Genomic DNA, 57,155 nt, shown 5'->3' on the forward strand with positions numbered 1-57,155 from the left:
CACGCCTCCCGCCGCAGCCGCGACACGGGCCCCGGACAGTAACCCGGGGCCCATTTCCGTACGCCTCTGGATACGGCTCCCGCTGCGGCTCCCGTACGCCTCCCGCACTCCCGTGCACCGTCGGAGCGACCCCGCGGGGCCACCCGTAGAACGCGCTTCCGGCGATTCCCGGGACCGCCCGCGCCCGGCCCATTCGCCCTCTCAGCGGCCCTCCGCCAGTTCGCCATGTTTCGCCACCCCGGGAAACGCCAATTCGCCATGTTTCGCCACCCCGAGAAAGCGTCCGAGTTCTGCGAATTACTGATCAGCTTCCGTCACTTGCCCGCCCGTACCCCCCACCACCTGCAATCCTTCCTCCGTGCCCGCTCCGATCGACTCGCGAATCCACCCTCTCCGAGGCCACTGCGCCGAGGGAAGAGGGAAATGGATTCAGAAAGGGCAGTCATGGTGAAGGAAGAAAAGGAACGCCCCCGCGCGGGGACGATTGGACCCGCGAAGGACGCCGGCTTCTTCACGGTTCACACAGGAGGGTGTCGGGTGATGGTCCTGCCAGTCGGTTCGTACGTCGTCGAGCTCCGCACCGGGCGCGTGGCCCGCGTCATGGGCCACGAGGGCCCCTACGTCCAGCTGCGCCCCTTCGGCGGCGGCAGGGAATGGGACTGCCCGCCCGAGGGCGTGCGCATCGCCACCACCGCCGAACGCCTCAGCGCCGCCACCGCCTACGCCAACGCCCGCAGCCGCGGCGAGGTCCCCTAGGGACCTCGGGACCTCCCAGGGCCCCGGGCCGGGACGGCCACGGCGCGCGCCCGCGTACGCGACAATGGACGCATGAGTCTGTTCCGCGACGACGGCATCGTGCTGCGCACCCAGAAGCTGGGCGAGGCGGACCGGATCATCACCCTGCTCACCCGCGGCCACGGACGCGTCCGCGCCGTCGCCCGCGGCGTGCGCCGCACCAAGTCCAAGTTCGGCGCCCGCCTCGAACCGTTCTCCCACGTCGACGTGCAGTTCTTCTCCCGCGGCGGCGAACTCGTCGGCCGCGGCCTCCCCCTGTGCACCCAGAGCGAGACCATCGCCCCCTACGGCAGCGGCATCGTCACCGACTACGCCCGCTACACCGCCGGCACCGCGATGCTGGAGACCGCCGAACGCTTCACCGACCACGAGGGCGAACCCGCCGTCCAGCAGTACCTCCTCCTCGTCGGCGGCCTGCGCACCCTCGCCCGCGCCGAACACGCCCCCGGCCTCATCCTCGACGCCTTCCTGCTGCGCTCCCTCGCCGTCAACGGCTACGCCCCCAGCTTCGACGACTGCGCCCGCTGCGGCCTGCCCGGACCCAACCGCTTCTTCTCCGTCTCCGCGGGCGGAGTGATATGCGGCGACTGCCGCGTCCCCGGCAGCGTCGTACCCTCTGCGGAGGCCGTCGGACTCCTCAGCGCCCTGCTCACCGGAGACTGGGCGACGGCCGACGCGTGCGAGGCGCGCCACGTCAGGGAGGGCAGCGGACTGGTGTCCGCCTACCTGCACTGGCACCTGGAGCGCGGACTGCGCTCGCTGCGGTACGTAGAGAAGAGCTAGGAGAGTGTGACCCACATGGCACGACGCGGAATCCTTGGGCGGCAGCGCCGCGAGTACAAGGTCCCCGAGCCGCACCCCTCCGGCGCCCGCCCGCCGAAGATCCCCGGCGAGCTCGTGCCCGGCCACGTCGCCGTCGTCATGGACGGCAACGGCCGCTGGGCCAAGGAGCGCGGCCTGCCCCGCACCGAGGGCCACAAGGTCGGCGAGGGCGTCGTCCTCGACGTCCTCAAGGGCTGCCTGGAGCTCGGCGTCAAGAACCTCTCCCTGTACGCCTTCTCCACCGAGAACTGGAAGCGCTCGCCCGACGAGGTCCGCTTCCTGATGAACTTCAACCGCGACGTCATCCGCCGCCGCCGCGACGAGATGGACGAGCTCGGCATCCGCATCCGCTGGGCCGGCCGCATGCCCAAGATGTGGAAGTCCGTCGTCCAGGAGCTCCAGGTCGCCCAGGAGCAGACCAAGGACAACGACGCCATGACGCTGTACTTCTGCGTCAACTACGGCGGCCGCGCCGAGATCGCCGACGCCGCCCAGGCCATCGCCCGCGACGTCGCCGCCGGCAAGCTCGACCCGGCCAAGGTCAACGAGAAGACCTTCGCCAAGTACCTGTACTACCCGGACATGCCGGACGTCGACATCTTCCTGCGCCCCAGCGGCGAGCAGCGCACCTCCAACTTCCTCATCTGGCAGTCCAGTTACGCCGAGATGATCTACCAGGACGTGCTCTGGCCCGACTTCGACCGCCGCGACCTGTGGCGCGCCTGCCTGGACTTCGCCTCCCGCGACCGCCGCTTCGGCGGCGCCATCCCCAACGACGAGCTGGAGCGCACCCAGCGGATGCTCCAGAAGTAGCGCGTACGCGTACGACGGCGGGGGCGGCACCGGACCACCGGTACCGCCCCCGCCGTCTCACACGCCCGAGCGCTCGCCCACGTGCCTACACGCCGGCGCTCGCGCACTCCGCACACGTACCGAAGATCTCCACCGTGTGCGCCACGTTCACGAAGCCGTGCTGCGCCGCCACCGACTCCGCCCACTGCTCCACCGCCGGGCCCTCGACCTCCACGGCCTTCCCGCACGCCCGGCACACCAGGTGGTGGTGGTGCTCGCCCGACGAACAACGCCGGTACACCGCCTCACCGTCCGACGTGCGCAGCACGTCCACCTCGCCGGCGTCCGCCAGCGACTGCAGCGTCCGGTACACCGTCGTCAGACCCACCGACGCGCCCTGGTGCTTGAGCATGTCGTGCAGTTCCTGCGCGGAGCGGAACTCGTCCACCTCGCTCAGCGCCGCCGACACGGCCGCCCGCTGTCGGGTCGACCGGCCGCGCACCGGGGGTCCAGCCGTCACCACAGGTGCCTCCTCAAACGTCCGCCGTACGAAGAACTACGCCGGACCATTCTGCCAGGCGCCCCGCCGGGCCCCTCAGACCTTCACGTCGTCCGAAGGCCCGCGCACCCCCGGCACCGCCACGTCGCACCGCTCCCGCGGCACCTCCACGGCCCGCGCCCGCCGCCGCGCCATCGGCGCCGCCAGCGCCGTGAGCAGCACGAACGCACCGATCGCGAGCAGCACGATCGTCGCACCCGGCGGCACGTCCCGGTAGTACGACGTGACGGTCCCGGCCATCGTCACCGCCACTCCGAGCACCACCGACAGCACGAACGTCACCAGGAACGAGCGCGACACCTGCTGCGCCGCCGCCACCGGCACCACCATCAGGGCGCTCACCAGCAGCAGGCCCACCACGCGCATCGCCACCGTCACCGTCACCGCGGCCGTCACCGCGATCAGCAGGTTCAGCGCCCGCACCGGCAGGCCCGTCACCCGGGCGAACTCCTCGTCCTGGCTGATCGCGAACAGCTGCCTGCGCAGCCCCACCGTCACCAGCAGGACGAACGCCGCCAGCACGCAGATCGTCACGATGTCCTCGTCCGACACCGTCGACAGCGAACCGAACAGGTACGAGTTCAGGTTCGCGTTCGACCCGGTCGGCGACAGGTTGATCAGCATCACGCCGCCGGCCATGCCGCCGTAGAACAGCATCGCCAGCGCGATGTCGCCGCGGGTGCGCCCGTAGGCCCGGATCAGTTCCATCACGACCGCGCCGACCACCGCCACCGCCGTCGCCATCCACACCGGATTCGTCGACAGCAGGAAGCCGAGGCCCACACCGGTCATCGCCACGTGGCCCACGCCGTCGCCCATCAGCGCCTGCCGGCGCTGCACGAGGTGGATGCCCACGGCGGGCGCCGTGATGCCCACCAGCACGGCGGCCAGCAGCGCCCGCTGCATGAAGGGGTCCTGGAGGAATTCCATGATCAGGTCAGCAGTCCCGTGCGAAGCGGCTCACCGGCCGCGTGCGGATGTACGTGGTCGTGGCCGGGCAGCGCGTGCTGTCCCACGGCCTCGGGCGGCGGGCCGTCGTGCACCACGCAGCCGTCGCGCAGCACCACCGCCCGGTCGATCAGCGGCTCCAGCGGCCCCAGCTCGTGCAGCACCAGCAGCACCGTGGTGCCCCGCACCACCTGGTCGCGCAGCGTCTCGGCGAGCACCTCCTGGCTGGCCAGGTCCACGCCCGCCATCGGCTCGTCCATGATCAGCAGCTCCGGCTCGCTGGCCAGCGCCCGGGCGATCAGCACCCGCTGGTGCTGCCCGCCCGACAGGGCGCCCACCGCGTCCTTGGCCCGGTCCGCCAGGCCCACCAGCGCGATGGCCCGCTCCACGGCCTCCCGGTCCGCCCGGCGCGGCCGGCCGAGCCGGGTGCGCGAGAGCCGGCCCGACGCCACGACCTCGCGGATCGTCGCGGGCACCCCGCTCGTCGCGGTCGTGCGCTGCGGTACGTACCCCACCCGCGCCCACTGCCGGAAGCGCCTGAGCTCCGTACCGAACAGCTCCACCGAGCCGCCGGTCAGCGGCACCTGGCCGATCACCGAGCGGACCGCGGTGGACTTGCCCGAGCCGTTGGCGCCCAGCAGCGCCACGACCTCGCCGCGCTGGACGGTCAGGTCCACGCCGCGCAGCACCGGGCGCGAGCCCAGCGTGGCCGTGGCCCCGCGCAGGGATATGACTGGATCCATGGCTCGCGCCTCCGGTGGCTGGCTGGGGTGGGGGATCACTTGGCGCCGAGCGCCTTCTGCAGTGCGGTGAGGTTGGAGTCCATGACCGCGAGGTAGTCAGCGCCCTTGGAGGCGTCGGTGATTCCCTCCAGCGGGTCCAGGACGTCCGTCTTCAGGCCGGTGTCCTTCGCCAGCGTCTTCGCCGTGCGGTCGCTGGCCAGCGTCTCGAAGAAGACGGTGGAGACCTTGTCCTTCTTCGCGATCTCCTGGAGCGCCTTGACGCGGGCCGGGGTCGGCTCGGCCTCCGGGTCGATGCCCGCGACGCCCTCCTGGACCAGGCCGTAGCGCTCGGCGAGGTAGCCGAAGGCGGAGTGGGTGGTGATGAAGGTCTTCGTCGCGGTGTTCTTCAGGCCGGCGGCGAACTTCGCGTCCAGCGCCTTGAGCTCGCCCACCAGCTTCGCGGTGTTCTTCCGGTAGTCCGCCGCGTGGTCCGGGTCGGCCTTCTCCAGGGAGGCGCCGACGCCCTTGGCGACCTCGGCGTACTTCACCGGGTCCAGCCAGACGTGCGGGTCGGCGCCGGCCTCGTCGCCGTGGTCGTGGTCCGCGTGGTCCTCGGCGCCGTGGTCGTGGCCGACCTCGGTGCCGTGCTTCTCCAGGCTGGTCAGGGAGGCCGCGTCCACGGTGTTCTTCACCCCGGCCTGCTTGATCGCGTCGTCGACGGCCGGCTGGATGCCCTTGAGGTACAGGACGTAGTCCGCCCGGCTCAGGTCGGAGACCTGGCGCGGCTTGAGCTCCAGGTCGTGCGGCTCCACGCCCGGCTTGGTCAGGGTCTGTACGGAGACGTGGCCGCCGCCGATCCGCTCGGCCAGGAACTGCATCGGGTAGAACGACGCCACCACGCTCAGCTTGCCGTCCGCGGCCTTGTCGGCGGCGGTGGAGGAACCGGAGCAGGCGGAGAGGGTGACCAGGCCCAGGGCAACGGCTCCGGAGACGGCGGCGGTGGGTATCAGGCGTCGTACGTTCATGACACTCATTTTCAACAAAACTGGAAACGATTGTCAACAAGGCCTATGAGCACACCCCCGCCCGCGACCCCCGGCCGCTCCCGCGCGCCCCCGGCCCCCGGCACCCAGGGCCCCCTACGGGGAACCGATTTGATCCGGCCCCCGGACCCGCCGCTACCCTGAGGCATTCGCCGTTCGTCGTCGTCGTAATGAAGAGAGCAACGTGGCCGCCGACAAGATCGACACCATCGTCAACCTGAGCAAGCGCCGTGGCTTCGTCTACCCCTGCAGTGAGATCTACGGTGGTCAGCGTGCCGCCTGGGACTACGGGCCGCTGGGTGTCGAGCTGAAGGAGAACATCAAGCGCCAGTGGTGGCGCTACATGGTCACCTCGCGCGAGGACGTCGTCGGTATCGACTCGTCGGTGATCCTGGCCAGCGAGGTCTGGGAGGCCTCCGGCCACGTCGCCACCTTCTCCGACCCCCTCACCGAGTGCACCAGCTGCCACAAGCGCTTCCGCGCCGACCACCTCGAAGAGGCCTACGAGGAGAAGCACGGCCGGGTCCCCGCCAACGGGCTCGCCGACGTCAACTGCCCCAACTGCGGCAACAAGGGCCAGTTCACCGAGCCCAAGCAGTTCTCCGGCATGCTCGCCACCCACCTCGGCCCCACCCAGGACCAGGGCTCCGTCGCCTACCTGCGCCCCGAGACCGCCCAGGGCATCTTCACCAACTTCGGCCAGGTCCTGCAGACCTCCCGCAAGAAGCCGCCCTTCGGCATCGCCCAGATGGGCAAGTCCTTCCGCAACGAGATCACCCCCGGCAACTTTATCTTCCGCACCCGCGAGTTCGAGCAGATGGAGATGGAGTTCTTCGTCAAGCCGGGCGAGGACGAGAAGTGGCAGGAGTACTGGATGGCCGAGCGCTGGAACTGGTACACCGGCCTGGGCCTGCGCGAGGAGAACATGCGCTGGTTCGAGCACCCCCAGGAGAAGCTCTCCCACTACTCCAAGCGCACCGCCGACATCGAGTACCGCTTCCAGTTCGGCGGCAGCGAATGGGGCGAGCTCGAAGGCGTCGCCAACCGCACCGACTACGACCTCGGCGCCCACTCCAAGGCCTCCGGCCAGGACCTGCAGTTCTTCGACCAGGAGGCCGGCGAGCGCTGGACCCCCTACGTCATCGAGCCCGCCGCCGGCGTCGGCCGCACCATGCTCGCCTTCATGCTCGACGCGTACAACGAGGACGAGGCCCCCAACGCCAAGGGCGTCATGGAGAAGCGCACCGTCATGCGCCTCGACCACCGCATCGCCCCCGTCAAGGTCGCCGTCCTCCCGCTGAGCCGCAACGCCCAGCTCTCCCCGAAGGCCAAGGGCCTCGCCGCCGACCTCCGGAAGAACTGGAACATCGAGTTCGACGACGCCGGCGCCATCGGCCGCCGCTACCGCCGCCAGGACGAGATCGGCACCCCCTACTGCGTCACCGTCGACTTCGACACCCTCGACGACAACGCCGTCACCGTCCGCGAGCGCGACACCATGCAGCAGGAGCGCGTCTCCCTGGACCAGATCCAGGGCTACCTCGCCAGCCGCCTCATCGGCGCCTGACACCCCCCGCGCACCACGAAGCCCCCGGTTCCGCCTGACGGAACCGGGGGCTTCGGTGCAGACTTGCGCCCATGGCGCCGACCCAACCCGCCACGGCCGACACCATCAGCCGCTGGGACCAGCACGGCCGCAGGCACGACGTCCACCTGCGCCGCCACGGAGTCCACCGCACCCTCGACTGCGCCACCTGCGGCTGGCGCACCAGCGCCCGCCTGCTGCCCCGCGCCAAGGCCGAACAACACCTCGCCGGCGCCCACCAGGCCACCATCGACCCCGGCGGCCCCCGCCGCGGCGCCCCTCACACCCCCTCGTGACGCAACCCCCGCAACAACAGCTCGCACACCGCACGGAAATCGTCGTCCACCGTCGGCTTCACCCACTCCGCCGCGTGCACCGGATCGTGGAACCGCGCCGTCGCCGCGAACACCGCCCGCGCCGCCAGCACCGGATCGGCCACCCGGAACTCACCCGACCGCACACCCTCCCGCACGATCCGCGCCAACTGCCCGACCAGCTCCGCCAGATGCGCGTCCACCACACCGCTGTTCTCGTCGATCAGCACGCTGTACGTCGCGAACAGCTGAGGATCGTCCCCCGCCTTGTGCCGCTTCGCCTCGAACAGCACCGCGAACCACTGCCGCAGCTTCTCCTCCGCCGACTTCCCCGGCTCCGCGCTCAACTCCGCCAGCACCACCTCGGAACGGCCCAGCCACCGCGCCGTCACCGCCTCCCGCAACGCCGCCTTCGTACGGAAATGCCGGTACACACTGCCGTGGCTGACCCCGAGGGTGCGCGCCACGTCGACGACCGTCGCCTTCGCGGGGCCGAAGCGCCGCAACACGTCCTCCGTCGCCTCGAGGATGCGCTCGGCGGTCAGGGTCTCCGTCGCCATGGGGACGCCCCACCTTTCTGTCGGCTCCACTGACCGACGACGTTACCGCCCGCCGCCGACAACCCCACAAGGCTGTGGACAACGGGCGGAAACCCCAGGTCGTGGCCCGTGCGGCACCCAGTGGCGCCCCGCCACGACCACCGGTCAGTGCTCGCTGTCCAGGTGCGCCATCTGGTTCGCCGGGTAGCGCTCGCCCGCCGCCGCGCCCACCGGCACCGCACGCTCGATCGCCGCCAGCTCGTCCGCCCCCAGCGACACCTCCAGCGCCCCCAGCGCCTCCGCCAGCCGGTCCCGGCGCCGCGCGCCCACCAGCGGCACCACGTCCTCGCCCCGCGACAGCACCCAGGCGATCGCGATCTGCGCCACCGAGACGCCCTTCGCCTCGGCGATCTTCCGCAGCTGCTCCACCAGGTCCAGGTTGTGCCGCAGGTTCTCGCCCTGGAAGCGCGGGCTCATACCGCGGAAGTCGTTCGCCGCCAGCTCCCGGTCGGCCGAGAAGTGCCCGCTGATCAGGCCCCGCGACAGCACGCCGTACGCCGTCACGCCGATGCCCAGCTCACGCGCCGTCGGCAGGATCGCGTCCTCGATGCCCCGGGAGATCAGCGAGTACTCGATCTGCAGGTCCGAGATCGGCGCCACCGCCGCCGCGCGGCGCAGCGTCTCCGCCCCCACCTCGGACATCCCGATGTGACGCACGTGCCCGGCCTCGACCAGCTCCGCGATCGCGCCGACCGTCTCCTCCACCGGTACGTCGGGGTCGACGCGGGCGATCCGGTAGACGTCGATGTGGTCGGTGCCCAGGCGCTGGAGCGAGTAGGCGGCGAAGTTCTTCACGGCGGCCGGACGGCCGTCGTACCCGGTGAAACCACCCTCGACGGTGCGCAGGGCACCGAACTTCACACTGGTCAGCGCCCGCTCGCGGGCGGCGGCGGGGGCGGTGCGCAGGGCCTCGCTGATCAGCAGCTCGTTGTGGCCCATGCCGTAGAAGTCGCCGGTGTCCAGGAGCGTGATCCCGGCGTCGAGGGCCGCGTGGATCGTCGCGATCGACTCGGCCCGGTCACTGTCGCCGTACAACGCGGACATGCCCATGCACCCCAGCCCGAGGGCGGACACCCGGGGTCCGGTGGAGCCGAGGGTGCGCTGGGGGAGGGGGGTGGGAGAGGCGGGGGAGGCCGGCGAGGTGGGGGAGGTCATGGGGGGCTCCTTGGTGCGGGGCACGGGGGTGCGGGGTCTGACGGATACCGACTATGGCATGACAGCTGACAGATTTCAATATCTGTCAGTTGTCATCTGTCATCCCTTGTCTGTCATCTGTCAGTCATCAGCCGTCCGTCACCAGTGGTCATCTGTGAGCTGTCAGTCGTCATCCGTCAGCTGTCATCCGTCATCTGTCAGTCGATCTTTCGTCGATTGACATCGAGATCCGGCCAGACGTGCGACGCGTCCCGCGAAACTCACCCGAAAACCGAGTGCCCGTGGCCGGTGCGCGGGGTAGCGTCATCCGCATGTACGCGTTCTCCCAGATCTACGAGTGAGAGTGCGGCGGGCCCAAGTCCCGCCCCCCACCGGCCGTTTCACCGGCCACTGACCTTCGATCGATTCCGATCACTCCTCACCACGACGGGAGAACTCCCATGTCCAAGAGCCGCAACAACCTCCTCGGTGTCGGCGGGCAGCGCCGCAAGCTGTCCAAGGCCGACCAGCAGAGCGGCGGCCCGCGCCACGAGGACCGGCAGGTCGCCAACGACCACAAGTCCGAGCTCCTGCGCAAGATGCGTGAGCGCGCCGGCGGCCAGTCCGACGACGAGACCGGTGCGGCCGACGCCGAAGCCGGCGCCGAGCAGCAGGCCTGACGCCCCGGGCAGCCGCCCGGGCACGCACGTACGCGGGCGGGGTCCGGACCACCATCGGTGGTCCGGACCCCGCCCGTTCGTGCGCCTCCCCGCCGATCAGCCCACCAGGCGTGGCAGACGCAGGCTCAGCGCGCTCGTCAGGGCGATCGCCGCGAGCTGCACCAGCAGCGTCGTCACCAGGGCCGTGCCCATCCCGGCCGAGTCGGTCAGCGACAGGAACAGCGAGCCGAGCGTGGCGACGCCCAGGGCGAGCGCCGACTGCTGCGTCGTCACCATCACGCCGCCGCCCACGCCCGCCCGGTCGGCCGGTACCTCGGAGAGCACGATCCGGAAGACGACCGGCAGTTGCAGGCCCTGGCCCAGGCCCGCGAGGGCGACGCCGGGGAGCAGGTCCAGGGCCGACAGGTGCGGCCAGCCGCGCCACACGGTCAGGGCGAGCAGGGCGATGCCCGCCGCCTGCACGAGGGAGCCGGCCGTGACGACCCGGCTGCCCCAGCGGCGTACCAGACGGGGACCCGCCAGGGAGGCGCCGAAGAAGGCGAGCGCCATCGGCACCAGTGCCGCGCCCGCCGTCACCGCGCCCATCCCGAGGCCCTGCTGGAGGGCGACCGCGATGACGAACATGAAGCCGCTGAAGCCGATGGAGAACGGCACCACGAGCGCCAGGCCGCGGCGCAGCGAGACCAGGGAGAGCAGGCTGGGCGGGACGAGCGGGGTGCGGCCGCGGCGGTCGGCGCGTCGTTCGACGTACCAGAACGCGGCCGCGGCGAGCGGGGAGACGGCGAGCGCGACCCAGGTCCACAGCGGCCAGCCCGCGGCCCGGCCCTCGGTGAGCGGGGCGAGGAGCGTGAGCAGGGTGACGGCGAGCAGCAGGGTGCCGGGCACGTCGACGGTGGCCGGGCGCGGGGAGCGGGTCTCGGGCACGGAGCGGGCGGCGAGGAGCAGGCCGACGGCCGCGACGGGCACGTTGACCAGGAAGATCGAGCGCCAGCCGGTGCCCCAGACGTCGGCGGCGACCAGGACGCCGCCGAGGATCTGTCCGGCGACCATGGACAGGCCCGCGGTCGCGCCGTACAGGCTCATGGCCCTGGCGCGGCGGGGGCCGCTGGTGGCGGCCTGGATGGTGGCGAGGACCTGGGGGAGCATCAGCGCGGCGGCGGCGCCCTGGGCGACGCGGGCGGCGACGAGGGTCCAGGCGTCGGGGGCGAGCCCGCAGGCCAGTGAGGTGAGGCCGAAGGCGGCCATGCCGGCGAGGAACAGCCTGCGGCGCCCGAACTGGTCGCCGAGGCGGCCGCCGAGGACGAGGAGGACGGCGTAGGAGAGGCCGTACCCGGCGACGACGAGTTCCAGCAGGGCCGGTCCGGCGGCGAGGTCGTGGTCGATGGTGGGCAGCGCGACGTTGACGATGAAGAAGTCGACGAGCGGGAGCGCGGCGCCGAGGAGCACGGTGAACAGGCCGAGGGCGCCGAGCACCGGGGTCGTGTGGTGCACGACTCCGCCGGTGCGGGCAGTGGTCAGGGGGGAGGCTGTAGTACTCACGGCATCGATCCTGCGCCCGTTCCCAGCCTGGTACCAGAGTGTCTTTATCCTGGTACAAGTGCTACCTGGCAAGCGGCTGCGCGGCCGCGCACGCTGGAGGGATGACGACGATGACGCAGGAGTCCGAGGCGAGGCGGGCGGAGCTGGCGGGTTTCCTGCGCAGCCGCCGGGAGCGGATCGCGCCGGAGCGGGTGGGGCTGCCCAGGGGCGCGCGGCGGCGGACGCCGGGGCTGCGGCGCGAGGAGGTGGCGCAGCTGTCGGCGGTGGGGGTGACCTGGTACACGTGGCTGGAGCAGGGGCGGGACATCCAGGTGTCGCCGCAGGTGGCGGACGCGCTGGCGCGGGCGCTGCTGCTGGACGCGAGCGAGCGGGCGCACCTGTTCGCGCTGGCGGGGGTGGCGGACCCGGCGCCGGGCGGATCGTGTCCGACGGTGACTCCGGCGCTGCGGGCGATGCTGGAGCAGTTGTCGCCGGTTCCGGCGTGCGTGCAGAACAGCCGGTACGACATCCTCGCGTACAACGCGACGTACGGGCGGCTGCTGTGCGACCTGGACGAGCTGCCGCCGGAGGACCGCAACTGCATGTGGCTGTCGTTCACGAACCCGCGGTGGCGGGCGTCGGTGGCGGACCTGCCGGAGATGAACCGGACGATGGCGGCGAAGCTGCGGGCCTCGATGGCGGGGCACTGGAACGAGCCCGCGTGGAAGGCGCTGGTGGCGCGTCTGGAGGCGGCGTCGGGGGAGTTCCGGGAGCTGTGGGCGCGCCATGAGGTGGTGGCGGCGTCGGGCCGGGCGAAGTACGTGTTCAACGCCCATGTGGGCCGGCTCCACCTGGAGCACACGAACCTGTGGCTGGGCCCCATGTCGGGGCCGCGCCTGGTGGCGTACGTACCGCTGGACGAGGAGTCGCGGCGGGGTGTGGAGCGGCTGGCGGAGCTGGCGCCGGTGGCGGCCTGACGGGGCCGGACACCGCCCCGGGGACGTGCGCGTGGTCAGGCCTGCGGTGCCGGTTCGCGGATCTCCGGGGCGCTGAGGCGGTCGGCGGTGCGTTCCGCGGTGCGCCGGGCCCAGGTGCCGCTGGTGAGGGCGCCGACGGCGAGGACCGCGAGGCCGCAGCCGGTGATGATCCACCAGGCGGGGCGGGCCGCGTCGACGAAGCCGTCTCGGTAGGAGTCGGGGTGGGTGCCCGCGGCGAGTACGGCTCCGATGACGGCGACGCCGAGGGTCTGGCCGATCTGCCGGCTGGTGGAGGCGACGGCGGCGGCGACCCCGGCCTGGGCGCGGGGCATGCCGGAGACGGCGGTGTTGGTGATGGGGGCGTTGACCATGCCGAAGCCCAGGCCGAACAGGATGTACCCGGTGAACAGCAGGGCGGTGGTGGCCTCGGCGTCGAAGGCGGCGAAGAGCAGTCCGCTGGCGGCCATGGCGGTGCCCGCGACGAGCAGGGAGAGCCGGGGGCCGCGGCTGCCGACGAGCCGTCCGGACAGCGGCGCGCACACGAAGGTGAGCGCGGCCATGGGCAGCATGTACAGGCCCGCGTCCAGGGCGTCGAGGCCGCGGACGTCCTGCAGGTAGAGGGTGTTGAGGAAGAGGAAGCCGCCGAGCGCGGAGAAGGCGCAGATGGCGATGACGGTGGCGCCGCTGAACGGGGCGGAGCGGAAGAACCGCAGGTCGATGAGGGGTTCGGCGCGCCGGGGCTCGTACAGCAGCAGTCCGGTGAGGGCGAGGGCGGCGACCGCGGCGAAGACCGGGCTGGACTCGATGATCGCGTACGTGAGCGAGCCGAGGAGCACCATGACCAGGACCTGGCCCACGGGGTCGGGGCGGCGGGGCCTGGGGGCGCGGGACTCGGGGACGTAGCGCAGGGTCAGGGCGAGGGCGGCGAGGCCGACGGGCAGGTTGACCCAGAAGATGGACCGCCAGCCGACGGTGTCCACGAGCAGGCCGCCGACGAGGGGGCCGGCGGCCATGGAGATGCCGACGACGGCGCCCCAGACGCCGATCGCGCGGGCGCGTTCGCGGGGGTCGGTGAAGGTGTTGGTGATGATCGACATCGCCACGGGGTTGAGCATGGACCCGCCGACGGCCTGGACCATCCGGAAGGCGACGAGGGCCTCCAGGCTGGGGGCGACGGAGCAGAGCACCGAGCCGAGGGTGAAGAGGACGAGCCCGGCGGTGAAGACCTTGCGGCGGCCGATGCGGTCGGCGGTGGAGCCGGCCGGCATCAGCAGGGAGGCGAGGACCAGGGTGTAGGCGTCGATCGTCCACTGCATGCCGGCGACGGAGGCGTGCAGTTCCTTCTGCATGGACGGCAGCGCGACGTTGAGGACCGTGTTGTCGAGGCTGACGATCAGCAGGCTCATGCAGCAGATGGCGAGGACGAGCATGCGGCGCCGGGGTGTGAGCTCGGGCATGTTCAGATAGTACGACTAACTAAAGAGTGCCGTCGTACGCGACAATGGGGGGATGACCGTGCTTTCCCCGTACTCCCCGCTGGCCATCGGGCCGAACACCGTGCAGCCGCCCGTGGTGCTCGCCCCCATGGCGGGCATCACCAACGCGCCCTTCCGCACCCTCTGCCGCGAGTTCAGCGGCGGCAAGGGCCTGTTCGTGAGCGAGATGATCACGACCCGGGCGCTGGTGGAGCGCAATGACAAGACGATGCAGCTGATCCGCTTCGACGCGAGCGAGACGCCGCGCTCGATCCAGCTGTACGGGGTGGACCCGGTCACCGTCGGCAAGGCCGTCCGGATGATCGTGGACGAGGACCTGGCCGACCACATCGACCTGAACTTCGGCTGCCCGGTGCCCAAGGTGACCCGCAAGGGCGGCGGCTCGGCGCTGCCGTACAAGCGGCCGCTGCTGCGCGCGATCCTGCACGAGGCGGTGTCCAACGCGGGCGACCTGCCGGTGACGATGAAGATGCGCAAGGGCATCGACGACGACCACATCACCTTCCTGGACGCGGGCCGCATCGCGGTCGAGGAGGGCGTGACCGCGATCGCGCTGCACGGGCGCACGGCCGCGCAGCACTACGGCGGCACGGCGGACTGGGACGCCATCAAGCGGCTGAAGGACCACGTGCCGGAGATCCCGGTGCTGGGCAACGGCGACATCTGGTCGGCGGACGACGCGCTGCGGATGGTCCGTGAGACGGGCTGCGACGGCGTGGTCGTGGGGCGCGGCTGCCTGGGGCGGCCGTGGCTGTTCGCGGACCTGGTGGCGGCCTTCGAGGGCCGCCAGGAGTACGCGCAGCCGTCGCTGCGGGTGGTCGCGGACGCGATGGTGCGGCACGCGACGCTGCTGGGGGAGTGGCTGGGCGACGAGTCGCGCGGAGTCATCGACTTCCGCAAGCACGTGGCCTGGTACCTCAAGGGCTTCTCGGTGGGCTCGGAGATGCGCAAGCGCCTCGCGGTCACCTCCACCCTCGCGGACCTGCGCGGCGGTCTGGACGAGCTGGACCTGGACCAGGCGTGGCCGGTGGGCGCGGACGGGCCGCGCGGGCGGACCTCGGGCAACAACCGGGTGGTCCTGCCGGACGGCTGGCTCAAGGACCCGTACGACTGCGCGGGGATCAGCGAGGACGCGGAGCTGGACACCTCGGGCGGCTGACACCCGGTGTCAGGCGTCTCCCGGGGTGTCCCCGGATGACGTGTGAGCGGCCCGGGGCGGTCAAGGAGTGAGACGGCAGGCGTCCGGAACGCGTCGAAGAGCGCGTGATTCTCGCCACCCTTGATGGGGGTGCCGCTCAGATGAGCGGATCTTGTGGGTGTGTGGAAGATGAAGAGTGGCACTGGGTGCCACCCTTCTTTCGTTCAAGAAGTGAACTCACATGCCGAGCTAGCCGCTCATGTGAGCGTCGAGGCCCTCGGTTGGGTCAAGAAGTCTTCGGGCCCTGAAAACGTGCCCTACCCATCAGTCACTTTTGATCTGCTGGCGGACGAGTGGTTATGGCCGTACGTCGGATAGGCGTACCTCCCCAGGAGCCTTCGATCTGGGTATGTTCCTCGCCGTCAGGGCAGCCACCGAGTCATCGAGAGGTCGAGACCCGTGTCGGAAAACAAAGATCAGAAGTTCGTCTACGACTTCACCGAGGGCAACAAGGACCTCAAGGACCTCCTCGGTGGCAAGGGTGCGAACCTCGCCGAGATGACCAACCTCGGCCTTCCCGTCCCTCCGGGCTTCACGATCACGACCGAGGCGTGCAAGACCTACCTCGACAGCGGCGACGAGCCGGCCGCGCTGCGCGACGAGGTGAGCGCCCACCTCGACGCCCTTGAGAAGACCATGGGCAAGAAGCTCGGCCAGGCCGACGACCCGCTGCTGGTCTCCGTACGCTCCGGCGCCAAGTTCTCCATGCCCGGCATGATGGACACGGTCCTCAACATCGGGCTCTCCGACGCCTCCGTACCCGGCCTCGCCGCCCAGTCCGGCAACGAGCGCTTCGCCTGGGACTCCTACCGCCGCCTCATCCAGATGTTCGGCAAGACCGTCCTCGGCGTGGACGGCGAGCTGTTCGAGGAGGCCCTCGACGAGGCCAAGGCCGCCAAGAAGGTCACCGTCGACACCGACCTGGACGCCGGCGACCTCAAGAAGCTCGTCAAGCAGTTCAAGAAGATCGTCGCCGACGAGGCCGGCCGGGACTTCCCGCAGGACCCGCGCGAGCAGATGGACCTCGCCATCAAGGCCGTCTTCGACTCCTGGAACGGCGACCGCGCCAAGCTCTACCGCCGCCAGGAGCGCATCCCGCACGACCTGGGCACCGCCGTCAACGTCTGTTCCATGGTCTTCGGCAACCTCGGCCCCGACTCCGGCACCGGCGTCGCCTTCACCCGCGACCCCGCCTCCGGCCACCAGGGCGTCTACGGCGACTACCTGCAGAACGCGCAGGGCGAGGACGTCGTCGCCGGCATCCGCAACACCGTGCCGCTCGCCGAGCTGGAGTCGATCGACAAGAAGTCGTACGACCAGCTGATGCAGATCATGGAGACCCTCGAAACGCACTACAAGGACCTGTGCGACATCGAGTTCACCATCGAGCGCGGCCAGCTGTGGATGCTCCAGACCCGCGTCGGCAAGCGCACCGCGGGCGCCGCCTTCCGCATCGCCACCCAGCTGGTGGACCAGGGCCTGATCGACGAGGCCGAGGCGCTGCAGCGGGTCAACGGCGCGCAGCTGGCGCAGCTGATGTTCCCGCGCTTCGACGAGAACGCCAAGGCCGAGCTGCTCGGCCGGGGCATCGCGGCCTCCCCGGGCGCCGCGGTCGGCAAGGCCGTCTTCGACTCGTACACCGCAGTCAAGTGGTCGCGCTCGGGCGAGAAGGTCATCCTGATCCGCCGCGAGACCAACCCCGACGACCTGGACGGCATGATCGCCGCCGAGGGCATCCTGACCTCCCGCGGCGGCAAGACCTCGCACGCCGCCGTGGTCGCCCGCGGCATGGGCAAGACCTGCGTGTGCGGCGCCGAGGACCTGGAGGTCGACACCAAGCGCCGCCGCATGACGGTCGGCGGCACGGTGATCGAGGAGGGCGACGTCGTCTCCATCGACGGCTCCACCGGCAAGGTCTACCTGGGCGAGGTCCCGGTCGTGCCGTCCCCGGTCGTGGAGTACTTCGAGGGCCGCATGCACGCGGGCGCCGACGACGCCGACGAACTGGTCGCGGCCGTGCACCGGATCATGGCGTACGCGGACCGGGTGCGCCGGCTGCGGGTGCGGGCCAACGCGGACAACGCCGAGGACGCGCTGCGGGCGCGCCGCTTCGGGGCGCAGGGCATCGGCCTGTGCCGCACCGAGCACATGTTCCTGGGCGAGCGCCGCGAGATGGTCGAGCGGCTGATCCTCGCCGACACCGACGAGGAGCGCGAGTCCGCCCTGGCGGAGCTGCTGCCGCTGCAGAAGAAGGACTTCGTCGAGCTGTTCGAGGCCATGGACGGGCTGCCGGTGACGGTGCGCCTGCTGGACCCGCCGCTGCACGAGTTCCTGCCCGACATCACCGAGCTGTCGGTACGCGTCGCGCTCGCCGAGTCCCGCAAGGACCACAACGAGAACGACCTGCGGCTGCTCCAGGCCGTGCACCGGCTGCACGAGCAGAACCCGATGCTGGGCCTGCGCGGCGTGCGCCTCGGCCTGGTCATTCCCGGCCTGTTCACCATGCAGGTGCGCGCCATCGCGGAGGCCGCCACGCAGCGCATCGAGGCCAAGGGCGACCCGCGCGCCGAGATCATGATCCCGCTGGTCGGTACCGTCCAGGAGCTGGAGCTGGTGCGCGACGACGCCGAGCAGGTCCTCGCCGAGGTCCAGGCGGCCACCGGCGTGGAGCTGAAGCTGGCGCTCGGCACGATGATCGAGCTGCCCCGGGCCGCGCTGACCGCCGGTCAGATCGCGGAGGCCGCCGAGTTCTTCAGCTTCGGCACCAACGACCTGACCCAGACCGTGTGGGGCTTCAGCCGCGACGACGTCGAGGCCAGCTTCTTCACCGCGTACCTGGAGAAGGGCATCTTCGGCGTCTCCCCGTTCGAGACGATCGACAAGGACGGCGTCGGCTCGCTGGTCGAGCACGCGGTCAAGCAGGGCAGGGCCACCCGCCCCGACCTCAAGCTCGGCGTGTGCGGCGAGCACGGCGGCGACCCGGAGTCGGTGCACTTCTTCCACGAGGTGGGCCTGGACTACGTCTCCTGCTCGCCCTTCCGGATCCCGGTGGCGCGCCTGGAGGCCGGTCGCGCGGCGGCCGCCTCCCGCGGCTCCGACAGCCGCTGAGACCCCCGGGCCCCGGGTCCGGTCGGGGACCGGGGGCCCGGGCGGGCACTCCCGAGGCGCGGGAGCGGCCCGCCTCGCTGACCTCATGGCCTGCTGAAGCGTCACTCTGCTGACCTGCGGTTCAGTAGCGACGACCGATGAGCACCCGCTCGCCGCCCGTCCCTTCCCACCCTCACCGGCGGGCGGCGGCACCCCGGGTGCGAGAATGCGGCGGACACCTCGTGCGGAGGTGTCCGCCGCGCTGTTTCCACCTCTCGTCCGCTCCCCGGGCGGAACCCTTTGCTCCGTGCGCATGCGTGAGATGCCCCGTGCACATGCGCGAGATGCCTCGTGCACATGCGTGAGACGCCCCGTGCGCATACGTGAGCGGAAATGCGAGTACCCGTTGAATTACGGCCGGTTGAATTCTGGCCTGTTGAATTCCGGACCGTTAGCGGCAGCCGAAGGGGTGCGGCTCCGAGGGCCCCGGCGGTCGAAAGATTCCCGCCATTCGTACCGCAAACGTGGTCGGGGTGCGGCCTCCGGATCCCCACCCGGTGGCCGCACCCCATTACCCCTGCCGGACGTGGGAGCCGCAACCTCCACCGACCGCCGCCGGGCGTCCAAAGCCCCCCACGGTCTTCATGACGCCACTTCGGTGCTGAAGGTTTCCTGCCCGACGCGTACAGCCTTTCGGTTTGCGGGGGTCTTCCGCGACGCGTTTCAACTGTGGCCGAAACTCCATGGTGACCTCCCGTGATGGCATGCATACTCAGTGGTGGGGGTGATTGCGGATGCAACAGGTGGGGGTTCAGTGCTTCGTATCCATTTCTCCGGGGACGACCTCGCGGCGGTCCGGATGGCCCCGCGGCCCGATGTGATGTGGGAAACCGTTCTCAGTTTTCACCGATTGCGCGACCGGCGCGGAGCGGTGGTGTTCGGGGAATGGCGCACCGAAACGCGCAGGAGGCTCAACGGCGAGACCAGGCTGCTGTCGGCGCTCATCCCGCCCCGCGGCTATTTCCCGGACTTCCTCACGCCCGCGGAGGGCGTGCACGGGCTCGACGCGGGCCTCCAGGCCGTCCGGGCCACCCCGCCCGCCCGGCTCCACGCCGAACTGACCCTGCTCGGCCGCGACCGGCTCCGCCCCGCCGCGCCGCCGACCCGGCTCGCCTCGCTCGCCGAGGGCGGCCCGGAGGCCATGAGCCGCCTGGTGGGCGCCCTGCGCAGCTACCACCGGGCCGCCATCGAGCCGTACTGGCCGCAGGTCCAGGCCCGGGTGGAGGCCGACCGGGCGGTACGCGGCCGGGCCCTGCTCGACGGCGGCGCCGAGGAACTCCTGGCCCGGCTCCCGCCGATGCTCCGCTGGCGCGCGCCCTACCTGGAGTGCGACTACCCGGTCGACCGCGAACTGCGCCTGGACGGCCGGGGCCTGCTGCTGCAGCCGTCGTACTTCTGCCGGGGCACCCCGTGCGTGCACCGCGACCCGGGACTGCCGCCGGTCCTGGTGTACCCGGTCACGCACACCGACGCGCCCGTCCACCGCGAGCCCGCCCGGCCGTCGCTGGGCAAGCTGGTCGGCCACACCCGCTCCACCGTGCTGGCCGCGATCGGCCGCGGCCACGGCGGCACCACCAGCGAACTGGCCCGGCGCGCCGGGATCTCCCTCGCCTCGGCCAGCCAGCACGCGTGCGTACTGCGCGAGGCGGGCCTGGTGGTGACCCTGCGCCACGGCAACGCGGTGCTGCACACACTGACACCGCTGGGCGCCGCACTGCTCCAGGGCGGCGGCCTGCGAGACATGGTGGCGCCGGGGGCGGGACCGTCACCGCGCGGCTGAGGCGGGCGTCACCGAGCGGCTGAGCGAGGAGGGGAACGGGCCGGCCCCCGCCCGGGAACGAGGGGCGGGCCCCGTCCGGGAACGAGGTGCCGGCCCGCCCGGGATCGACCGGGGTGACCGAGGGGGCGGGCCGCCCGGCCGGCATCGAGGGGGCCGGCCTCCTCGATGCCTCACCCGTTGATCCCCGACCGCTCCACCCCGGCCACGATCCACCGCTGGAACACCACGAACACCACCACCAGCGGCAGGATCGACACCCCGGCCGCCACGAACAGCTCGTGCAGGTTGACCACTTGGGCCGTGGTGAACGTCGACAGCGCCACCTGCACCGTCCACGCATCCCGGTCCTGCCCGATCACCAGCGGCCACAGGAAGGAGTTCCAGGCCCCGATGAACACGATCGTGCCCACCGCCGCGAACACCGGCCGCGCGTTGGGCACCACGATGCGCCAGTACGTACGCCAGTACCCGAGCCCGTCCACCTGGGCCGCGTCCTCCAACTCCCGCGGGAAGCCCAGGAAGTACTGCCGGAAGACGAACGCCGCGAACGCCGAGAACAGCGTCGGCACGATCAGCCCGCGCAGCGTCGAGACCCAGCCCAGCGACGACACCAGCACGAAGCTCGGTACGAAGGTGACGGCGGCCGGGACCATCAGGGTGCCCAGGATCGCGTAGAACACCTGGTCCGCGTACCGGTACGGGACGCGCGCCAGGCCGTACCCGGCGAGCGAGGCCAGCAGCAGCGTGCCCGCCGTCGTCGCCACCGCGATCAGCGCCGAGTTCAGCAGCGCCCGGCCCATCGGCACGGCCGGGTCGGCGAACAGCTCGCCGATGTTCGACCAGCGCAGGCTGGACGGGAAGAACGTCCAGTCGGGCGAGGTGATCTCCTGCTCGGTGGCCAGGCCGTTGCGCACCAGCAGGTAGAACGGGATCAGGAACAGCAGCGCCAGCGCGACCAGCAGCGCGAGCCGCAGGGCGCGCCCGGCCCGCACCAGCCCGTCGTCACGGATGCCGGACGCCCGGCGGCCACGACCGCCCCCGGCTCCCCTCGTCGTCGTGCTCACGCCCCTCACCGCTCCTCCCGGTCGCCGAGCCCGAACCAGCGGGCCTGGAACAGCGTCACCACCGCGATGATCAGCGCGAGGATCACCGCGCCCGCGCTGCCGAGCCCCAGGTTCTGCCCCTGTCCCAGGGCCGTGTAGTAGAGGTAGACCAGCGGCGGGCGCGCGTACGGCGGATAGCCGCGGGCGTCCGAGAGCAGGTTGTAGAACTCGTCGAACGCCTGGAACGCGTTGATCACCAGCAACAGCACCACCGCCACCGACGTCGCCCGCAGCTGCGGGAACGTGATGTGCCGGAACACCTGCCAGCCCGGCCGCGCCCCGTCCACCGACGCCGCCTCGTACAGCTGCGGCGGGATCCGCTGGAGCCCCGCCAGGAAGAGGACCATGTAGAACCCGGCCTGGAGCCACAGCCGTACGGTGACGATCACCAGCCAGTACCACGGCGGGTCCGTCGTCGACAGCCACGCCACCTGGTCCGCGCCGAACCAGCCCAGCACCGTGTTGGCCAGGCCGAACCGCACCCCGTTGAAGACCGACAGCTTCCACACCAGCGCCGCCACGACGTAACTGCACGCCGCCGGGAGGAAGAAGACCGACCGGAAGAACGCCTTCGCGCGCCGCGTGCGGTGCACCATCACGGCCAGCGCCAGCGAGAGCGCGTACGTCGCGGGCACGATGAACAGCGAGAACACCGCGAACGTCAGCAGGCTGTCCGTGAACGCGTCGTCGCGCAGCATCGCCGCGTAGTTGCCGAACCCCACGAAGTCGGTCGGCGACACCGTGTTGTGCGCGTCGAAGAACGACAGGTACACGCTCCACAGCAGCGGTACGTACGTGAAGAGCGCGAGCCCGATCGCGAACGGCCCCACGAACACCCAGAACCACAGCGCGTCACGGCGCGCGCGGGACCGGCCCGCGCCACCGTCCGACGGTCCCGCGGGGGCGCGCCCCGCCGTCCCCACCCGGCCGCGGCCCACCGGCTCAGGACTTCTTCCGTACGCGCGCCAGCTCCTCGTCCGTCCTGCGCACCACCGCCTTCAGCTCGGTGTCCGGGTTCGCGCCGTCCTTGATGATCCGGCTGAGCGCGTCCTGGTAGGCGGTCTGGCTGGCCGGGGTCCACAGCAGTGGCTGCGCGTAGCCGTTCTCCGTCGCGTACCGCACGGCGTCCGCCGCCGCCCCGTCCTTGAGCTCGGCCGCCTTCTTCGCCAGCGAGATCCGGGCGGGGATGTGGAAGCCGTACGAGAGCGCGAAGTCCTGCTGGAGGTCCGCGGAGTCGATCCACAGCCACTTCAGGTACGCCTTGGCCTCCGCCTGCCGCTTCGAACGGGCGCTCACCGCCGCCCCGTACGCCCCGACCGGCACCGTCGGGCGGCCCGACGCGCCGTCCTTGGGGAACGGCAGCACCCCGAAGTCGTCCCCGAGTGCCTTCTTCACCTGCGGCAGCGCCCACAGCCCGGACCACTGCATGGCCGTCAGGCCCTGGATGAAGGCCGACGGGTCCGACCAGTCGGCGGGGGCGCCGAGCAGCAGCGACTTGTCGGCGTACAACTGGCGGATCTTCGCCAGCGTCCGGGCGGCGGCCGGGTCGTCGAACCCGGTCTTGCCGTCGTCCGTGACGAGCCCGAGCCCCGCCGCGTACAGCGGGGTGCCGCCGAGGACGCCCGCGCCGCCGTCGTTCCCGAGGAACAGGCCCTTGGTCTTCCCGTCCGTCAGCTTCTTCGCCGCGTCGACCAGCTCGTCGAGCGTGGCGGGCGGCGCGAGCCCGGCGGCCGAGAGCAGGCTCTTGCGGTAGTAGAGCAACTGCATGTCCACGACCTGCGGGATCGCCCAGATCTTCCCGTCGTACGTCTTCGGTGCCAGCGCGGCCGGGTTGAAGTCGTCCTTCACCCCGGCGAACAGCTCGGTCAGGTCCACCACCTGGCCGCCCTGGATCTGGTCCAGGGAGGGGCCGTTGACCTCGAAGACGTCCGGTCCCGAGTCGGTGAGCAGGGCGGCGGCCGTCTGCTGGTCGTAGTTGCCCGGCCGCCACTGCACGTCCACGGGCGTCTTGCCGTACGCCTTCGCGTACCGCCGCACCGCCTGCTCGGTGCCCGGCTCGCCGTACTGGTGGTACCACTGCGACAGCGCCTTGCCCCCTCCTCCCGAACCGTCGCCGCCACGACCGGTGTTGGAGCCGCAGGCGGTGGCGAGCGCGAGGCCGGCGGACGCGGCGGCCGTGGAGAGCAGTGCCCGGCGGCTGAGGCCGCGGGTGGTGGTCATCGTGGGTCCCCCTTCAGTCGAACTGTCGAATCTTCGAACCGTCGAATGGTCGAGCGGGTCGGACGATCGATTGATCGATGCCCTTCGGTCGGTGCCCGGCCCAACGATCAACCATGCGAGGGGATTACGACAGGTGTGTTGCGGCTTTGTGTGGCCTGGCCGCCCCCGACCGGCCATCCGGGCCGCACGCCGTCCCCGTCACGCCGTCTCCCGGTCACGCTGCCTCCCGGTCACGTGGAGTGACGGCCCCGCTCCCCCTTCCGCTCCCGGGCTGCGGACCGGCCGGGATTGTTCGAAAATTTCTTCTCGTGGGGCGATGAGTTCCGGCGAGGCGCCCTGTCTACCCCCTCGACAGCGCACCGAGCGCTACGAGAGCCACGAGAGCCGCGACGGAAGAGAGACCACGCCATGTCCCACCCCCAGATGATCTTCGTGAACCTCCCCGTGAAGGACCTGTCGACGTCCAGGACCTTCTGGGAGGCGCTGGGCTACTCCTTCAACCCGCAGTTCAGCGATGACAACACCGCCTGTCTCGTCATCAGCGACACGATCTTCGCGATGCTGATGACCGAGGGCCGCTTCCGCGACTTCACCCAGCCCGGCAAGGACGTCGTCGACCCCGCCAAGGCCACCGAGGTCCTGATCTGCCTCAGCGCCGGCAGCCGCGAGCGCGTGGACGAGCTGTGCGACGCCGCCCTGGCCAACGGCGGAGCGCCCGCCAAGGACCCGCAGGACTACGGGATGATGTACGGCCGCTCCTTCCAGGACCCGGAGGGTCACCACTGGGAGGTCATGTGGATGGACCCGTCCCAGGTCCAGGGCTGACCCGGCAGGGCCCCGGACCCGCGAGCGGTGCGGGGCCCGCCGGGGCTACGCCGTCGCCAGGCCCTCGTACGTCACGCCGGTGAGCCGCTCCGAGGCTTCCCACAGCCGCTCACCGGCCGTGTCGTTCAGCGTCCACTTCGTCCGGTAGGAGGCCGCCGGCGCCCCGCGCCACGCCAGGACCCGGGGCCCCGTGAACGAGTCCGGCCGCACCCCCGGCGCCGTCGCCGCGAACAGCGTCGGCAGCGCGCCCGCCTCCGCCGGCTGCGCCAGCACCCGGTTGCCCAGTTCCGCCAGCCGCTCCACGACCCGGCGCCCCTCCATCCGGGCCCCCGCCGTCTGCAGGTTCGTCGCCGCGTACCCGGGGTGCGCCGCCGCGGCCACCACGTCCGACCCGGCCGCCGCGAGCCGCCGCGCCAGCTCGTGCACGAACAGCAGGTTCGCCGTCTTGGACCGCCCGTACGCCACCCACCGCTGGTAGCGCCGCTCGCTGTTGAGGTCGTCGATGTCGATGTTGGCGAGCGCGTGCAGCCCGCTGGAGACGCTCACTACGCGCGCGCCCTTGGCCGCGAGCAGCCGGGGGAGCAGCAGCCCGGTGAGGGCGAAGTGCCCCAGGTGGTTGACCCCGAACTGCGTCTCGAACCCGTCCGCCGTCCGCCCGTACGGCAGCGCCATCACCCCCGCGTTGTTCACCAGCAGGTCCAGCGAGTCGTACGGGAGCGAGGCCGCGAACTCCCGTACGGACCCCAGGTCGGCCAGGTCCAGCGGCCGGAACTCCGCCTCCCCGTCCGGCACTTCGGCCCGCACGTGCCGCTCGGCCTCCCGGCCCCGGGTCTCGCTGCGGCAGGCGAGCACCACACGCGCCCCGCGCCGCGCCAGCTCCCGGGCCGTGACCAGCCCGATCCCGCTGTTCGCCCCGGTCACCACGGCGGTGCGCCCGCCCAGGTCGGGGATGTCCCGCGTGCTCCAGCCCGTCATACGGCACTCCTCGGTCGAGGGATTCTCGGCCCCACGGTAGACGCCGCCCCCGACCCCGGCCGACCCGCACCCACCCCCTCCGGAAGCCCCGCGTCCGCCGGGATCCGGGGAGGGCCCGGCCAAATGCACAGGGAGGGCCGGCTGCACGAGGACCGGGTGCACGAGGACCGGCTGCGCAGGGCGGACCAGGTGCACCAGGACCGGCTGCGCAGGGCGGCCGGGTCAGGCCGACACCCCGCCGTCCACCACCAGGTCCGCCCCCACCACCGAGCCCGCGTCGTCCGAGGCGAGGTAGAGCACGGCGGCCGCGACCTCGTCGGTGGTGGAGACCCGGCCCAGCGGGGAGTCGCCCTTCATCCGTATCGCCCGCTCCACCTCGCTCTCGCCCGCCAGCAGCGACATCGCCGTGTCGGAGGCGCCCGGGCTGACCGCGTTGATCCGGATCCCGTCCTCGACGTGGTCCAGGGCGGCGGCCCGGGTCAGGGTGGACACGGCGGCCTTGGACACCGCGTAACCGGCGAGGCCCGGCAGCCGCTTGTGCGCCCCGAGGTTGGAGGCCACGTTCACGATGGCGCCCCCGCCGTGGGCCCGCATGTGGCCGATCTCGGCCTGGAGCGAGAACAGCACGCCCGTGACGTTGGTGTCGAGCAGCGCGCGCCAGTCCTCCTCGGGCAGGTCGGCGACCGGCAGCCCGGCCCGCAGGACGCCCGCGTTGTTCACGGCGACGTCGAGCCCGCCGAACCGGGCGACCACGGCGGCCACCAAGTCCCGCACCTGGGTGGCGACGCCGACGTCGGCGGTGAACGCCTCGGCGGTCCCGCCGGCGGCCTCGATCAGGGCCACCGTCTCGTCGAGCGGTGCGGCGGACCGGCCCGCCACGGCGACCCGGGCCCCCTCGGCGGCGAAGGCGAGGGCGATGGCCCGGCCGAGGCCGGAGCCGCCACCGGTGACGAGGACGGTCTTGTCGGTGAAGCGGGTGCGGATGGACATGGGAACTCCGTATGGTGTCGTGCGGCCCGGGAGGGCCGAGTGTGTCGAATGCACTGGACGTGCTGGACATGCTGGATGTGCTGTCTGTGCTGGACGTGCCAGCCGTTGGTGTGAGAGTCCGGTGCGGGGTGCGGGCCCGGTGGCTACCGGGTGAGCCGCAGTGCCCCTGCCAGGAGGGCGAAGGCCGCCGCGGTCGCCGCGAGCGACGCGGTGTCCCCGCCGAGGGTGAGCAGGAGGGCGAACAGGACGGTCGGGCCGCACTCCATCGCCGTGTTCAGGACGCCGCCCGCGAGTCCGGTGCGGTGCGCCGGGACGCCCTCGGTGGCGAGGACCGCGGCCCCCGCGAAGGACGCGGCGGATCCGGCGGGCAGCAGCAGGAGCCCGGGCAACAGGGCGGTGGCGTACGGCAGCTGGGGGTTCGTCCCGGTGGCGGCGAGGAGGGCGAGGCCCGCCGCCCCGGTGGCCAGGCCCCCGGCGGTCACGGCCCGGGCCCCGAACCGGGATATCAGCGGTCCTGCCGCCCGGCCCGCCAGGAGCAGGACGAGCGCGAAGGGGACGAAGGCGCCGGAGACGGCCAGGGCGGAGTAGCCGCGCTCCTCCTGGAGCGCCAGCGAGAACAGGACGAACGCCGTCGCCGTCCCCGCCGCCGTGAGCGCCACCGCCGCCAGGCCCAGCAGTCGCCGCCGGTCCCGCAGGAAGTCCGGTGGCAGCAGCGGGTCACGGGCGCGCCGCTCGACGAGGGGGAAGGCGACCAGCAGCGCGACCCCGCCGACCGCGGGCGCCGCCGACCCGGTCACCAGGCCGTAGCTGGCGAGGATGATCCCGGCGGTCGCCAGCGCGGCGCCGGTGACGTCGAGGGAGCGGCCGGGCCCCGGCGGGGTGGCGGGCAGCAGCCGGGGCGCGAGCGCCAGGGCCACGGCGGCCGTGGCGAGCGGTACCGCGAAGGTCCAGCGCCAGGACAGGGCGGCCGACACGGCCCCTGAGCCCAGGTTGCCCGCGGTGGCGCCGAGCACGGAGAGCCCGCCCCAGGTGGCCATCGCCCTGCCGTGGGCGAGGGGCGAGGGGAACAGGGCGCGCAGCACGCCCATCGCGGCCGGGGCGACGAGCGCGGCGCCGACGCCCTGCGCGAACCGGGCGGTGAGCAGCGTCCCGTACCCCTGCGCGAGCGGGCCGAGCGCGGAGGCCAGGGCGAAGACGACCAGGCCGGCGGTGAGGACGCGGCGCCCGCCGTACCGGTCGGTCAGCCGGCCGCCCAGGAGCAGCAGGCCCGCGAAGCTGAGCCCGTACGCCGTGGACAGCAGGAGCAGATCGGCCCGGTCGAGCCCGAACTCCCGCCCGATCCGGGGGAGCGGTACGGCGATCGCGGCGAGCGTGAAGATCAGTACGACCTGCACCGTGCCCAGCAGGGCGAAGCCGCCGCGCCGTCGGGTCACGGGCGCGGGCCGGACCGCTTCCGCCGGGCCCGCGCCCCGTGGCGCGACCTCCGGTACGTCCTCGCGCACGGCGCTCGGCACCGTCCGTCTCGCGCTGCTCGTCCCCCTGCTCATGGTCCCCCCTTTCATGATCCCCCTCTTTCTTGACCGATCGTTCTGTTATTTGGATAGGTGAAGGCCGGCTGCCCCGTTGTGAGGTCGGGGCGCCGGGTCCCGCTCGTGTGTCCGAACCGGTTCGGGCCGGTCCTGTTCGGTTCAGTCCAGCAGGGTCAGTGCCTGTTCCGCCGCGTCCCTGACCCGGTCCGGGTTCGTGGACGCCTTGCCCGTCACCCGCATGCCCTGGAACAGCACCAGGAACATCCGGGCCAGGGTGCGCGGGTCGCGGTCCCCGGGCAGTTCGCCCTGGGTCTGCGCCCGCACGAGCGCCGAGTGGAGCAGGGTCTCCAGGTGCTCCCAGCTCCGCTCCACGCGACGGGCGGCCAGGTCGTCGTGCGGGCCGAGCTCCGCCGCCGTGTTGGTGACGAAGCAGCCCGCCAGCCGCCGCTCCTCCGCGCTCGCCTCCGCCGCGAACCGGCGCACCACCGCCCGCACGGCCGGCAGGGCCGGTCCCGGCTGCGACAGCTCGGCGAGCAGGGTGTCGTCCCCTGACTCGCCGTACCGGTCCAGGGCCTTCAGGTACAGCTGGTGCTTGTTCCCGAAGGTCGCGTAGATGCTCGCGCGCCCGACTCCCAGGTGCTCGACGAGGTCCGCCATCGACGTCGCCTCGTAGCCGCGCTGCCAGAACAGGTCGAGTGCTGCCCGCAGCGCGGCCTCCGGATCGAATTCCTTGGTCCTGGCCACACCTTGACTCTAGGGCTTTCTGGAACGGCCGGTCAAGTAATCCGTTCGAGTGATCACCCCGCCGCCCGGCCCGGGCCGGGCGGGAACGGCCCTCACGCCGCCTCGGCCTCCTCGGCCTGCGCCTCCTCCGTGGCCCGCGCCGCGTCCCCGGCCACTCGCACCGCGAACACCGGCACCGCCACCCCCTCCTCGTCCAGGCACCGCCCCGACTCCAGGTCGAAGCGCTGCTTCAGCAGCGGCGACGCCACGAACGGGCGGCCGTCCGCCGACCCCACGAGCCCCCGCGAAAGGACCTGGGCCCCGGTGAAGGGGTCCTGGTTCCCGACCGCGTACACCCGGCCCGATCGGTCCCGGAACACCGCCGCCTGCGTCCCGTCCGGCAGCAGCGCCGCCACCCCCCTGCCCGGGGTCAGCCGCTCCCGCGCGCACACCGGCAACCAGCCGCCGCCGTAACCGAGTTCCAGGTTCATCGACCCACTGCTCCTTCCGGGGCCCGCGCGGCCTCCGCCACGCTCAGCACCCCCAGGTCCGGCTTGATCTGGCCGCGCTCCGGTACGAACCGGACCGTCGGGTCCGGCGTCCCCGGCGCGTTCACGAAGGACACGAAGCGGCCCAGGCGCTCGGGGTCCTCCAGCGTCTCGGCCCACTCGTCGCGGTAGCCCGCCACGTGCGCGGCCATCAGGGCCTCCAGCTCCCCGCACAGCCCCAGCGAGTCGTGCACCACCACGTCCCGCAGGTGGTCCAGGCCGCCCTCCAGGCGCTCCAGCCACGTCGAGGTGCGCTCCAGGCGGTCCGCCGTGCGGATGTAGAACATCAGGAACCGGTCGATCAGGCGCACCAGTTCGGCGTCGGACAGGTCCTGTGCCAGCAGGTCGGCGTGGCGCGGCGTCGCGCCGCCGTTGCCGCCCACGTAGAGGTTCCAGCCGTTCGCCGTGGCGATCACCCCGAAGTCCTTCGACTGCGCCTCCGCGCACTCGCGCGCGCAGCCCGACACCGCCGACTTCAGCTTGTGCGGGGCGCGCAGCCCCCGGTAGCGCAGCTCCAGGTCGATCGCCATGCGCACCGAGTCCTGCACCCCGTAGCGGCACCAGGTGCTCCCCACGCAGGACTTCACCGTGCGCAGCGCCTTGCCGTAGGCGTGCCCCGACTCGAAGCCCGCCGCCACCAGCCGGGCCCAGATCCTCGGCAGCTGGTCCACCCGCGCCCCGAACAGGTCGATGCGCTGCCCGCCCGTGATCTTCGTGTACAGCCCGAAGTCCCGGGCCACCTCGCCGATCACGATCAGCTTGTCCGGAGTGATCTCTCCGCCGGGGACGCGCGGCACGACCGAGTACGAGCCGTTGCGCTGGAGGTTCGCCAGGAAGTGGTCGTTGGTGTCCTGCAGGGCCGCCTGCTCCCCGTCCAGGATGTGCCCGCCGCCCAGGCCCGCCAGGATCGACGCCACGGCGGGCTTGCACACCTCGCAGCCCTCGCCCCCGCGCGCCTCCACGCGCGCGTGGGAGTCCAGGAGTTCGGCGAAGGACGTCAGCCGCAGGGTGCGCACGATCTCGTACACCTCCCCGCGCGTGTACGGGAAGCAGCCGCACAGGCCCTTGTCGGCGGGCTCCGGCAGCAGCTGTCCGATCACCTTCACGCAACTGCCGCAGCCGGTGCCCGCCTTGGTGCACTTCTTCACCTCGGGCAGCGTCGCGCACGCGGTGATGGCCTTCTTCGTCACGTTGTGGCAGCTGCACACCACCGCGTCGTCGGGCAGCGCGGAAGGCCCCAGCGCCACCGGAGCCCCGGCCCCCGCGGGGAGCACCAGGCGCTCGGGCGGGACGGGCGGTACGGAACCGGTCAGCGGGCGCAACAGCCCGTACGAGTCCGCGTCCCCGACCAGCACACCACCCAGCAGCACCCCCTCGCGGTCCACCACGAGCTTCTTGTAGACGCCCGACCGGGAGTCCGCGTAGACCACGTCCAGACAGCCCTCGGCCGCCCCGTGCGCGTCACCGAAGGACGCCACGTCCACCCCGAGCAGCTTCAGCTTCGTCGACGTGTCCGCCCCCGTGAACGGCCGCGGCTCCGCCGCCGCGACCACGGCCGCCGCCGTCTGCGCCATCTCGTAGCCCGGAGCCACCAGGCCGTACACCCGGCCGTCCGCCGCCAGCGCGCACTCACCGATCGCCAGCACCGCCGGGTCCGAGGTGCGGCACAGCTCGTCCACCACGATCCCGCCGCGCTCGCCCACCGCGAGCCCGCAGTCGCGCGCCAGCCGGTCGCTTGGCCGCACCCCGGCGGAGAACACCACGAGGTCCACCGCCAGTTCGGAACCGTCCGACAGGCGCATCCCGGCCGCCGCCCCGTCCCGCGTCAGCACCTCCTGGGTGCCCACGCCCGTGTGCACGTCCAGGCCCATGCCCTCGATGGTGCGCAGCAGCGCCGCCCCGCCGCCCTCGTCGACCTGCACCGGCATCAGCCGGGGCGCGAACTCGACCACGTGCGTGCGCAGTCCCAGGCCCTTCAGGGCGCCCGCCGCCTCCAGGCCGAGCAGCCCTCCGCCGACCACCGCGCCCGTACGCGCCGTCTTCGCGTACTCCTCGATTGCCAGCAGGTCCTCGATCGTGCGGTACACGAAGCACCCGCGCGCGTCCTTGCCCGGCACCGGAGGGACGAACGGGTACGAGCCCGTCGCGAGCACCAGGGTGTCGTACGCCACCACCCGCCCACCGCGCGTGGTGACCGTCCGGGCCGCCCGGTCCACCGACTCCACCGGATCGTCCAGACGGAGCTCGATCCCGTGCTCGTCCAGGAACCCCTCCGGGCACACGGACAGTTCGTCCGGGGTGCGGCCGTCGAAGTACGAGGACAGGCGCACCCGGTCGTAGGCCGCGCGCGGCTCCTCGCCGAGGACCACCACCCGGGTGCGCGCCGTCACCCCCCGGGCCGCCAGTTCCTCCAGGAACCGCTGTCCGACCATGCCGTGGCCGACCAGGACCAGGGTCTCGCGGGCGCCGGGGCGCGCCGGGGCCGGCGCGGCGCTGTGCTCCGCGGGGGTGTGCGGGGCAGGGACGTCGATGCTGTGCGGCTGCGGGGTGGTCATCTCTCAGGAGCCTCCGTCGTGGGTGAGCAGGTGGAGCAGCGGGGCCCCGGACAGGGCCTCGTCGCCCTCCCAGGCCCGGGCGAGCGCGCCGACGGCGCCGAGGTCGCCCAGCAGGACGCCGCCGACCAGCCGGTCGCCGCGCACGACGACCTTCCGGTACGCGCGGCGGGTGGCGTCGGCCAGTTGCACGACGTCGTCGCCGGGCCGTGGCGTGGCCTCGCCGAACGCCGCCAGGTCCAGCGCGGGCGCCCCGAGGGCGTCCAGGGTGAGCCGGGTGAGCGCGCGCGTGCCCCGGTAGCCCGTGCCGCCGCCGGTGAGCACGTCCGCGAGCGCGTCGGCCTGCTCCAGGGCGGCGCCGGCCAGTCCGTAGACGACGCCGCGGTGCTCCGCGCAGTCGCCGATCGCGTACACGGACGGGTCCGAGGTGCGCAGCTCGTCGTCGACCACGACCCCCCGGTCCACGGCGAGGCCCGCCTCCCGGGCCAGGCCGGTGCGCGGACGCACCCCGCAGGCCAGCACCACGACCTCCGCGTCGAGGACGTAGCCGTCGGCCAGTTCCACGCCGCTCACGGCACCGTCCCGTTCGCGCAGCGCACGTGCCCGGCACCGCGTGTGCACCTCCACGCCCAGCGCCTCGACGTGCCCGCGCACCAGACCGGACGCGACCGCGTCCAGCTGTCGTTCCATCAGGTGCTCGCCCTGCTGGGCCAGCACCACCTCGGCGCCCCGGGCCGCCAGCGCCCGCGCCGCGGACACCCCGAGCAGCCCGCCGCCGATCACGACCGCGCGGACCCCGGGCCGTACCGCCGAGGCCAGCGCCAGGCAGTCGTCGAGCGTACGGAACGGGTGCACGCCCTCCGGCAGGGTGCCGCCCGCCACCCGCAGCGGCGGCAGCACCGGGTTCGACCCGGTCGCGAGGACCAGCCGGTCGTACCCCGTCTCGCTGCCGTCGTCGCCGTGCACCACCCTCGCCGTCCGGTCCACCCGCACCGCCCGTACTCCGCGCAGCGTCCGTACGGGCGGCGCGGGCAGGGCGATGACCTCGGGCGCGTACCGTCCGGCCAGGACGCTGCCGAGGAGCACCCGGTTGTAGGGGGCGTGCGGTTCCTCGCCGAGCAGGGTCACGTCCCACCCGCCGGGGAGCCGCTGGGCGAGCCGCGCCCCCGCGCTCCCGCCCCCGACCACCACGATCCGTTCGCTCATGACGGCAGCGTGCGGGCCGGGTGTTACCCGTCGGGATCCCGTCTGTTTCCCGTACGGAACGCTGATCTCATTCCGGGCGGGCGGACGTTGTGAGGGTTTGCATTAATCGACGGTTGGCCCTTCCTCAAGAGGGCCTTAAGGATCGTCAGGAATGCTCTGACCAGCCGTTTGTGACCGCATGGCGGGCCTAGTGTGCGGGCCGTGACGATCGAGGCGACCGACCGCGAACTCGCCGGCTATCCGGCGTTGACGGCCTACCTCTCCCAGCGTCCCCGGCCGTCGGGACGACGCGGGGGAGAGGGGCGGGGAACCGACCGGAGGGCAGCACGCGCGACAGAGGGACGTGCGGCGCGAGGCGGGCAGACGGTGACCGTCCGCGCCCCCGGGGACGAGCACCTGTCGGCCGGAGGACCGGCCGCGGCCGACCGACGCGACACCGCGCCCCGCCCCGCCCCGGACGCACGCGGAACCATCACCGGACCCGCCCCGGACACACGCCCCGCCACCGCACGCCCCGCCGTCGTGCGGCCCGGCGCCCCGCGGGTGGCGCCCGGACAGCTGTGGGGCGGGATCGTCGCGGGCGCCGGGGGAGTGTCCGCGCTGTGGGGCGTCCAGGCCGAACCGTCCGCGCGGCTGGACGCCCTGTTCGCCACCGGCGCCCATCTGACCGGTCTGCTCGCCGGGTACGGCATCCTCGTCCTGCTGCTCCTGATGGCCCGCGTCCCCGCCATCGAGCACGGCGTCGGGGCCGACCAGCTCGCCCGCTGGCACGCGCGCGGCGGCCGCGCCGTACTGTCCCTCGTCGCCGCCCACGCCCTCCTCGCCCTGTGCGGGTACGCCGCCCACACCCGTACCGACCTGCTCGCCGCCACCCGCGAACTCCTCGGCTACGGAGGCATCGCCGCCGCCACCGCGGGCACCGCGCTCCTCGTCGCCGTCGGCATCACCTCCGCGCGCGCCGCCCGCCGCCGCCTCCCGCACGAGGCCTGGCGCGCCGTCCACCTGCTCAGCCTGGTCGCCGTGGCGCTCGCCTTCGGGCACCAGCTGGTCGGCCCGGACGTCGCGGGCAGCGTCCCGGCCGCCTGGCTCTGGGCGATGCTGCACGCCACCGTCGCCGTACTGCTCCTCTGGTACCGCCTCGTCGTCCCCGCCCGCCAGGCCCTGCGCCACGACCTGAGAGTCCTCGACGTCCGCAGGGAGGGCCCCGACGCGGTGTCCGTCACCGTGCGCGGCACCGGCCTCGACCGGCTGCGCGCGGAGCCCGGACAGTTCCTGCGCTGGCGCTTTCTGCAGCGCGGCCTCTGGTACACCGCCCTGCCGTTCTCCCTATCGGCGCCCGCCCGCGACGACACCCTGCGCATCACGGTGAAGGCCATCGGCGTGCACACGCGCCGGATGCGCAGGCTCAGGACCGGCACCCGGGTGCTCGCCACCGGCCCGTTCGGCGCGCTCACCGCCCACCGCAGGGCCCGCCGCAAGGTGCTGCTCATCGCGGGCGGCGTCGGCATCACCCCGCTGCGGGCCCTGTTCGAGACGCTGCCCGGCGCCCCGGGCGACCTCACCCTCCTGTACCGCGCCAACAACGCCTCCCAGCTCGTCCTGCGCGACGAGCTCGACGCCATCGCCCGCACCCGCGGCGCCGCGCTGCACTACCTCCTGGGCCCCTCCGACGCCCCCTTCGACCCGCTGGCGCCCCGGGCCCTGCGCGACCTGGTCCCCGACCTGGCCGCCCACGACGTGTACCTGTGCGGACCGCCCGGCATGGCCGACGCCGCGACGGCGGCACTCGTCCGCGCCGGTGTCCCCGCCCACCGCGTCCACAGCGAGAACTTCACCAGCTGACCCGCCCGCGTCCCGCGTCCGCCTCCAGCAAGGAACCGCCGTGTCCCGCCACCGCAGAGCGCCCCGCCCCTTCCTTCCGCTGTCCGTGTCACTTCCCCTCCCCTCACTTCCCCTCCCCGTCGAGCTGGCCCGACGGTCCCTCGCCGCGGGGCTGCTGGGTGCCAGCGCCCTCGCGGCGACCCTGCTCACCGCTTCCGTGACCCCGGCCTCCCCGCCCGCCCCGGACCGCGCGCCCGCCGCGGGAACCTCTGACCTTGCTCAACTCCCCGGGCGTTGATGGACGTCACGACCGTCCCGTCCATAGGGTCATGACCATGCCCGACATATCGCTGACCGTGCTCGTCGTCCTGTGCGCCGCCGCCGCGATGGCGGGGTGGATCGACGCCGTGGTGGGCGGCGGCGGGCTCCTGCTGCTGCCCGCCCTCCTGCTCGGTCTCCCGCACGTCCCGGCCGCCCACGTCCTGGGCACCAACAAGGCGGTCGCCATCGTCGGCACCACCGGCGCCGCCGTCACGTACGTCCGCAGGACCCCCGTCCGGGTCGGCACGGCGGTACGGATCGGACTCGCCGCCCTCGTCGGCTCGATGGCCGGGGCCTCGCTCGCCGCGGGGATCAGCAGCGACGTGCTCCGCCCGGTCATCATGGTCGTCCTGCTCGGCGTCGCCGCGTTCGTGCTGCTGCGCCCCTCCTTCGGGACCGCCAAGGCCGGCACCCCGCCCACCCGCTCCCGCGTGGTGGCCGCGATCGTCCTGGTCGGCGGCGGCATCGGCTTCTACGACGGCCTCTTCGGCCCCGGCACCGGCACCTTCCTGGTCCTCGCCCTCACCGCCGTGCTCCACCTCGACCTGGTGCACGCCTCGGCCACCGCGAAGATCGTCAACGTCTGCACCAACGTGGGCGCCCTCATCACCTTCAGCATCCAGGGCTCGGTCCTGTGGCAGCTGGCCGCCGTGATGGCCGTCTTCAACCTCGCGGGCGGGCTCATCGGCGCCCGCATGGCCCTGCGCAAGGGCTCGGAGTTCGTCCGCGGGGTCCTTCTCGTCGTGGTGTTCTCGCTGGTCGCCAAGCTCGCCTTCGACCAGTGGTCCGGCTGACCCGCACCCACCCAGGCCCCACCGCGGGCCCGTGCAGGCCCCTCAGGGCCCCTCCACGGCCCCCTCAGGGCCCTCCCCGGCCCCGGCGGCCTCAGGGGCTCCCGGCCCCGGCGTCCGTGCCTCAGCGCACGCCGATCAGGTGCGCGTACGCCACCACGTTGCCCTGGTAGCCCGTCTTCTTCGAGAAGCCGCCGCCGCAGGTGATGACCCGCAACTCGGCCCGGTCGGCGGCGCCGTACACCTTCCGGTCGGGGAAGTCCTCGTTCTCGTAGACCTCGACCGCGTCGACCGCGAAGACCGCCGTCCTGCCGTCCTTGCGGTCGACCTCGACGCGATGGCCCTTCTTGAGCGCCCCCAGCGCGTAGAAGACCGCAGGGCCCTGGGCGTTGTCGACGTGCCCCGCCACGATCGCGGTGCCCCTGGCGCCGGGCGGAGTGCCGTCCTTGTACCAGCCGGCCATGTTCCGGTTCCCGGCCGGCGGCACGTCCAGGCTGCCGTCCGCCCCCAGACCGAGCCGCATCACCGGGGCGTCGACCTCGATGGCGGGGATCCGCATCCGGACGGGCGCGGAGGGCCCGAGCGGTGCGGCGGCCGGCGCGGTGTGGCGCTGGGGTCCCGCGGCGAACGCCTCCGCCGAGGACGGCACCGGGGGAGTGACGTCCTCCGCGCCGTTCTGCACCAGCCAGATGCCGACGCACGCGGCGGCCACCATGCCCCAGACGGTGCCCTTGCTGCTCATGCGGTCCCCCCTGGAGTCGGCTGCGGAGTCGGCTGCGGGCCGCACGCGGTGCCGGCGGCCGGATCGGACGGATCGTCGGTGCTCCCCGAAGCCCCTCCGCTCGCTCTCGGGTACGAGACGGAGGGGCGGGGACGGCGGTACGGGACGGTGGAGACCGGTCCCGTTCAGCTGCCCTGCGCGCCGCTCGCCCGGCGGCGCAGGACCCAGGTACCGCCGACGGCGGCCGCGGCGAGAACCGCCGCGCCCACCGCGATCTGGGTGGTGTCCGGGCCGACGCTGCCGCCGATGCCCGTCTTCACGTGCCCGTGCGGGCCGCCGCCCTGCTCGACGGTCAGGCTGCCGGAGGCCGTCTTGCCGTTGTCGCAGGCGACGGCGATCTCGTAGCGGCCCGGCGCGGCACCGTGCGGGATCGTGAACTGTCCGACCACGACCTCCTTGTGCGTGCTGCTCGCCAGCTGGAAGTCGCCGGCCCCCAGGGCCCTGGCGTCGCCCACGCCGTGGCCGTTGGAGCCGCAGGCTGTGGTGTTGACGGTGACCGTGGTGCCCGGCGCGGCGGACGAGGGGTACACCTCCAGCGCGTCGTAGTCCCCCGCGTACGCGACCGGTGCGAGGAACGCGCCGAGCGCGGTGGCCGACAGCGCGGTACCGGTGAGCAGACGGGCAGTGGTGCGCATGGGGTCCTCCGGGGCCGGCGGCGGGCGGGACGTGGAGCCGTCCCGGGGGACCGTGGGGTCTCCTTGTCTCCGAGGTAAGGGCCAGTACGGAGGGCACGCCTGCTGAAGGTCTGTCAGATTCCGGGCCGACCTCGGCGTGTCGCGCTGGACGGAAGGAGTCTCCGCAGGTCAGAGCGGGTGACGGGTAATCAGCTGACGGGCCGTGCGAACGGGTGACGCGGCGACGCGTCAGGCCCCCGGCCGCCCCGCGTTCCGTATCCGGCCCCCACGCGCGCGTACGCCCCCGGCCGCCCCCGGGCAGCCGCCCTCAGATCACGTCCCACTCCACCGCCTCGTACTCCGCGCGCACCCGCGCCACCAGCTCCTCGTCCACCTCGAAGGCGTACGAGAGCGAACGCCAGGGCACCTCCACCGACCGGACGGGCGCCAGGCCCTGCGAGTTCGTCACGAACGCCGAGCGGTAGGCCCCCAGGTCGTCCACCGTCACCCTGCGCCGTGCGGACGGCAGGCGCGGTGCCAGCACGGCCATCGTCATGCCGAGCAGGCTCGGCGCCTGCGGCCACACCAGGCAAGTGCCGTCCCAGAAGGCCACATTGGTGATCGCGCCTTCCGTCACCGTCCCGTCGGGCAGGGTGAGCAGCGCCTCGTCGTACCCCTCGCGCAGGGCCGCCCGCCAGTGGTGGGCCTGGCCGAAGCCGCCCAGGTGCTTGATGTGCGCGACCTCGCGCGCGTGCTCCACCGCCACCAGCCGCTTGGGGGCGGGGTCCATGGTCTGGGGCGGGCGCACGATCACCATCAGCGACGCCTGCCCGTACCCCTGCGGCCAGTGCACGTGCACCCGGACCGAGGCGTCGCGCAGGTCGGCCGTGGCGAGCGCGTGCCGGACGTGCTCGCGCACGCGCGTGCCGTCCAGTTCCGCGCCGAACAGTTCACGCGTGGCCTCGTCCAGGCGGCGCAGGTGGTGGGCGAGGCCGCGCACCCGGCCGTCCCTGACCTGCATGGCCGTGAAGTGTCCGTAGTTGTCGAGGAGCCGGGCGGCCAGCAGGTCCGCGGTGGCGTGCTCCCCGTCGATCTCCATGTGCGGCAGCGTCATCCGGCCACCGTACGACCGGCCGTCGCGGGCGTGCGCCGGAGGGGTGATCACGTCCGCCGGACCGGGCTTGCGGACGGGGCTTGACCTCAAGTCCGCTTGAGGTACCACCCTCGTGCCCATGGACACCGACACGCCCCAGAACCCCGCCGTTCCCGCCCCGAAGCCCCTCACGCTGACGCTCGTCGTCGGCTCCAACCGGGACGGCCGCTTCGGCCCCGTCATCGCCGACTGGTTCCTCGCCCGCGCCGCGCTCCACGACGGCTTCCGCATCCAGGTCGTCGACCTCGGCGAGGACGAGCTGCCCGCCGCCCTCTCGCACAGCCCCTCGCCCGAAGCCCTCGCCCAGCTCGCCAGGGTCACCCCCAAACTGGCCGCGTCCGACGCCTTCGTCGTGCTCACCCCCGAGTACAACCACTCCTTCCCCGCGCCCCTGAAGAACCTCATCGACTGGCACTTCACCGAGTGGCAGGCCAAGCCCGTCGGGTTCGTGTCGTACGGAGGGATCTCCGGCGGCCTGCGCGCGGTGGAGCACCTGCGGCAGGTCTTCGCCGAACTGCACGCCGTCACCGTCCGCGACACGGTCTCCTTCCACAACGCGCACGGACAGTTCGGCGAGGACGGGGAGCACCGGGAGCCCGAGGGGCCCGAGGCGGCCGTCAAGACGATGCTGGACCAGCTGGCGTGGTGGGGGCACGCACTGCGCACGGCGCGCGACGAGCGCCCGTACGGTGCCTGACCGTCCCGCCCTCAGCCGCCCTCCTCGCCGAGCACGGCCCCCGGCAGCACCACCGTCGCCATCGCACCGCCGTCGGGCGCGTTGGCCAGCTCCACGCGCGCGCCGATCACCTGGGCCTGGCCCAGGGCGATCGTCAGGCCGAGGCCCGTACCCTGACCGCGTTCGGCGGCGCCGGTCAGGAAGCGCTGCGGGCCGTTCTCCAGCAGGTGTCCGGGGAACCCGGGCCCGTGGTCGCGCACGGTCACCCGGGTGCCGTCGATGAGGACCTCGACCGGGTCGCCGCCGTGCCGCCTGGCGTTGACCAGGAGGTTGGCCACGATCCGCTCCAGGCGGCGCGCGTCCGTGCGCACCAGGGTGGGCTCCGTGCTCTCGAACTCGGCGGTGAACCCGCAGCCCCGCACGATCTTGTGCGTCAGCGGGCCCAGCGGGTGCACGTCCATCTCCGGCCGCTCCGCGTCGGCGTCGAGCCGGGCCACCTCCAGGAGGTCCTCGGTGAGGGTGCGCAGGGCCGCCACGCGGTCGCGCACCAGCTCGGTGGGGCGGCCGGGCGGCAGCAGCTCGGCGGCCGTGTGCAGGCCCGTCAGCGGGGTGCGCAGCTCGTGCGCGACGTCCGCGGTGAACCGCTGCTCGGCCTCGATGCGTTGCTGGAGCGAGGCGGCCATCGTGTCCACGGCGGAGGCCAGTTCGGCGACCTCGTTGCCGCAGGCGACCTCGCCGGCCTCCCGGTCCGGACGGTGCCTGCCGTACGCGCGCGGTGACCGTTCGTCCGGCGGAAGGGGGCCCGCGCCCCCGGCCGGGACGTCGCCGTACCCGCCGATGCGCGCGTCCAGCTCGCCCTGGCTGATGCGCCGGGCCGTCGCCGCGGCCGTGCGCAGCTCCCGGCTGAGCCTGCTGGAGAGGGCGGCCCCACCGAGTGCGGCCAGCGCCACCACGACGATGCCGAAGGCGACCAGCTTGCGGTCCAGTTCGGCCAGTTCCGCCCGCTCTTCCGTCAGCGGCAGCCGTACGGAGAGCACCTGGTTCCCGACGGGGCGCGCGGCCCAGACGGCGGGGGCCGGGCCGCCGAGCCGGACGTAGGTGTTGCGCTGTCCCGCGCGCGCGGACGCGCGCAGCGCGGCGGGCAGGCCGGGGCAGTCCAGCTCGGAGGCGGTGTCCTCCCTGTCGACCGTGCCCGTCAGGACGTACAGCTGACGCACCCGCACCAGCTGGGCCACGGCCGAGGAGCGGGCCGCGGAGACGACCTGGTCGGTGCGCGCCTGGTGGATCAGCAGGCCGATGGCGACGGCGACCAGCGCGCACCCTCCGGCCAGCAGGGCGGCGATCTTCCAGCGCAGGCTGACGCGGCGGCCGGGGAACGACGGCGCGCGGACCGTCCGCGGCACCGCGTGGGGCAGTCGGAACCTCATGGCCGGGTGACCCGCTTGTCCACGGACTTGGGGAACTTCTTGTCGTCGCCGCGGGCGGCCAGCCGGCGGCCGTTCCAGTGGTAGCGCACGGCCTGTTCGGCGCCGTCCCCGACCGCCGTGCGGACCACCAGATCGGTCCCGACGACCTCCGCCGAGAGGTGACGGCCGGCGGTGTACAGGACGGGCACCACCTTGCCGTCGCGGGCCGTGTAGACGACCAGGGCGGTGCGCCCGCTCTCCAGGTCGGCCGCGACGATCAGCTCGCGCTCGCCGTCGCCCGTGAGGTCGCGCAGCAGCGGCGGGCGCACCCCCGCCTTGCCGGGGCCGGTGATCAGGCCGCGCTGGCAGATCGTCTTCAGCCGCGGGTCGGCCCGCACGATCGTCCGGACGTCCATCGCGGCGAGCCCGCCCCTGGGCACCCGGGGCGCCGCCGCCAGGGGCTTGGGGGGCGCCTGCCGGGCGGCGGCGTCCGCGCCCGGCTGGTCGGGGGCGAGGGACGACCACGCGGGCCACAGGCTCTCAGGGCGCGGCTGCGGTGACACGCGCTCGGCGAGTTCGCCCGCGCCGAGCCCGGTGGGCGCGCCGCAGCCGCTGAGCAGCAGGACGCCGACGACCGTGGCGAGGGTCGTCAGCGTCCACAGGGCGAAGCGGGAACGGTGGGTCATAGCGTCTTCTGGGTGGGGGGCGGTGGTCACCTCCGACGCTAGGAAGCAGCTGTCACGAACACCGGGACGTTGTGTAACAGCCTGCGTAAGGTGCGCCGTGAACCACAGGAAGGGGACTTAGGTCCCGCCCTTCCGTCCGTCTTCCGGGCACTCTTTCGGGACGCCCCTTCCGGCCTTCCGGGAGACCCCTGTCATGCCACCCCGTTGGTGACATCCCTTTGGTGTCACCCCGACCGTCCCGTGCCTCCGCCCTCCGCGCGAGGCGCGCCCGTGGAAGGAAGCCGCCCCGTGACCCCGCCCCCGGCCGTCCTCACCGTCCTGACCACCGTCGACAGCGCGGAGAGCGCCGAGGCGCTCGCGCGCGGCGCCGTGGAGGCCCGCCTCGCCGCCTGCGCCCAGGTCTCGGGACCCGTCACGTCCGTCTACCACTGGCAGGGGGCGGTGGAGACGGCCCGGGAGTGGCAGGTCCTGCTGAAGACCACCGAGGCCGTCTACCCGGCCCTGGAGGCCCACCTGAAGGCCGCGCACGACTACGACACCCCCGAGATCATCGCCACCCCCGTGGTGCGGGGGAGCGCCGCGTACCTGGAGTGGGTCGCGGCCGAGACGGCCGCCCGGTGAGCACGCGCGCGCTGCCGTTCTTCGTGTACGGGACGCTGCGCCCGGGGGAGGGCAACCACGACCGGTTCCTGCGCGGCCGGACGGTCGCCGAGGAGCCCGCCGTACTGCACGGCGCGCTGCTGTACGACGGTCCCGGCTACCCGTTCGCGCTGCCCGGCGACGGGGCGGTGCGGGGCGAGCTGGTGACCGCGGCGGACGAAGGGTACGGCGCCCTGCTCCGCGTACTGGACGAGCTGGAGGAGTACTTCGGCCCGGGGCACCCGCTGAACGTCTACGCGCGCGTGGAGCGCGACGTCGTACGGGAGCGGGACGGCGCCACCGTGCGCGCCTGGGTCTACTTCGCGGCGCCCGGCGTCCCCACCGGCCCCGCGATAGCGGCCGGCGACTGGCTCACCCGTCCCGTTCCACCGCTTCCAGGCGCACCGCGCACACCTTGAACTCGGGCATCCGCGACACCGGGTCGAGCGCCGGGTTGGTCAGCGTGTTGGCGCGGCCCTCGCCCGGCCAGTGGAACGGCATGAACACGGTGTCCGCACGGATGCCCGGGGTGATGCGCGCCGGTGCCACGGCCCTGCCGCGCCGCGAGACGACCGCCACCTGCTCCCCCTCGGCGACCCCCAGGCGCGCGGCCAGGCGCGGGTGGAGCTCCACGAACGGGCCCGGCGCGGCGGCGTTCAACTCGGCCACCCGCCGGGTCTGGGCGCCCGACTGGTACTGCGCCACCACCCGGCCGGTCGTCAGGACCACCGGGTACTCGGCGTCGGTCTCCTCGGCCGCCGGACGGTGCGCGACCGCCACGAACCGCGCGCGCCCGTCGGGCGTGGCGAACCGGTCGAGGAACAGGCGAGGCGTCCCGGGGTGCGGCGTGCCGCCCGGCTCCTCGCGCGGGCAGGGCCAGAACACCCCGTCCTCGCGCGCGATGCGCTCGTAACTGATCCCGGAGTAGTCCGCGGCGCCGCCCTCGGACGCCCGCCGCAGCTCCTCGAACACCTCCCGCGGCTCGGCGGGGAACCCCTTCGCGTGCCCCAGGAGCCCCGCCAGGGCGCCCAGCACGTCCAGGTCGCCGCGCACCCCGGGCGGAGGCGCCAGCGCCCTCCTGCGCAGCAGCACGCGGCCCTCCAGGTTCGTCAGGGTGCCCGTCTCCTCCGCCCACTGCGTCACCGGCAGGACCACGTCCGCCAGCCGCGCCGTCTCCGAGAGCACCACGTCGGCGACGGCGAGGAAGTCCAGGGAGCGCAGCCGCTCCTCCACGTGCGCGGCGCGCGGTGCCGACACCACCGGGTTGGAGCCCATCAGGAGCAGGGCCCTGACGTCCGTGCCGAGCGCGTCGAGGAGTTCGTACGCGCTGCGCCCCGGACCCGGCAGGGTGTCCGCCTCCACGCCCCACACCCGGGCCACGTGCGCCCGCGCGGCCGGGTCGTCGAGCTTGCGGTAGCCGGGCAGCTGGTCGGCCTTCTGGCCGTGCTCGCGCCCGCCCTGGCCGTTGCCCTGCCCGGTCAGGCAGCCGTACCCCGACAGCGGGCGCCCGGCGCGGCCGGTGGCCAGGCACAGGTTGATCCACGCCCCGACGGTGTCCGTGCCCTTGGACTGCTGCTCGGGCCCGCGCGCGGTGAGCACCATGGCGGACGGCGCGTCGCAGAACATCCGTACCGCCTCGCGCAGTTGCGGCACCGGTACGCCCGTGATCCGCTCCACCAGCTCCGGCCAGTGCGCCATGGCGGCCGCCCGTGCCTCGGGCCAGCCGCTGGTGCGGGCCGCGATGAACTCCTCGTCCGTGCGCCCCTGGGACACGACCAGGTGCAACAGGCCGAGCGCCAGCGCCAGGTCCGTGCCGGGGCGCGGCGACAGGTGCAGGTCGGCCTGCTCGGCCGTGCGGGTGCGGCGGGGGTCGACGACGATCAGCCGGCCGCCGTTCTCGCGCAGTTCGGTCAGGTAGCGCAGGGCGGGCGGCATCGTCTCGGCGAGGTTGGAGCCGACCAGGACCACGCACCCGGTGCGCGGGACGTCGGCCAGCGGGAAGGGCAGGCCGCGGTCGAGGCCGAACGCCCGCTGGTGGGCGGCGGCGGCCGACGACATGCAGAAGCGCCCGTTGTAGTCGATCTGCGAGGTGCCCAGGACCACCCGGGCGAACTTCCCGAGGGCGTAGGCCTTCTCGTTGGTCAGGCCGCCGCCTCCGAACACCCCCACCGCGTCCGGGCCGTGCGTCGCGCGGGTGCGCCGCAGCCCGTCCGCGAGCACCTTCAGGGCCTCGTCCCACCCGGCCGGTTCGAGGCGCCCGGTGGCGGGGTCGCGCAGCAGGGGCGTGGTGAGCCGGGCGCTCGCGGAGAGCAGGGCCGTCGACGTGCGGCCCTTGCCGCACAGGGCGCCCTGGTTGACGGGGAAGTCGGGGCGCTCCACGACCTCGACGGCCACGGTCCCGCCGTCCCGCACGGATGCCCCGGTCTCCCCGGGTGCCGCGCCCCGCTCCGGCCCGGCCACGCGGAGGTTCATGCCGCACTGCAGCGCGCAGTAGGGGCAGTGGGTGGGGGTGAGGGGCGCTTCGGAGGGTGCGGGCATGTCCCGAAGCGTGCGTCGCGCGTGTTACGGCACCGGACGGCCCGTATTACGCCCCCGGTACACCTGGCTCCGCGCGGGGCGGCACGGGCCGTGAGGGGAGCGGCTCGCAGGGGCCACGGCTCACGTCCGTACGGCCATCGGCTCACACGGGAAGCGGTTCACGTCCGCACGGTCGCCGCCCGGAGGGGCGCCGTTCACCCCCGTACGGTTGCCACCCGCAGGGGCCACGGCCCACGTCCGTACGGTCATCGGCCCGACCCGTACACCTGTCGGCACGGCTCAGTCCTTCTTGCCCAGTGCCTCCGCCACGCCCCCCTCCTTGCCCCCCAGGAAGTGCGGGTCGGGCTTGAGGCCCGCGTCGAGGGCCGCCTTGCCCGCGGCGGCCAGCTCGCGGACCCCGCCGTAGTACCAGACCGAGTCGTGCGGCTCGCTCACCCCGACGCCGTACGAGTCGACCCCGGCGGCCTGGCACAGGGCGATCGCCCGGCGGATGTGGAAGCCCTGGGTCACCAGCACCGCGCGGTCGACGCCGAAGATCTTCTTGGCGCGCACGCACGAGTCCCAGGTGTCGAAGCCCGCGTAGTCGCTCACGATCCGTGCGTCCGGCACGCCCTTCTTCGCCAGGTACGCGCGCATGGCGTCCGGTTCGTCGTACTCCACGCGGCTGTTGTCGCCGGTGACCAGGACCACGCGCACCTTGCCCGCGCGGTACAGCTCCGCCGCGGCGTCCAGCCGGTGCGCCAGGTACGGGGTGGGGCGCCCCTTCCAGAGGCCGGCGCCGAAGACCACGGCGACGTCTCGCGCGGGCACCTGCGCGGTGGTGCGCACCCGGGCGTCGGCGGTCGTGTGCATCCAGGTCGCGGGCGCCAGGGCGAGCACGCACGCGACCATGAGGGCCTGGACGATCCGCCGTTGGGTGCGCCGGGTCCTGGGCAGCAGGCGTGGCATGGAATTCCCCCCGTGTTCGCGAACGTCCCGCCGACGGTAGCCGCCGGGACCGACGGCCACCGGACGCTGCGGAGGTCCGGGGCCGTTCACCGGGTGAGACGGCGGGACGCGCTCAGAGGTTCGTCGAAGGGGCGGCCGGAGGGTGTGGGCCTGGTCTCCTTCCGTACAGGACCACCGCCAGGGCCGCCCCCAGGCCGCCGCCGAGCAGCTGGGCCGCGATGAAGCCGGGGGCCGACGCCGGGGCGATCCCGGTGAACGAGTCGGTGAGGACCCTGCCGACGGTCGCGGCCGGGTTGGCGAACGAGCCGGAGGAGGTGAACCAGATGGCCGCCGCGATGTACGCGGAGACGGCGACCGGGGCGAGCCGGGCCCTGCCGATGCGGTCGAGGCCGAGGACGAGCAGGACGAGCCCCGCGGTGGCGACGGTCTCGCCGAGCAGCAGGTGCCCGGCGGAGCGCACCTGGGTCGACCAGCTGCCGGCCCACAGCAGGCTGGGGGAGCGGCCGTACATCGCCTCGGCGAGCAGGGCGCCCGCGACGGCGCCGGCGAGCTGGGCCGCGATGTAGGAGGCGACCTCGCGCGCGGTGAGGGCCGTGGTGCCGCCGCGCCGGGACCACCAGGCGGAGAGGGTGACGACCGGGTTGAGGTGGGCGCCGGAGACCGGTCCGAACAGGGCGATGAGCAGCCCGAGTCCGATCGCGGAGGCCAGCGAGTTGGCGAGCAGGCGCACGCCGACGTCGGGGCTCAGGCCGGTCGCCTGGAGGCCCGAACCGATGATGACGGCCACGAGCGCGCCGGTGCCGACGAACTCGGCGACCGTGCGGCGTGACAGATCTGGATTCAACACAACGGAAAATATATTCCGCAGTGTGGAATGTGGGGAAGGGGTGAACGGGACGAGGAGGGAGAGCGGGAGGCGAAAAGGGGCGGAGGAACAAGGAAGGCAGAGGAACAAGGAAGCATGAGGAACAAAGAAGTGGACCGGGGCGGCCGGGCCGTCGGATGATCGCGCGCATGATCGACGAAGCAGTGCGCGACAACGCCGAGTGGTGCGGGGCCATGTGCCGCGCGCACGGGCTGACCGGGACCTTCACCGAGCGCGTGTGGGCCGGCTCGCGGCGCACCCCGCCGCTGTACCCGGACGCCGTCACGCTCACGCCCGACGCCTCGGTACGGGACGTGCTCGACCGGATCGACACGGTTGCCCCGTGGGCGTCGGTCAAGGACTCCTTCGCCCGGCTCGACCTGTCGGGCCACGGCTTCCGGGTGCTCTTCGAGGCCTCCTGGATCCACCGCGCCGCCGACGCCCCGGCGCCCTCCGCGACCTCGCCCTGGACGCCGGTGACCACGGCGGACGGGCTGGCGGCCTGGGAGCGCGCCTGGGGCGGCGGTGAGCACACCGGACTGTTCCGCCCGGAGCTCCTGGCGGACCCGACGGTGACGGTGCTCGGGGGGACGAGCGGCGGGGCCGTGCTCACCCACGGCGGACCGGTGGTCGGCGTCTCCAACCTGTTCGGCCCGGCACCGGACCGGGCCTGGGCCGACTGCCTCGCCTTCGCCGCCGCCCGGTGGCCCGGCACCCCGGTGGTCGGCTACGAGGGCGGCGACGACCTCGCCCACGCCCTGCGCGCCGGGTTCACCGAACTCGGGCCCCTGAGGGTGTGGCTGGCGGACGACTGAGCACCCCGCCGGCCGACGACTGAAGCGCTTCGCCGGCGGACGACTGAGCGCCCCGAGGGCCGCCGGGAGCGACGCCGCGGGCCCCGGGGGCGGGGCCCGCGACGCGTGCGGGGCGCGGGTTCGGCCCGGCCGGAGCCGTACACGAACCGCTACGCGGTGGCGAGTTCTCGCCGCTCCGGGGTGGTGCGGGGCGCCGCGAGCGCCGCGTCGTAGCGCTGCAGCACCAGCCGGGCCAGCGCCGGGTGCGCGCCCAGCGGGGCCGAGGCGATCCAGGGCGCGGCGTCCGCGCACGCGGAGGCGAACCGGCCGGGGGCGGTGAAGTACGAGGCGACGGCGATCCGGTGGCGTCCGCGCGCCGCCAGCGCCCGCACCGCGTCCGGCACGGTCGGCGAGACGGCCGAGGCGTAGGCGGGCACCACGGGCACCCCGCCCAGCCGCTCGGACAGCATCCGGGCCGTGCGGCGGGCGTCCGCCGCGGAGTCGGGATCGCGCGAACCGGCGGCCGCCAGGACCACGGCCGCGCTGCGGCTCGCCTGGTGCCCGGGCCCCCACCCGGCCTCCGCCAGGCGCGCGTACAGGGCCTCCACCAGCAGCGGGTGCGGGCCCAGCGGTCGCGCCACCCGCACGCGGTGCCCGCGCACGGAGGCCGCCGCGGCGGGGAGGTCCCGCTTGACGTGGTAGCCGCGGCCGAGCAGCAGCGGGACCAGCACGGCGCCGCGGTCCAGGGTTCCCAGGGTGTCCGAGAGCAGCGGGGCGTTGTGCTCCATGTGCCCCAGGCGCACGTCCAGGCCCGGGCGCAGTTCGCGCACGCGCGCGAGGAGCGCGGTGACGACCGGCAGGGCGCGGTTGCCGGGGGTGCCGTGGGCGACGGCCACGAGGGCGGGCGCGGGGGAGCCCTCGGGCTCGTCCCTGCGCGTGCCGTCCAGCCTGACGTGGCACAGCTGGCTGCCGAGCTGGTCCGTGATGCGGGTGAGCAGCTCCGCCGTGCTGTCCAGCGGCAGCGATTCCCGGGGCTCCGTCATGGGGTCGATCCTGACGGCGCCACGTTGCCGGGCCGTTGCGCGAGGGTGACGGGTCCTTACCGTCCCCTTCACGGCACGCCCGGACGGACGGTAAGGGACGCGCCGTCACCGTACGGGCGCCGCACGACCCGCGCGCCGCACGGCCCGCGCGCGGCGGACGGTGAGAAACGCACCTTCACGCACGCGTGCCGCACCGCACACGCGGTCCGGGGCCCGCACACCCCTACCGCCTCCCGCCTCACCCCCCGCCGCACGCTCGGTCCGGCCCCGCACACCCCCCGCCCCACACCCCCCACCGCCCCCTCACACCCCCCGCCCCCACACCCCCGCCACCCCCGCGCCCGCCCCGTTGTCCGTGGGTCCGGTTACCTTCGGTGCATGGAAGGCACTACCGCACCCCGCGCCTACGACCACTCCGACACCGACCGCTGGGCCCCCGAACCGGACAAGCGGCCCGGACGCACGGCCTTCCAGCGGGACCGGGCGCGCGTGCTGCACTCCGCCGCGCTGCGGCGGCTCGCGGGCAAGACCCAGGTCGTCACCCCCGGCACCCGCAGCGCCGCCTGGGACGCCAGCCCGCGCACCCGGCTGACCCACTCCCTGGAGTGCGCCCAGGTCGGCCGCGAGCTGGGGGCGGCCCTCGGCTGCGACCCCGACCTGGTCGAGGCGGCCTGCCTCTCGCACGACATGGGGCACCCGCCGTTCGGCCACAACGGCGAGCAGGCGCTCAACGAATTCGCCAAGGACTGCGGCGGCTTCGAGGGCAACGCCCAGTCGCTGCGCCTGCTCACCCGCATCGAGCCCAAGCGGTTCGTGCGCAGCGAGGAGAGCGGGGAGCTGGTCAGCGTGGGCCTCAACCTCACGCGCGCGGCCCTGGACGCGGCCACCAAGTACCCCTGGGCGCGCGGCGACCACCCCAGCGACCCGGACTCGCCGAAGTTCGGCGTGTACGAGGACGACCTGCCGGTCTTCGAGTGGGTCCGCAGGGACGCGCCCGCGTACCGCAAGTGCTTCGAGGCGCAGGTGATGGACTGGGCCGACGACGTGGCGTACTCCGTGCACGACTTCGAGGACGGCCTGCACGCCGGGCACATCGACCCCAACCTGCTGCTGGCCGAGCCCGAGCGGGCCGACATCTGGGAGGTGGCCATCGGACGCTACGTACCGTCGGACACCGACCCGCAGGAGCTGGCCGACGCCCTGGAACGGCTCATCGACCAGGACTGGTGGCCGCACGGCTACGACGGCTCGGCCGTCGCCCAGGCCCGTCTGAAGGACGCCACCAGCCAGCTCATCGGCCGCTTCTGCCTGGCCGCGGAGGGCGCCACGCGCACGACGTTCGGCTCGGGGCCGCTCACCCGGTACGCGGCCGAGCTGGTCGTGCCGCGCGAGGCCCGCAACGAGTGCGCGGTGCTCAAGGCGGTCGCCGACCGGTACGTGATGCAGCGCGCCGAGCAGGAGGCCCTGCGGGCCGACCAGCGCGTCGTCCTGGCCGAGCTGGCCGAGGCGCTCACGGTGCGCGCGCCGGAGGCCCTCGACCCGCAGTTCCGGGCACTGTTCGACGCGGCCGGGGACGACCGCGCGCGCAAGCGCGTGATCGTCGACCAGATCGCCTCGCTGACGGACGCCTCGGCGCGCGCCCTGCACATGCGCCTCACCACGCGCCCCTGAGCCGGTGTCGTGGGCATTCCCCTCCGGCCGGAGGGGAATGCCGGGGACACTTCCCGGACGGCGAGGACGCGTGCGTGCGCCGGCGACCGGCCGGACCCGCTCACGGCCTCTTCCGCCATCACCCTCCGTGCGGGACGCTCGCTGGTGCGCATGGTCGGCGGCGTAGCGTGGACGAAGACGTGAACACGAGGAGGCACCAAGTGGTCGACGCAGATCAGACCTTCGTCATCATCGGCGGAGGACTGGCCGGAGCCAAGGCGGCGGAGACGCTCCGCGCCGAGGGATTCACCGGCCGAGTGATCCTCATCGGTGATGAACTCGACCACCCGTACGAACGCCCGCCCCTGTCCAAGGGCTATCTCTCCGGCAAGGAGGAGCGCGACAGCGTCTTCGTGCACGAACCCGCCTGGTACGCGCGCAACGACGTCGAACTGCACCTGGGCCAGCCGGTCACCGCGATCGACCGCGCCCGCAAGGCCGTCCGCCTCGGCGACGGCACCACGATGCACTACGACAAGCTGCTGCTGGCCACCGGCGCCGAGCCGCGCCGCCTGGACATCCCCGGCACCGACCTCGCCGGCGTCCACCACCTGCGCCGCCTCCCCCACGCCGACCGGCTGCAGGGCGTGCTCTCCGCCCTCGGCCGCGACAACGGGCATCTGGTGATCGCCGGGGCGGGCTGGATCGGCCTGGAGGTCGCGGCGGCCGCGCGCGCGTACGGCGCCGAGGTCACCGTCGTCGAGTCCGCGCCCACGCCCCTGCACGGCGTCCTGGGCCCCGAGCTGGGCCAGCTCTTCGCCGACCTGCACAGCGAGCACGGGGTGCGCTTCCACTTCGGCGCCCGGCTCACCGAGATCGTCGGCCAGGACGGCATGGTCCTGGCGGCCCGCACCGACGACGGCGAGGAGCACCCCGCGCACGACGTGCTGGCCGCGATCGGCGCCGCCCCGCGCACCGCCCTCGCCGAGCAGGCGGGCCTCGCGCTCGCCGACCGGGCCGACGGCGGCGGCATCGCCGTCGACGAGGCGCTGCGCACCTCCGACCCGGACATCCACGCGGCCGGGGACGTGGCGGCCGCCCGCCACCCGCTCCTGGACACCCGGCTGCGCGTCGAGCACTGGGCGAACGCGCTCAACGGGGGACCGGCCGCCGCGCGCGCGATGCTCGGCCAGGAGGTCTCCTACGACCGGGTCCCGTACTTCTTCTCCGACCAGTACGACCTGGGCCTGGAGTACTCGGGCTGGGCGCCCCCCGGCTCGTACGACCAGGTCGTGGTGCGCGGTGACGCGGGCAAGCGCGAGTTCATCGCCTTCTGGGTGAAGGAGGGCCGGGTGCTCGCCGGGATGAACGTCAACGTGTGGGACGTCACCGAGGCCGTCCAGGCGCTCGTCCGCGCGGGCCGGCCCGTCGACCTGGACGCCCTGGCCGACCCGTCCGTCCCGCTGGACACCCTGCTCCGCTGACCCCCGGCGGGCGGGACGCGGACCCGTGTCCGGGTCCCGCCCACCGGTCCGTCCGGCCGGCCCGTCCTGACTGTCACAGCCGCCCCGTAGACTTCATCCGTGGCAGGCAGGATCAACGATGACGACGTGAAGGCGGTACGGGACGCGGTCCCGATCGACGCCGTCGTGTCCGAGTACCTCCAGCTGCGCCCCGCGGGCGGCGGCAACCTCAAGGGGCTCTGTCCCTTCCACGACGAGAAGTCCCCCTCCTTCCAGGTCAGCCCGAGCAAGGGCCTCTTCCACTGCTTCGGCTGCCAGGAGGGCGGCGACACGATCGCCTTCGTGATGAAGATCGACCACCTCTCCTTCTCGGAGACGGTCGAGCGCCTCGCCGCCCAGGCGGGCATCACCCTGCGCTACGAGGAGGGCGGGTACAACCCCGGCACCCAGCGCGGCGAGCGCACCCGCCTGGTCGACGCCCACCAGGAGGCCGCCAGGTTCTACGTCCAGCAGCTGGACGGCCCCGAGGCGGAGATCGCCCGCAAGTTCCTCGCCGAGCGCGGCTTCGACCAGGCCGCGGCCGCCCACTTCGGCGTCGGCTACAGCCCGGCGGGCTGGGACCACCTCACCCGCTACCTGCGCGGCAAGGGCTTCACCGACAAGGAGCTGCTCACCTCGGGCCTGGCCCAGGAGAGCCGGCGCAATCCGATCGACCGCTTCCGGGGCCGCCTGATGTGGCCCATCCGGGACGTCGGCGGCGACGTCGTCGGCTTCGGCGCGCGCAAGCTGCGCGAGGACGACAACGGCCCGAAGTACCTCAACACCCCCGAGACGCCGATCTACAAGAAGTCCCAGGTGCTCTACGGCATCGACCTGGCCAAGAAGGACATCGCCAAGGCGAGCCGGGCCGTCGTCGTCGAGGGCTACACCGACGTGATGGCCTGCCACCTGGCGGGCGTCACCACGGCCATCGCGACCTGCGGCACGGCCTTCGGCGGCGACCACATCAAGATCCTGCGCCGCCTCCTGATGGACAACGGCTCCGCGCGCGTGATCTTCACCTTCGACGGCGACGCCGCCGGACAGAAGGCCGCCCTGCGCGCCTTCGAGGACGACCAGAAGTTCGCCGCCGAGACCTACATCGCGATCGCCCCGGACGGCATGGACCCGTGCGAGCTGCGGCTCGCCAAGGGCGACGAGGCCGTCGCCGACCTGGTCCAGCCGCGCACCCCGCTCTTCGAGTTCGCCCTGCGCCAGATCGTCGCGCGCTACGACCTGGAGACCCCGGCGGGCCGGGCCGCCGCGCTGGACGAGGCCGCGCCCGTGGTGGCCCGGATCAAGAACGTCGCCTCGCAGCACGAGGTCGCCGTCCAGCTCGCCGGCATGGTCGGCATCCTCGACACCCAGTTCGTCGTCAAGCGCGTCGCCCAGCTGGCCCGCTGGGCGCGCGACCGCGGCGGCCGGGGCCCCGCACCCGCCCCGGGCCGCGGGAACCAGTCGTACGAGGCGGCGCAGGCCCCCGCGGCGCCCTCGGGACCCGCCCTGAACCTGCGCAGCCCCGCCCACCGCACCGAGCGGGAGCTGCTCAAGCTCGCCCTGCAGTACCCGCACCTGGTCTCCCCGGCCTTCGACGCGTACGGGGTCGACGAGTTCACCGCCCCGCCCTACGCGGCCGTGCGCCAGTGCGTCCAGGACGCGGGCGGCGCCGACGACGCCCCCGCGGACTACGTGGAGGCGGTGCTCCAGTCCGCGCCCAACGACACGGTCCGCTCCCTGGTGCGGGAGCTGACCGTGGAGGCGGTGCACGCCAGGGCCGTGGACGAGGCCTACGCGGGAGCGCAGCTCGTCGAGGTGCGGCTGCGCGCCGTCGACCGCCGCATCCGGGACGTCCAGGGCCAGTTGAGCCGGCTCGGCGCGCACGCGGACCCGGAGCACCTGACCGCCGTACAGAACGAGCTGTGGGTCCTCACCCAGTACGCACAGTCACTGCGCACCCGGGGCGCCGAAGCCCTCTGAGGGCGCCGGCGGCGGGCAACTACCAACGGCAAGCGCCCCGTTGGCCCCGGCGCGCGGCGGCCCCACGGGCACAGGGGTGCGAAGCGCGCAGAGGCGTACGGGGCGGACGCGCGGGTAACCGTCCGGTCACGCACCGGACTCAAAAAGTCGTCGCACGCCCCTCGTGGCGGGGATGTGTCGTACCCCACACTGGGGTGCGGTGCCTGAGTCCTCGGAGCGCGGCCGGCCCACGGACCCTGGGCCTCTCACCCCCGCGGATCCGCTCATCGTGTCCGGGACGGGACCCAGCGGCTCGGCCGCCGCCCCCGTCCCGCTGCCGCACGCCCCCGAACCGGCAGCGATCACCCTGGAGGTCGCCCCCGTGCAGACCCAGACCCAGACCCTCACCCAGGCCGAGCCGGGCGTCACCGTGCCCGAGCAGAGCCGGGCCCCGCACCACCCGGAAGGGATACCGGACCCGGTCGCCGAGCGCGACCCGGCCCCCGGTCCCGGCCCGGAGCCCCGCGAGGCCGCCGGGGCGGCGGAGGCCGAGGAGGTGCCCGAACGCCGCGCGCCGCGCGCCGACTACGGCGGCAACGGCCCCTCCTCCGACCTGTTCCGCCAGTACCTGCGGGAGATCGGACGCATCCCGCTGCTCACCGCGGTGGAGGAGGTCGAGCTGGCCCGGCGCGTCGAGGCGGGCCTGTTCGCCGAGGAGAAGCTGGCCGGCGCGTCGGACCTGGACTCCCAGCTCGCGCTGGACCTGGACCGCCTGGTGGTCATGGGCCGGATGGCCAAGCGGCGCCTGATCGAGGCGAACCTGCGGCTGGTCGTCTCGGTCGCCAAGCGGTACGTGGGCCGCGGCCTGACCATGCTCGACCTGGTCCAGGAGGGCAACCTGGGCCTGATCAGGGCCGTGGAGAAGTTCGACTACGCGCGCGGGTACAAGTTCTCCACGTACGCGACCTGGTGGATCCGGCAGGCGATGTCGCGGGCACTGGCCGACCAGGCGCGCACCATCCGCGTACCGGTGCACGTGGTGGAGCTGATCAACCGCGTGGTGCGGGTGCAGCGCAGGATGCTCCAGGAGCGCGGCTACGAGCCGACGCCCGACGAGGTCGCCGCCCAGCTGGACCTGCCGCCCGAGCGGGTCAGCGAGGTGCTGCGGCTCGCTCAGGAGCCGGTGTCGCTGCACGCCCCGGTGGGCGAGGAGGACGACGTCGCGCTCGGCGACCTGATCGAGGACGGCGACGCCGCGTCCCCGGTGGAGTCGGCGGCGTTCCTGCTGCTGCGCGAGCACCTGGAGGCGGTGCTCTCCACGCTCGGCGAGCGCGAGCGCAAGGTGGTGCAGCTGCGCTACGGGCTGGCCGACGGCAGGCCCCGCACCCTGGAGGAGATCGGCCGGATCTTCGGCGTGACGCGCGAACGCATCCGCCAGATCGAGTCCAAGACCCTCAACAAGCTGCGGGACCACGCCTTCGCGGACCAGCTCAGGGGCTACCTGGACTGACGTCCGCGCGAGCGGCCGGACCGGCTCACTCCACCTCGGCGACCGCCTGGGCGAACTGGGCGCGGTACAGCCGCGCGTAGGCCCCGTCGGACTCCAGCAGGACCTCGTGCGTGCCCTGTTCGACGATCGAGCCGTCCTCCATCACGAGGATCACGTCCGCGTCCCGGATCGTGGAGAGACGGTGCGCGATCACGAAGGACGTACGGCCGTGCGCCAGCCGGGCCATGGCCTTCTGGATCAGCACCTCGGTACGGGTGTCCACGGAGCTGGTCGCCTCGTCCAGGACGAGGATCACCGGGTCGGACAGGAACGCCCGCGCGATGGTGATCAGCTGCTTCTCGCCGGCGCTGACGCCCGCGCCCTCGTCGTCGATGACGGTGTCGTAGCCGTCGGGGAGGGTGCGCACGAAGCGGTCGGCGTGCGCGGCGCGCGCGGCCTCCTCGACCTCCTCGCGGGTGACCTCGCGGGAGGACCCGTACGCGATGTTGTCGGCGATGGTGCCGCCGAACAGCCAGGTGTCCTGGAGCACCATGCCGATCTCGGCGCGCAGCTCGTCGCGGGACATCTTCGCGATGTCCACCCCGTCCAGGGTGATGCGCCCGCCGGTCACCTCGTAGAACCGCATCAGCAGGTTCACCAGCGTGGTCTTGCCCGCGCCGGTGGGGCCGACGATGGCGACGGTCTGGCCCGGCTCCACGGCCAGCGACAGGCCCTCGATGAGCGGCTTGTCCTCCTCGTAGCGGAAGGACACGTCCTCCAGCGCGACCCGGCCCTGCGGCGCGTCCGGGTCGAGGCGCTTGACGGGCACGCCCGCGTCCGGCTCCTGCTCGTCCGCGTCGAGCAGCTCGAAGATCCGCTCGGCCGAGGCGACGCCGGACTGCACCAGGTTGGCCATGGAGGCGACCTGGGTCAGCGGCATCGAGAACTGGCGCGAGTACTGGATGAAGGCCTGCACGTCACCGATGGAGAGCGAGCCGGTCGCCACCCGCAGGCCGCCGACCACGGCGACGAGCACGTAGTTCAGGTTCGAGACGAAGAACATCAGCGGCTGCATGATCCCGCTGTTGAACTGGGCCCGGAAACCGGCCTGGTAGAGCGACTCGTTGTGCTCCTGGAAGCCGTTCGCGGACTCCTCCTGGCGGCCGAACACCTTCACCAGGGTGTGCCCGGTGTACATCTCCTCGATGTGGGCGTTGAGCTTGCCCGTGGACTTCCACTGCTCCACGAACTGCGGCTGCGAGCGCTTGCCGACCTTGGCCGCGATCAGCACCGACAGCGGCACGGTCACCAGCGCGACCAGGGCGAGCAGCGGGGAGATCCAGAACATCATGACCAGTACGCCGACGATGGTCAGCAGCGAGTTGATCAGCTGGCCCATCGTCTGCTGCATGGTCTGCGAGATGTTGTCGATGTCGTTGGTCGCCCGGCTGAGCACCTCGCCGCGCTTGGCCCGGTCGAAGTACGACAGCGGCAGCCGCGACAGCTTGGCCTGCACCTCGCCGCGCATCCGGAACACCGTCCGGTTGATCACCTTGATCGAGGCGCGGGTCGCCACCAGCATCGTCAGGCCGGCCAGCAGGTACACCACGAGCACCACGAGCAGGACCTCGCCGACGGCCGGGAAGTCGATGCTCTGGCCCGGCGTGAAGTCCACGCCGGAGAGCATGTCGGCCAGGCCGTCGCTGCCCTTGGCCCGCAGCGCCTCGATGGCCTGCGCCTTGGTGGCGCCCTCGGGCATCTGCTGCCCGACGACCCCGGCGAAGACCAGGTCGGTCGCCCGGCCGAGCACCTTCGGCCCGACCACCGAGAGGGCCACGCTCACCACGGTCGCGCCGAGCATCAGCCACAGCACGCCGCGCTCGGGCGTGAAGAGCCGCAGCAGCCGCTTGGCCGAGTTCTTGAAGTCCATGGACCGTTCACCGGACTGGCCCATCATCATGCGTCCACCCGGACCGGACATCAGGCCGCCTCCGCCTCGGTCAGCTGGGAGAGCACGATCTCCCGGTACGTCTCGTTGTCACGCATCAGTTCGTGGTGGCGGCCGGTGCCCACGACGCGCCCCTCGTCGAGCACGACGATCCGGTCCGCGTCGCGGATCGTCGACACCCGCTGGGCGACGATCACGACGGTCGCCTCGGCCGTCTCGCGCGCCAGGGCGGAGCGCAGCGCCGCGTCCGTGGCGTAGTCGAGGGCCGAGAAGGAGTCGTCGAACAGGTAGATCTCCGGGCGCTGGACCAGGGTGCGCGCGATGGCGAGCCGCTGGCGCTGGCCGCCGGAGACGTTGGTGCCGCCCTGGGCGATGGGCGCGTCCAGGCCCGCGTCGAGGCCGCGCACGAAGTCGGCCGCCTGGGCGACCTCCAGCGCGTGCCACAGCTCCTCGTCGGTGGCGGCGGGATTGCCGTACCGCAGGTTGGAGGCGACGGTCCCGGAGAACAGGTACGGCTTCTGCGGCACCATGCCCACCGTCTTGGCGATCAGCGCCGGGTCGAGCGTGCTCACGTCGACGCCGTCCACCAGCACCTCGCCGCCGGTGGCGTCGAACAGCCGCGGCACCAGCCCGAGCAGGGTGGACTTGCCGCTGCCGGTGGAGCCGATGACGGCGGTGGTCTCGCCGGGGCAGGCCACCAGGTCCACGCCGCGCAGCACCGGCTCCTCCGCCCCGGGGTAGCGGAAGTCGGCGC

The 57,155-nt window shown here is 73.1% G+C and carries 50 protein-coding genes (1 of these 50 running past the window's edge); 21 read left to right on the forward strand and 29 right to left on the reverse strand.

Annotation, left to right across the window (positions count from 1 at the left end):
- Positions 1-540: 540 nt before the first annotated feature.
- From ABT160_RS00715 to ABT160_RS00725, 3 genes are all read left to right on the forward strand, one after another.
- The gene (locus ABT160_RS00715; protein ID WP_351641737.1) at positions 541-756 is read left to right on the forward strand and encodes a hypothetical protein; all 216 of its coding nucleotides are present in this window, start codon (positions 541-543) and stop codon (positions 754-756) included.
- 72 nt (positions 757-828) lie between these two features.
- Positions 829-1,578 carry a DNA repair protein RecO gene (recO, locus tag ABT160_RS00720; protein ID WP_351641740.1) on the forward strand — a complete coding sequence of 250 codons (750 nt, stop codon included), beginning with the start codon at positions 829-831 and terminating at the stop codon, positions 1,576-1,578.
- A gap of 15 nt (positions 1,579-1,593) precedes the next feature.
- Entirely contained in the window at positions 1,594-2,430 is an 837-nt protein-coding gene (locus ABT160_RS00725) for an isoprenyl transferase (protein WP_351641743.1), read from the forward strand.
- Positions 2,431-2,515: 85 nt separating this feature from the next.
- Here ABT160_RS00725 and ABT160_RS00730 read toward each other — a convergent pair whose 3' ends face one another.
- The 4 genes from ABT160_RS00730 to ABT160_RS00745 all read right to left on the reverse strand — a co-directional run bounded on the left by ABT160_RS00730 (position 2,516) and on the right by ABT160_RS00745 (position 5,663).
- Positions 2,516-2,932, reverse strand: coding sequence for a Fur family transcriptional regulator (locus ABT160_RS00730; RefSeq protein WP_351641745.1), 417 nt, complete (start codon positions 2,930-2,932; stop codon positions 2,516-2,518).
- 72 nt (positions 2,933-3,004) lie between these two features.
- Entirely contained in the window at positions 3,005-3,898 is an 894-nt protein-coding gene (locus tag ABT160_RS00735) for a metal ABC transporter permease (protein WP_351641747.1), read from the reverse strand.
- Between the two features lie 2 nt (positions 3,899-3,900).
- On the reverse strand, positions 3,901-4,659 hold the full coding sequence (locus tag ABT160_RS00740; protein WP_351641748.1) for a metal ABC transporter ATP-binding protein: 759 nt from the start codon (positions 4,657-4,659) through the stop codon (positions 3,901-3,903).
- A gap of 35 nt (positions 4,660-4,694) precedes the next feature.
- On the reverse strand, positions 4,695-5,663 hold the full coding sequence (locus tag ABT160_RS00745) for a metal ABC transporter substrate-binding protein (RefSeq protein WP_351641750.1): 969 nt from the start codon (positions 5,661-5,663) through the stop codon (positions 4,695-4,697).
- Positions 5,664-5,865: 202 nt separating this feature from the next.
- Here ABT160_RS00745 and ABT160_RS00750 point away from each other — a divergent pair, with 202 nt between their 5' ends.
- Both ABT160_RS00750 and ABT160_RS00755 read left to right on the forward strand, forming a co-directional pair.
- Positions 5,866-7,248, forward strand: a complete 1,383-nt coding sequence (locus tag ABT160_RS00750) for a glycine--tRNA ligase (protein WP_351641752.1) — start codon at positions 5,866-5,868, stop codon at positions 7,246-7,248.
- A 71-nt stretch (positions 7,249-7,319) separates the two neighbouring features.
- Entirely contained in the window at positions 7,320-7,562 is a 243-nt protein-coding gene (locus ABT160_RS00755; protein WP_351641755.1) for a hypothetical protein, read from the forward strand.
- Here ABT160_RS00755 and ABT160_RS00760 read toward each other — a convergent pair.
- Together ABT160_RS00760 and ABT160_RS00765 are read right to left on the reverse strand one after the other, a co-directional pair.
- Positions 7,547-8,140 carry a TetR/AcrR family transcriptional regulator gene (locus ABT160_RS00760; protein ID WP_351641757.1) on the reverse strand — a complete coding sequence of 198 codons (594 nt, stop codon included), beginning with the start codon at positions 8,138-8,140 and terminating at the stop codon, positions 7,547-7,549. The genes ABT160_RS00755 and ABT160_RS00760 overlap by 16 nt on opposite strands.
- Before the next feature lie 144 nt (positions 8,141-8,284).
- Complete coding sequence (locus ABT160_RS00765; protein WP_351641760.1) at positions 8,285-9,334, reverse strand: aldo/keto reductase; 1,050 nt, start codon at positions 9,332-9,334, stop codon at positions 8,285-8,287.
- A gap of 440 nt (positions 9,335-9,774) precedes the next feature.
- On the opposite strand from ABT160_RS00765, the gene ABT160_RS00770 reads away from it, so the two are divergent.
- Positions 9,775-9,993 carry a DUF6243 family protein gene (locus ABT160_RS00770; RefSeq protein WP_351641762.1) on the forward strand — a complete coding sequence of 73 codons (219 nt, stop codon included), beginning with the start codon at positions 9,775-9,777 and terminating at the stop codon, positions 9,991-9,993.
- A 96-nt stretch (positions 9,994-10,089) separates the two neighbouring features.
- Here the strand turns inward: ABT160_RS00770 and ABT160_RS00775 are convergent, their stop codons facing one another.
- A complete protein-coding gene (locus ABT160_RS00775) occupies positions 10,090-11,532 on the reverse strand; it encodes an MFS transporter (protein ID WP_502984135.1) in 1,443 nt (480 codons plus the stop codon).
- Between the two features lie 101 nt (positions 11,533-11,633).
- Between ABT160_RS00775 and ABT160_RS00780 the strand changes: the two genes are divergently transcribed.
- Positions 11,634-12,488: a helix-turn-helix transcriptional regulator gene (locus tag ABT160_RS00780; protein WP_351641764.1), complete on the forward strand. Its 855-nt coding sequence runs from the start codon at positions 11,634-11,636 to the stop codon at positions 12,486-12,488.
- Between the two features lie 35 nt (positions 12,489-12,523).
- On the opposite strand, the gene ABT160_RS00785 is transcribed toward ABT160_RS00780, so the two are convergent.
- Positions 12,524-13,945 carry an MFS transporter gene (locus ABT160_RS00785; RefSeq protein ID WP_351641767.1) on the reverse strand — a complete coding sequence of 474 codons (1,422 nt, stop codon included), beginning with the start codon at positions 13,943-13,945 and terminating at the stop codon, positions 12,524-12,526.
- Positions 13,946-13,997: 52 nt separating this feature from the next.
- Between ABT160_RS00785 and dusB the strand changes: the two genes are divergently transcribed.
- From dusB to ABT160_RS00800, 3 genes are all read left to right on the forward strand, one after another.
- Positions 13,998-15,143, forward strand: coding sequence for a tRNA dihydrouridine synthase DusB (gene dusB, locus ABT160_RS00790; RefSeq protein ID WP_351641769.1), 1,146 nt, complete (start codon positions 13,998-14,000; stop codon positions 15,141-15,143).
- A 438-nt stretch (positions 15,144-15,581) separates the two neighbouring features.
- Positions 15,582-18,290, forward strand: coding sequence for a pyruvate, phosphate dikinase (ppdK, locus tag ABT160_RS00795; protein ID WP_351641772.1), 2,709 nt, complete (start codon positions 15,582-15,584; stop codon positions 18,288-18,290).
- A gap of 793 nt (positions 18,291-19,083) precedes the next feature.
- Positions 19,084-20,109, forward strand: a complete 1,026-nt coding sequence (locus tag ABT160_RS00800) for an ArsR/SmtB family transcription factor (protein ID WP_351641775.1) — start codon at positions 19,084-19,086, stop codon at positions 20,107-20,109.
- 170 nt (positions 20,110-20,279) lie between these two features.
- Here ABT160_RS00800 and ABT160_RS00805 read toward each other — a convergent pair whose 3' ends face one another.
- From ABT160_RS00805 to ABT160_RS00815, 3 genes are read right to left on the reverse strand one after another with little or no spacing between them, the layout of a single operon-like run.
- On the reverse strand, positions 20,280-21,119 hold the full coding sequence (locus tag ABT160_RS00805; protein WP_351642207.1) for a carbohydrate ABC transporter permease: 840 nt from the start codon (positions 21,117-21,119) through the stop codon (positions 20,280-20,282).
- Positions 21,120-21,178: 59 nt separating this feature from the next.
- On the reverse strand, positions 21,179-22,150 hold the full coding sequence (locus ABT160_RS00810) for a carbohydrate ABC transporter permease (RefSeq protein WP_502984136.1): 972 nt from the start codon (positions 22,148-22,150) through the stop codon (positions 21,179-21,181).
- Positions 22,151-22,154: 4 nt separating this feature from the next.
- Positions 22,155-23,432, reverse strand: coding sequence for an ABC transporter substrate-binding protein (locus ABT160_RS00815; protein ID WP_351641777.1), 1,278 nt, complete (start codon positions 23,430-23,432; stop codon positions 22,155-22,157).
- Positions 23,433-23,840: 408 nt separating this feature from the next.
- Between ABT160_RS00815 and ABT160_RS00820 the strand changes: the two genes are divergently transcribed.
- Positions 23,841-24,257, forward strand: coding sequence for a VOC family protein (locus tag ABT160_RS00820; RefSeq protein ID WP_351641779.1), 417 nt, complete (start codon positions 23,841-23,843; stop codon positions 24,255-24,257).
- A gap of 45 nt (positions 24,258-24,302) precedes the next feature.
- On the opposite strand, the gene ABT160_RS00825 is transcribed toward ABT160_RS00820, so the two are convergent.
- From ABT160_RS00825 to ABT160_RS00855, 7 genes are all read right to left on the reverse strand, one after another.
- Positions 24,303-25,232 carry an oxidoreductase gene (locus tag ABT160_RS00825; protein WP_351641781.1) on the reverse strand — a complete coding sequence of 310 codons (930 nt, stop codon included), beginning with the start codon at positions 25,230-25,232 and terminating at the stop codon, positions 24,303-24,305.
- A gap of 222 nt (positions 25,233-25,454) precedes the next feature.
- On the reverse strand, positions 25,455-26,216 hold the full coding sequence (locus tag ABT160_RS00830) for an SDR family NAD(P)-dependent oxidoreductase (RefSeq protein ID WP_351642212.1): 762 nt from the start codon (positions 26,214-26,216) through the stop codon (positions 25,455-25,457).
- 149 nt (positions 26,217-26,365) lie between these two features.
- On the reverse strand, positions 26,366-27,769 hold the full coding sequence (locus tag ABT160_RS00835) for an MFS transporter (protein WP_351641784.1): 1,404 nt from the start codon (positions 27,767-27,769) through the stop codon (positions 26,366-26,368).
- 141 nt (positions 27,770-27,910) lie between these two features.
- Positions 27,911-28,495: a TetR/AcrR family transcriptional regulator gene (locus ABT160_RS00840; protein WP_351641787.1), complete on the reverse strand. Its 585-nt coding sequence runs from the start codon at positions 28,493-28,495 to the stop codon at positions 27,911-27,913.
- A gap of 92 nt (positions 28,496-28,587) precedes the next feature.
- The gene (gene nirD, locus ABT160_RS00845; protein WP_351641789.1) at positions 28,588-28,965 is read right to left on the reverse strand and encodes a nitrite reductase small subunit NirD; all 378 of its coding nucleotides are present in this window, start codon (positions 28,963-28,965) and stop codon (positions 28,588-28,590) included.
- Positions 28,962-31,454 carry a nitrite reductase large subunit NirB gene (nirB, locus tag ABT160_RS00850; protein ID WP_351642215.1) on the reverse strand — a complete coding sequence of 831 codons (2,493 nt, stop codon included), beginning with the start codon at positions 31,452-31,454 and terminating at the stop codon, positions 28,962-28,964. The genes nirD and nirB overlap by 4 nt, the downstream gene beginning before the upstream one ends.
- A gap of 126 nt (positions 31,455-31,580) precedes the next feature.
- Positions 31,581-32,780, reverse strand: a complete 1,200-nt coding sequence (locus tag ABT160_RS00855; protein WP_351641791.1) for an NAD(P)/FAD-dependent oxidoreductase — start codon at positions 32,778-32,780, stop codon at positions 31,581-31,583.
- Positions 32,781-33,302: 522 nt separating this feature from the next.
- Here ABT160_RS00855 and ABT160_RS00860 point away from each other — a divergent pair.
- Together ABT160_RS00860 and ABT160_RS00865 are read left to right on the forward strand one after the other, a co-directional pair.
- Positions 33,303-34,622: a ferredoxin reductase family protein gene (locus tag ABT160_RS00860; protein WP_502984145.1), complete on the forward strand. Its 1,320-nt coding sequence runs from the start codon at positions 33,303-33,305 to the stop codon at positions 34,620-34,622.
- A gap of 314 nt (positions 34,623-34,936) precedes the next feature.
- Entirely contained in the window at positions 34,937-35,716 is a 780-nt protein-coding gene (locus ABT160_RS00865) for a TSUP family transporter (protein WP_351641796.1), read from the forward strand.
- A 121-nt stretch (positions 35,717-35,837) separates the two neighbouring features.
- Here the strand turns inward: ABT160_RS00865 and ABT160_RS00870 are convergent, their stop codons facing one another.
- The 3 genes from ABT160_RS00870 to ABT160_RS00880 all read right to left on the reverse strand — a co-directional run bounded on the left by ABT160_RS00870 (position 35,838) and on the right by ABT160_RS00880 (position 38,222).
- Positions 35,838-36,455 carry a class F sortase gene (locus ABT160_RS00870; protein WP_351641799.1) on the reverse strand — a complete coding sequence of 206 codons (618 nt, stop codon included), beginning with the start codon at positions 36,453-36,455 and terminating at the stop codon, positions 35,838-35,840.
- Positions 36,456-36,619: 164 nt separating this feature from the next.
- On the reverse strand, positions 36,620-37,129 hold the full coding sequence (locus tag ABT160_RS00875; protein ID WP_351641801.1) for a GVDTG sorting domain-containing protein: 510 nt from the start codon (positions 37,127-37,129) through the stop codon (positions 36,620-36,622).
- A 307-nt stretch (positions 37,130-37,436) separates the two neighbouring features.
- On the reverse strand, positions 37,437-38,222 hold the full coding sequence (locus tag ABT160_RS00880; RefSeq protein WP_351641804.1) for an aminotransferase class IV: 786 nt from the start codon (positions 38,220-38,222) through the stop codon (positions 37,437-37,439).
- Between the two features lie 118 nt (positions 38,223-38,340).
- Here ABT160_RS00880 and ABT160_RS00885 point away from each other — a divergent pair, with 118 nt between their 5' ends.
- Positions 38,341-38,958, forward strand: coding sequence for an NADPH-dependent FMN reductase (locus tag ABT160_RS00885; RefSeq protein WP_351641807.1), 618 nt, complete (start codon positions 38,341-38,343; stop codon positions 38,956-38,958).
- Positions 38,959-38,969: 11 nt separating this feature from the next.
- Here the strand turns inward: ABT160_RS00885 and ABT160_RS00890 are convergent, their stop codons facing one another.
- Both ABT160_RS00890 and ABT160_RS00895 read right to left on the reverse strand, forming a co-directional pair.
- A complete protein-coding gene (locus ABT160_RS00890; RefSeq protein WP_351641809.1) occupies positions 38,970-40,364 on the reverse strand; it encodes a sensor histidine kinase in 1,395 nt (464 codons plus the stop codon).
- On the reverse strand, positions 40,361-41,029 hold the full coding sequence (locus tag ABT160_RS00895) for a hypothetical protein (protein WP_351641811.1): 669 nt from the start codon (positions 41,027-41,029) through the stop codon (positions 40,361-40,363). The genes ABT160_RS00890 and ABT160_RS00895 overlap by 4 nt, the downstream gene beginning before the upstream one ends.
- A 288-nt stretch (positions 41,030-41,317) precedes the next feature.
- Here ABT160_RS00895 and cutA point away from each other — a divergent pair, with 288 nt between their 5' ends.
- Positions 41,318-41,650, forward strand: a complete 333-nt coding sequence (gene cutA / locus ABT160_RS00900; RefSeq protein ID WP_351641814.1) for a divalent-cation tolerance protein CutA — start codon at positions 41,318-41,320, stop codon at positions 41,648-41,650.
- Complete coding sequence (locus ABT160_RS00905; RefSeq protein WP_351641817.1) at positions 41,647-42,087, forward strand: gamma-glutamylcyclotransferase family protein; 441 nt, start codon at positions 41,647-41,649, stop codon at positions 42,085-42,087. Before cutA ends, ABT160_RS00905 begins: the two co-directional genes overlap by 4 nt.
- Here the strand turns inward: ABT160_RS00905 and ABT160_RS00910 are convergent.
- The 3 genes from ABT160_RS00910 to ABT160_RS00920 all read right to left on the reverse strand — a co-directional run bounded on the left by ABT160_RS00910 (position 42,041) and on the right by ABT160_RS00920 (position 46,001).
- Entirely contained in the window at positions 42,041-44,206 is a 2,166-nt protein-coding gene (locus ABT160_RS00910) for a molybdopterin oxidoreductase family protein (RefSeq protein WP_351641819.1), read from the reverse strand. The two genes, ABT160_RS00905 and ABT160_RS00910, sit on opposite strands and share 47 nt — an antisense overlap.
- 279 nt (positions 44,207-44,485) lie before the next feature.
- Positions 44,486-45,154 carry a SanA/YdcF family protein gene (locus ABT160_RS00915; protein ID WP_351641821.1) on the reverse strand — a complete coding sequence of 223 codons (669 nt, stop codon included), beginning with the start codon at positions 45,152-45,154 and terminating at the stop codon, positions 44,486-44,488.
- Positions 45,155-45,266: 112 nt separating this feature from the next.
- A complete protein-coding gene (locus ABT160_RS00920) occupies positions 45,267-46,001 on the reverse strand; it encodes an aquaporin (RefSeq protein ID WP_351641823.1) in 735 nt (244 codons plus the stop codon).
- A 167-nt stretch (positions 46,002-46,168) separates the two neighbouring features.
- Here ABT160_RS00920 and ABT160_RS00925 point away from each other — a divergent pair, with 167 nt between their 5' ends.
- Positions 46,169-46,834, forward strand: a complete 666-nt coding sequence (locus ABT160_RS00925) for a hypothetical protein (RefSeq protein ID WP_351641825.1) — start codon at positions 46,169-46,171, stop codon at positions 46,832-46,834.
- Between the two features lie 149 nt (positions 46,835-46,983).
- Here ABT160_RS00925 and ABT160_RS00930 read toward each other — a convergent pair whose 3' ends face one another.
- Positions 46,984-47,856, reverse strand: a complete 873-nt coding sequence (locus ABT160_RS00930; RefSeq protein ID WP_351641828.1) for a sirohydrochlorin chelatase — start codon at positions 47,854-47,856, stop codon at positions 46,984-46,986.
- A gap of 378 nt (positions 47,857-48,234) precedes the next feature.
- On the opposite strand from ABT160_RS00930, the gene ABT160_RS00935 reads away from it, so the two are divergent.
- From ABT160_RS00935 to ABT160_RS00950, 4 genes are all read left to right on the forward strand, one after another.
- The gene (locus ABT160_RS00935; protein ID WP_351641831.1) at positions 48,235-49,527 is read left to right on the forward strand and encodes a deoxyguanosinetriphosphate triphosphohydrolase; all 1,293 of its coding nucleotides are present in this window, start codon (positions 48,235-48,237) and stop codon (positions 49,525-49,527) included.
- 200 nt (positions 49,528-49,727) lie between these two features.
- Positions 49,728-50,990: an NAD(P)/FAD-dependent oxidoreductase gene (locus ABT160_RS00940; protein WP_351641833.1), complete on the forward strand. Its 1,263-nt coding sequence runs from the start codon at positions 49,728-49,730 to the stop codon at positions 50,988-50,990.
- A 99-nt stretch (positions 50,991-51,089) separates the two neighbouring features.
- Positions 51,090-52,985, forward strand: coding sequence for a DNA primase (gene dnaG, locus ABT160_RS00945; RefSeq protein WP_351641836.1), 1,896 nt, complete (start codon positions 51,090-51,092; stop codon positions 52,983-52,985).
- Positions 52,986-53,184: 199 nt separating this feature from the next.
- Positions 53,185-54,474: an RNA polymerase sigma factor gene (locus ABT160_RS00950; RefSeq protein ID WP_351641838.1), complete on the forward strand. Its 1,290-nt coding sequence runs from the start codon at positions 53,185-53,187 to the stop codon at positions 54,472-54,474.
- Positions 54,475-54,499: 25 nt separating this feature from the next.
- On the opposite strand, the gene ABT160_RS00955 is transcribed toward ABT160_RS00950, so the two are convergent.
- Positions 54,500-56,434, reverse strand: coding sequence for an ABC transporter ATP-binding protein (locus ABT160_RS00955; RefSeq protein ID WP_351641840.1), 1,935 nt, complete (start codon positions 56,432-56,434; stop codon positions 54,500-54,502).
- Positions 56,434-57,155 carry the final stretch of an ABC transporter ATP-binding protein gene (locus ABT160_RS00960; RefSeq protein ID WP_351641842.1) on the reverse strand. Its footprint extends 1,012 nt past the window's final position, so the window shows 722 of its 1,734 coding nt (coding positions 1,013-1,734); its start codon lies beyond the right edge, outside the window; it ends in the stop codon at positions 56,434-56,436. The genes ABT160_RS00955 and ABT160_RS00960 overlap by 1 nt, the downstream gene beginning before the upstream one ends.

It is taken from the genome of Streptomyces sp. NPDC001941 (genome assembly GCF_040296945.1).
GTDB lineage: Bacteria > Actinomycetota > Actinomycetes > Streptomycetales > Streptomycetaceae > Streptomyces.

Coding starts and splice junctions, on each gene's coding strand:
- nirD (WP_351641789.1), bottom strand. CDS start 28,965: ATGAACCTGGAACTCGGTTACGGCGGCGGCTGGTTGCCGGTGTGCGCG.
- ABT160_RS00935 (WP_351641831.1), top strand. CDS start 48,235: ATGGAAGGCACTACCGCACCCCGCGCCTACGACCACTCCGACACCGAC.
- ABT160_RS00735 (WP_351641747.1), bottom strand. CDS start 3,898: ATGGAATTCCTCCAGGACCCCTTCATGCAGCGGGCGCTGCTGGCCGCC.
- dusB (WP_351641769.1), top strand. CDS start 13,998: ATGACCGTGCTTTCCCCGTACTCCCCGCTGGCCATCGGGCCGAACACC.
- ABT160_RS00855 (WP_351641791.1), bottom strand. CDS start 32,780: ATGAGCGAACGGATCGTGGTGGTCGGGGGCGGGAGCGCGGGGGCGCGG.
- nirB (WP_351642215.1), bottom strand. CDS start 31,454: ATGGTCGGACAGCGGTTCCTGGAGGAACTGGCGGCCCGGGGGGTGACG.
- ABT160_RS00895 (WP_351641811.1), bottom strand. CDS start 41,029: ATGACCCACCGTTCCCGCTTCGCCCTGTGGACGCTGACGACCCTCGCC.
- ABT160_RS00740 (WP_351641748.1), bottom strand. CDS start 4,659: ATGGATCCAGTCATATCCCTGCGCGGGGCCACGGCCACGCTGGGCTCG.
- ABT160_RS00745 (WP_351641750.1), bottom strand. CDS start 5,663: ATGAACGTACGACGCCTGATACCCACCGCCGCCGTCTCCGGAGCCGTT.
- ABT160_RS00770 (WP_351641762.1), top strand. CDS start 9,775: ATGTCCAAGAGCCGCAACAACCTCCTCGGTGTCGGCGGGCAGCGCCGC.
- ABT160_RS00955 (WP_351641840.1), bottom strand. CDS start 56,434: ATGTCCGGTCCGGGTGGACGCATGATGATGGGCCAGTCCGGTGAACGG.
- ABT160_RS00890 (WP_351641809.1), bottom strand. CDS start 40,364: ATGAGGTTCCGACTGCCCCACGCGGTGCCGCGGACGGTCCGCGCGCCG.
- ABT160_RS00765 (WP_351641760.1), bottom strand. CDS start 9,334: ATGACCTCCCCCACCTCGCCGGCCTCCCCCGCCTCTCCCACCCCCCTC.
- ABT160_RS00820 (WP_351641779.1), top strand. CDS start 23,841: ATGTCCCACCCCCAGATGATCTTCGTGAACCTCCCCGTGAAGGACCTG.
- ABT160_RS00835 (WP_351641784.1), bottom strand. CDS start 27,769: ATGAGCAGGGGGACGAGCAGCGCGAGACGGACGGTGCCGAGCGCCGTG.
- ABT160_RS00925 (WP_351641825.1), top strand. CDS start 46,169: ATGATCGACGAAGCAGTGCGCGACAACGCCGAGTGGTGCGGGGCCATG.
- ABT160_RS00915 (WP_351641821.1), bottom strand. CDS start 45,154: ATGCCACGCCTGCTGCCCAGGACCCGGCGCACCCAACGGCGGATCGTC.
- ABT160_RS00880 (WP_351641804.1), bottom strand. CDS start 38,222: ATGACGCTGCCGCACATGGAGATCGACGGGGAGCACGCCACCGCGGAC.
- ABT160_RS00725 (WP_351641743.1), top strand. CDS start 1,594: ATGGCACGACGCGGAATCCTTGGGCGGCAGCGCCGCGAGTACAAGGTC.
- ABT160_RS00875 (WP_351641801.1), bottom strand. CDS start 37,129: ATGCGCACCACTGCCCGTCTGCTCACCGGTACCGCGCTGTCGGCCACC.
- ABT160_RS00760 (WP_351641757.1), bottom strand. CDS start 8,140: ATGGCGACGGAGACCCTGACCGCCGAGCGCATCCTCGAGGCGACGGAG.
- recO (WP_351641740.1), top strand. CDS start 829: ATGAGTCTGTTCCGCGACGACGGCATCGTGCTGCGCACCCAGAAGCTG.
- ABT160_RS00815 (WP_351641777.1), bottom strand. CDS start 23,432: ATGACCACCACCCGCGGCCTCAGCCGCCGGGCACTGCTCTCCACGGCC.
- ABT160_RS00910 (WP_351641819.1), bottom strand. CDS start 44,206: ATGCCCGCACCCTCCGAAGCGCCCCTCACCCCCACCCACTGCCCCTAC.
- ABT160_RS00885 (WP_351641807.1), top strand. CDS start 38,341: ATGGACACCGACACGCCCCAGAACCCCGCCGTTCCCGCCCCGAAGCCC.
- ABT160_RS00715 (WP_351641737.1), top strand. CDS start 541: ATGGTCCTGCCAGTCGGTTCGTACGTCGTCGAGCTCCGCACCGGGCGC.
- ABT160_RS00865 (WP_351641796.1), top strand. CDS start 34,937: ATGCCCGACATATCGCTGACCGTGCTCGTCGTCCTGTGCGCCGCCGCC.
- ABT160_RS00785 (WP_351641767.1), bottom strand. CDS start 13,945: ATGCCCGAGCTCACACCCCGGCGCCGCATGCTCGTCCTCGCCATCTGC.
- ABT160_RS00870 (WP_351641799.1), bottom strand. CDS start 36,455: ATGAGCAGCAAGGGCACCGTCTGGGGCATGGTGGCCGCCGCGTGCGTC.
- ABT160_RS00755 (WP_351641755.1), top strand. CDS start 7,320: ATGGCGCCGACCCAACCCGCCACGGCCGACACCATCAGCCGCTGGGAC.
- ABT160_RS00780 (WP_351641764.1), top strand. CDS start 11,634: ATGACGACGATGACGCAGGAGTCCGAGGCGAGGCGGGCGGAGCTGGCG.
- ABT160_RS00825 (WP_351641781.1), bottom strand. CDS start 25,232: ATGACGGGCTGGAGCACGCGGGACATCCCCGACCTGGGCGGGCGCACC.
- ABT160_RS00930 (WP_351641828.1), bottom strand. CDS start 47,856: ATGACGGAGCCCCGGGAATCGCTGCCGCTGGACAGCACGGCGGAGCTG.